Origin of the sequence: Spirosoma sp. (assembly GCF_026391055.1) — a bacterium.
Taxonomy (GTDB): domain Bacteria; phylum Bacteroidota; class Bacteroidia; order Cytophagales; family Spirosomataceae; genus Spirosoma.
This window is the reverse complement of sequence record NZ_JAPLET010000031.1, coordinates 1-57,454: the sequence shown is the minus strand read 5'-3', so window position 1 is coordinate 57,454 and position 57,454 is coordinate 1. Positions and strand designations below refer to the sequence as shown.

General features: G+C 49.9%; 54 protein-coding genes and 1 pseudogene (1 of these 55 cut by a window edge). 21 read left to right on the top strand and 34 right to left on the bottom strand.

From position 1 onward, the window contains the following. Positions 1–880 carry the 3' portion of an amino acid permease gene (locus NT073_RS32100; protein WP_297382266.1) on the top strand. The gene continues 560 nt to the left of window position 1, outside the view, so the window shows 880 of its 1,440 coding nt (coding positions 561–1,440); the start codon falls outside the window, past its left edge; it ends in the stop codon at positions 878–880. 4 nt (positions 881–884) lie between these two features. Further along, entirely contained in the window at positions 885–2,183 is a 1,299-nt protein-coding gene (locus NT073_RS32095; protein WP_297382264.1) for an APC family permease, read from the top strand. Positions 2,184–2,365: 182 nt separating this feature from the next. Here the strand turns inward: NT073_RS32095 and NT073_RS32090 are convergent, their stop codons facing one another. Further along, entirely contained in the window at positions 2,366–5,275 is a 2,910-nt protein-coding gene (locus NT073_RS32090) for a pitrilysin family protein (protein ID WP_297382262.1), read from the bottom strand. On the opposite strand from NT073_RS32090, the gene NT073_RS32085 reads away from it, so the two are divergent. Next, a complete protein-coding gene (locus tag NT073_RS32085; protein WP_297382261.1) occupies positions 5,274–6,488 on the top strand; it encodes an LLM class flavin-dependent oxidoreductase in 1,215 nt (404 codons plus the stop codon). The genes NT073_RS32090 and NT073_RS32085 overlap by 2 nt on opposite strands. A gap of 194 nt (positions 6,489–6,682) precedes the next feature. Here the strand turns inward: NT073_RS32085 and NT073_RS32080 are convergent, their stop codons facing one another. Then, positions 6,683–7,684, bottom strand: a complete 1,002-nt coding sequence (locus NT073_RS32080; protein WP_297382259.1) for a glyceraldehyde 3-phosphate dehydrogenase NAD-binding domain-containing protein — start codon at positions 7,682–7,684, stop codon at positions 6,683–6,685. 196 nt (positions 7,685–7,880) lie between these two features. Beyond that, positions 7,881–8,429, bottom strand: a complete 549-nt coding sequence (locus NT073_RS32075) for a sigma-70 family RNA polymerase sigma factor (protein WP_297382257.1) — start codon at positions 8,427–8,429, stop codon at positions 7,881–7,883. A 354-nt stretch (positions 8,430–8,783) separates the two neighbouring features. On the opposite strand from NT073_RS32075, the gene NT073_RS32070 reads away from it, so the two are divergent. Beyond that, positions 8,784–9,191 carry a response regulator gene (locus NT073_RS32070; RefSeq protein WP_297382256.1) on the top strand — a complete coding sequence of 136 codons (408 nt, stop codon included), beginning with the start codon at positions 8,784–8,786 and terminating at the stop codon, positions 9,189–9,191. A 79-nt stretch (positions 9,192–9,270) separates the two neighbouring features. Here the strand turns inward: NT073_RS32070 and glf are convergent, their stop codons facing one another. Beyond that, a complete protein-coding gene (gene glf / locus NT073_RS32065; RefSeq protein ID WP_297382255.1) occupies positions 9,271–10,392 on the bottom strand; it encodes a UDP-galactopyranose mutase in 1,122 nt (373 codons plus the stop codon). A gap of 538 nt (positions 10,393–10,930) precedes the next feature. Next, the gene (locus tag NT073_RS32060; protein WP_297382253.1) at positions 10,931–11,476 is read right to left on the bottom strand and encodes an alpha/beta fold hydrolase; all 546 of its coding nucleotides are present in this window, start codon (positions 11,474–11,476) and stop codon (positions 10,931–10,933) included. A gap of 252 nt (positions 11,477–11,728) precedes the next feature. Here NT073_RS32060 and NT073_RS32055 point away from each other — a divergent pair, with 252 nt between their 5' ends. From NT073_RS32055 to NT073_RS32045, 3 genes are all read left to right on the top strand, one after another. Then, the gene (locus NT073_RS32055) at positions 11,729–12,190 is read left to right on the top strand and encodes a hypothetical protein (protein WP_297382252.1); all 462 of its coding nucleotides are present in this window, start codon (positions 11,729–11,731) and stop codon (positions 12,188–12,190) included. Between the two features lie 147 nt (positions 12,191–12,337). Next, positions 12,338–12,526 carry a hypothetical protein gene (locus NT073_RS32050; protein WP_297382251.1) on the top strand — a complete coding sequence of 63 codons (189 nt, stop codon included), beginning with the start codon at positions 12,338–12,340 and terminating at the stop codon, positions 12,524–12,526. A gap of 223 nt (positions 12,527–12,749) precedes the next feature. After that, positions 12,750–14,105: a family 1 glycosylhydrolase gene (locus tag NT073_RS32045; RefSeq protein WP_297382249.1), complete on the top strand. Its 1,356-nt coding sequence runs from the start codon at positions 12,750–12,752 to the stop codon at positions 14,103–14,105. Positions 14,106–14,128: 23 nt separating this feature from the next. On the opposite strand, the gene NT073_RS32040 is transcribed toward NT073_RS32045, so the two are convergent. The 10 genes from NT073_RS32040 to NT073_RS31995 form a co-directional block, all read right to left on the bottom strand. Next, positions 14,129–14,998, bottom strand: coding sequence for a glycosyltransferase (locus NT073_RS32040; RefSeq protein ID WP_297382247.1), 870 nt, complete (start codon positions 14,996–14,998; stop codon positions 14,129–14,131). Between the two features lie 47 nt (positions 14,999–15,045). Then, positions 15,046–15,237 (bottom strand): hypothetical protein, encoded by a 192-nt coding sequence (locus tag NT073_RS32035; RefSeq protein WP_297382245.1) that lies wholly within the window; start codon positions 15,235–15,237, stop codon positions 15,046–15,048. A gap of 41 nt (positions 15,238–15,278) precedes the next feature. Then, the gene (locus NT073_RS32030; protein WP_297382243.1) at positions 15,279–15,596 is read right to left on the bottom strand and encodes a hypothetical protein; all 318 of its coding nucleotides are present in this window, start codon (positions 15,594–15,596) and stop codon (positions 15,279–15,281) included. 318 nt (positions 15,597–15,914) lie between these two features. Then, complete coding sequence (locus NT073_RS32025) at positions 15,915–16,397, bottom strand: response regulator (RefSeq protein ID WP_297382241.1); 483 nt, start codon at positions 16,395–16,397, stop codon at positions 15,915–15,917. A 217-nt stretch (positions 16,398–16,614) separates the two neighbouring features. After that, positions 16,615–17,055: a response regulator gene (locus NT073_RS32020; RefSeq protein WP_297382239.1), complete on the bottom strand. Its 441-nt coding sequence runs from the start codon at positions 17,053–17,055 to the stop codon at positions 16,615–16,617. A gap of 513 nt (positions 17,056–17,568) precedes the next feature. Then, positions 17,569–17,880 (bottom strand): hypothetical protein, encoded by a 312-nt coding sequence (locus NT073_RS32015; protein ID WP_297382237.1) that lies wholly within the window; start codon positions 17,878–17,880, stop codon positions 17,569–17,571. Then, on the bottom strand, positions 17,877–19,199 hold the full coding sequence (locus tag NT073_RS32010) for an acyclic terpene utilization AtuA family protein (RefSeq protein WP_297382236.1): 1,323 nt from the start codon (positions 19,197–19,199) through the stop codon (positions 17,877–17,879). Before NT073_RS32010 ends, NT073_RS32015 begins: the two co-directional genes overlap by 4 nt. Further along, complete coding sequence (locus tag NT073_RS32005) at positions 19,196–20,491, bottom strand: citrate:proton symporter (RefSeq protein ID WP_297382234.1); 1,296 nt, start codon at positions 20,489–20,491, stop codon at positions 19,196–19,198. The genes NT073_RS32010 and NT073_RS32005 overlap by 4 nt, the downstream gene beginning before the upstream one ends. Positions 20,492–20,577: 86 nt before the next feature. Beyond that, positions 20,578–22,203, bottom strand: coding sequence for a carboxylesterase/lipase family protein (locus NT073_RS32000; protein WP_297382232.1), 1,626 nt, complete (start codon positions 22,201–22,203; stop codon positions 20,578–20,580). Positions 22,204–22,267: 64 nt separating this feature from the next. Further along, positions 22,268–23,158, bottom strand: coding sequence for an alpha/beta hydrolase family protein (locus NT073_RS31995; RefSeq protein ID WP_297382230.1), 891 nt, complete (start codon positions 23,156–23,158; stop codon positions 22,268–22,270). A gap of 277 nt (positions 23,159–23,435) precedes the next feature. Between NT073_RS31995 and NT073_RS31990 the strand changes: the two genes are divergently transcribed. Further along, positions 23,436–24,683 (top strand): hypothetical protein, encoded by a 1,248-nt coding sequence (locus NT073_RS31990; protein WP_297382228.1) that lies wholly within the window; start codon positions 23,436–23,438, stop codon positions 24,681–24,683. A gap of 8 nt (positions 24,684–24,691) precedes the next feature. Here the strand turns inward: NT073_RS31990 and NT073_RS31985 are convergent, their stop codons facing one another. From NT073_RS31985 to NT073_RS31965, 5 genes are all read right to left on the bottom strand, one after another. Further along, a complete protein-coding gene (locus tag NT073_RS31985; protein ID WP_297382227.1) occupies positions 24,692–25,519 on the bottom strand; it encodes an AraC family transcriptional regulator in 828 nt (275 codons plus the stop codon). Continuing rightward, on the bottom strand, positions 25,520–26,491 hold the full coding sequence (locus NT073_RS31980) for an aldo/keto reductase (RefSeq protein ID WP_297382226.1): 972 nt from the start codon (positions 26,489–26,491) through the stop codon (positions 25,520–25,522). It abuts the gene before it with no gap. Between the two features lie 224 nt (positions 26,492–26,715). Further along, positions 26,716–27,027, bottom strand: coding sequence for a DUF3817 domain-containing protein (locus tag NT073_RS31975; RefSeq protein WP_297382224.1), 312 nt, complete (start codon positions 27,025–27,027; stop codon positions 26,716–26,718). A gap of 2 nt (positions 27,028–27,029) precedes the next feature. After that, on the bottom strand, positions 27,030–27,488 hold the full coding sequence (locus NT073_RS31970) for a hypothetical protein (protein ID WP_297382222.1): 459 nt from the start codon (positions 27,486–27,488) through the stop codon (positions 27,030–27,032). A 56-nt stretch (positions 27,489–27,544) separates the two neighbouring features. After that, positions 27,545–28,156, bottom strand: a complete 612-nt coding sequence (locus tag NT073_RS31965) for a TetR/AcrR family transcriptional regulator (RefSeq protein WP_297382221.1) — start codon at positions 28,154–28,156, stop codon at positions 27,545–27,547. A gap of 342 nt (positions 28,157–28,498) precedes the next feature. Here NT073_RS31965 and NT073_RS31960 point away from each other — a divergent pair, with 342 nt between their 5' ends. Continuing rightward, the gene (locus tag NT073_RS31960) at positions 28,499–29,728 is read left to right on the top strand and encodes a multidrug effflux MFS transporter (protein ID WP_297382220.1); all 1,230 of its coding nucleotides are present in this window, start codon (positions 28,499–28,501) and stop codon (positions 29,726–29,728) included. A 115-nt stretch (positions 29,729–29,843) separates the two neighbouring features. Here the strand turns inward: NT073_RS31960 and NT073_RS31955 are convergent, their stop codons facing one another. Further along, positions 29,844–30,680: a helix-turn-helix domain-containing protein gene (locus NT073_RS31955; protein WP_297382218.1), complete on the bottom strand. Its 837-nt coding sequence runs from the start codon at positions 30,678–30,680 to the stop codon at positions 29,844–29,846. A 114-nt stretch (positions 30,681–30,794) separates the two neighbouring features. Between NT073_RS31955 and NT073_RS31950 the strand changes: the two genes are divergently transcribed. After that, positions 30,795–31,670, top strand: coding sequence for a DUF1080 domain-containing protein (locus tag NT073_RS31950; RefSeq protein WP_297382216.1), 876 nt, complete (start codon positions 30,795–30,797; stop codon positions 31,668–31,670). A 119-nt stretch (positions 31,671–31,789) separates the two neighbouring features. On the opposite strand, the gene NT073_RS31945 is transcribed toward NT073_RS31950, so the two are convergent. Beyond that, positions 31,790–32,029, bottom strand: coding sequence for a hypothetical protein (locus NT073_RS31945; protein ID WP_012928631.1), 240 nt, complete (start codon positions 32,027–32,029; stop codon positions 31,790–31,792). Between the two features lie 352 nt (positions 32,030–32,381). Here NT073_RS31945 and NT073_RS31940 point away from each other — a divergent pair, with 352 nt between their 5' ends. The 7 genes from NT073_RS31940 to NT073_RS31910 all read left to right on the top strand — a co-directional run bounded on the left by NT073_RS31940 (position 32,382) and on the right by NT073_RS31910 (position 40,718). Next, the gene (locus tag NT073_RS31940; RefSeq protein WP_366108114.1) at positions 32,382–32,561 is read left to right on the top strand and encodes an MOSC N-terminal beta barrel domain-containing protein; all 180 of its coding nucleotides are present in this window, start codon (positions 32,382–32,384) and stop codon (positions 32,559–32,561) included. Between the two features lie 152 nt (positions 32,562–32,713). After that, complete coding sequence (locus tag NT073_RS31935; protein WP_297382214.1) at positions 32,714–33,343, top strand: DUF4142 domain-containing protein; 630 nt, start codon at positions 32,714–32,716, stop codon at positions 33,341–33,343. A gap of 78 nt (positions 33,344–33,421) precedes the next feature. Then, a complete protein-coding gene (locus NT073_RS31930; protein ID WP_297382212.1) occupies positions 33,422–33,919 on the top strand; it encodes a DUF2231 domain-containing protein in 498 nt (165 codons plus the stop codon). Between the two features lie 762 nt (positions 33,920–34,681). Continuing rightward, entirely contained in the window at positions 34,682–35,071 is a 390-nt protein-coding gene (locus NT073_RS31925) for a LytTR family DNA-binding domain-containing protein (RefSeq protein WP_297382211.1), read from the top strand. Positions 35,072–35,108: 37 nt separating this feature from the next. Then, a complete protein-coding gene (locus NT073_RS31920; RefSeq protein ID WP_297382209.1) occupies positions 35,109–37,235 on the top strand; it encodes an AAA family ATPase in 2,127 nt (708 codons plus the stop codon). A gap of 290 nt (positions 37,236–37,525) precedes the next feature. Continuing rightward, complete coding sequence (locus NT073_RS31915; protein WP_297382207.1) at positions 37,526–39,001, top strand: hypothetical protein; 1,476 nt, start codon at positions 37,526–37,528, stop codon at positions 38,999–39,001. 145 nt (positions 39,002–39,146) lie between these two features. After that, on the top strand, positions 39,147–40,718 hold the full coding sequence (locus NT073_RS31910; protein ID WP_297382205.1) for a hypothetical protein: 1,572 nt from the start codon (positions 39,147–39,149) through the stop codon (positions 40,716–40,718). Here NT073_RS31910 and NT073_RS31905 read toward each other — a convergent pair. From NT073_RS31905 to NT073_RS31890, 4 genes are read right to left on the bottom strand one after another with little or no spacing between them, the layout of a single operon-like run. Further along, positions 40,704–42,659 (bottom strand): WG repeat-containing protein, encoded by a 1,956-nt coding sequence (locus NT073_RS31905; RefSeq protein WP_297382203.1) that lies wholly within the window; start codon positions 42,657–42,659, stop codon positions 40,704–40,706. The genes NT073_RS31910 and NT073_RS31905 overlap by 15 nt on opposite strands. Before the next feature lie 12 nt (positions 42,660–42,671). Next, the gene (locus NT073_RS31900) at positions 42,672–43,487 is read right to left on the bottom strand and encodes a hypothetical protein (protein WP_297382201.1); all 816 of its coding nucleotides are present in this window, start codon (positions 43,485–43,487) and stop codon (positions 42,672–42,674) included. Next, a complete protein-coding gene (locus tag NT073_RS31895; RefSeq protein WP_297382199.1) occupies positions 43,484–44,476 on the bottom strand; it encodes a hypothetical protein in 993 nt (330 codons plus the stop codon). The genes NT073_RS31900 and NT073_RS31895 overlap by 4 nt, the downstream gene beginning before the upstream one ends. A gap of 27 nt (positions 44,477–44,503) precedes the next feature. Then, positions 44,504–45,259, bottom strand: coding sequence for a J domain-containing protein (locus NT073_RS31890; RefSeq protein WP_297382197.1), 756 nt, complete (start codon positions 45,257–45,259; stop codon positions 44,504–44,506). A gap of 183 nt (positions 45,260–45,442) precedes the next feature. Here NT073_RS31890 and NT073_RS31885 point away from each other — a divergent pair, with 183 nt between their 5' ends. The 3 genes from NT073_RS31885 to NT073_RS31875 all read left to right on the top strand — a co-directional run bounded on the left by NT073_RS31885 (position 45,443) and on the right by NT073_RS31875 (position 48,245). After that, positions 45,443–46,600 carry a hypothetical protein gene (locus NT073_RS31885; RefSeq protein ID WP_297382195.1) on the top strand — a complete coding sequence of 386 codons (1,158 nt, stop codon included), beginning with the start codon at positions 45,443–45,445 and terminating at the stop codon, positions 46,598–46,600. A 224-nt stretch (positions 46,601–46,824) separates the two neighbouring features. After that, positions 46,825–47,298: a DUF4157 domain-containing protein gene (locus NT073_RS31880; protein WP_297382194.1), complete on the top strand. Its 474-nt coding sequence runs from the start codon at positions 46,825–46,827 to the stop codon at positions 47,296–47,298. Between the two features lie 41 nt (positions 47,299–47,339). Then, complete coding sequence (locus NT073_RS31875; protein ID WP_297382192.1) at positions 47,340–48,245, top strand: hypothetical protein; 906 nt, start codon at positions 47,340–47,342, stop codon at positions 48,243–48,245. An 833-nt stretch (positions 48,246–49,078) separates the two neighbouring features. Here NT073_RS31875 and NT073_RS31870 read toward each other — a convergent pair. The 8 genes from NT073_RS31870 to NT073_RS31835 all read right to left on the bottom strand — a co-directional run bounded on the left by NT073_RS31870 (position 49,079) and on the right by NT073_RS31835 (position 55,589). Further along, positions 49,079–49,477 carry a hypothetical protein gene (locus NT073_RS31870; protein ID WP_297382190.1) on the bottom strand — a complete coding sequence of 133 codons (399 nt, stop codon included), beginning with the start codon at positions 49,475–49,477 and terminating at the stop codon, positions 49,079–49,081. Between the two features lie 4 nt (positions 49,478–49,481). After that, positions 49,482–50,033, bottom strand: coding sequence for a hypothetical protein (locus NT073_RS31865; protein ID WP_297382188.1), 552 nt, complete (start codon positions 50,031–50,033; stop codon positions 49,482–49,484). Between the two features lie 85 nt (positions 50,034–50,118). Then, positions 50,119–51,063: an AHH domain-containing protein gene (locus tag NT073_RS31860; protein WP_297382186.1), complete on the bottom strand. Its 945-nt coding sequence runs from the start codon at positions 51,061–51,063 to the stop codon at positions 50,119–50,121. Between the two features lie 154 nt (positions 51,064–51,217). Then, positions 51,218–52,600 carry an ATP-binding protein gene (locus NT073_RS31855; RefSeq protein WP_297382184.1) on the bottom strand — a complete coding sequence of 461 codons (1,383 nt, stop codon included), beginning with the start codon at positions 52,598–52,600 and terminating at the stop codon, positions 51,218–51,220. 210 nt (positions 52,601–52,810) lie between these two features. After that, complete coding sequence (tssD, locus tag NT073_RS31850) at positions 52,811–53,227, bottom strand: type VI secretion system tube protein TssD (RefSeq protein WP_297382182.1); 417 nt, start codon at positions 53,225–53,227, stop codon at positions 52,811–52,813. A 26-nt stretch (positions 53,228–53,253) separates the two neighbouring features. After that, positions 53,254–53,652 (bottom strand): type VI secretion system tube protein TssD, encoded by a 399-nt coding sequence (gene tssD / locus NT073_RS31845; RefSeq protein ID WP_297382180.1) that lies wholly within the window; start codon positions 53,650–53,652, stop codon positions 53,254–53,256. Positions 53,653–53,704: 52 nt separating this feature from the next. Beyond that, positions 53,705–55,075, bottom strand: coding sequence for a type VI secretion system contractile sheath protein TssC (locus tag NT073_RS31840; protein WP_297382178.1), 1,371 nt, complete (start codon positions 55,073–55,075; stop codon positions 53,705–53,707). Between the two features lie 52 nt (positions 55,076–55,127). Beyond that, positions 55,128–55,589, bottom strand: a complete 462-nt coding sequence (locus NT073_RS31835; protein WP_297382177.1) for a hypothetical protein — start codon at positions 55,587–55,589, stop codon at positions 55,128–55,130. Positions 55,590–55,987: 398 nt separating this feature from the next. Here NT073_RS31835 and NT073_RS31830 point away from each other — a divergent pair. After that, positions 55,988–57,454: pseudogene (locus tag NT073_RS31830) on the top strand (hypothetical protein); the annotation flags it as partial.

Here is a 57,454-nt window from a genome sequence, read left to right as displayed (position 1 = left end):
CTTGTTCAACTCCATTGTGGTAACGCTGAAGGTGCTGGTTGTGCTGGTATTCATTGCGCTCGGCTGGCAGTACATAGACCCTCTTAACTATCAGCCTTACATTCCGGAAAACACCGGTACGTTTGGCGAATTTGGCTGGAGTGGCGTATTACGTGGCGCGGGGGTTGTCTTTTTTGTCTTTATCGGCTTCGATATTGTAGCGACGATGGCGCAGGAGGCCCGTAACCCCCAGCGCGACATGCCGATTGGCATCCTTGGATCGCTGGTGGTTTGTACCGTGTTATTTGTGCTTTTTGGGTACGTCATGACGGGTATGGCCAACTACACGGAGTTTAAAAACAGTGCTGCTCCGGTAGCCATCGCCATTGCCAAAACGCCCTATCGCTGGCTCGGCCAGTTGATTATCGGGGCTATTCTGATTGGGTATACATCGGTCATTCTGGTCGACTTACTGGGTCAGTCGCGGGTGTTTTTCTCGATGAGCCGCGATGGTCTGCTGCCTAAAGCGTTTTCTGAAATTCATCCCCGTTTCAGAACGCCCTGGAAGGCAAACCTGCTGTTGTGTGTGTTTATCGGCCTGTTTGCGGGCTTTGTACCCATCCGGGTGGTTGGTGAAATGACAAGTATCGGGACGTTGCTGGCTTTTGTGATGGTTTGCGTAGGTATACTGATTCTCCGCAAAAAACAACCCGACGCACCCCGGTCATTCCGGACGCCCTGGGTACCGGTGGTGCCTGTTCTGGGCATTCTTACCTGTATGGTCATGATGGTCTCACTGCCGGGCGACACCTGGCTGAGGCTGGTGGTGTGGCTGGTTATCGGGCTGGTGATTTACTTTTTGTATGGTAAGAAACGGAGTAAATTGCGTTCAATCCCATAACATTATGCGTCAAGCCGCCCCCGAAACGGGTTTGGATCGGGGCATCCGGCCGTTCGACTTCATTGCGCTGATCATCAATATTACTATCGGGGCGGGTATTCTGGGCCTGCCTGCCAAAATATATGCGTTGGTAGGCACCTGGAGTCTGCTGGCGTATGGGGCGAGTGCAGCCATCGTAACGTTAATCATTCTGTGTTTCGCGGAGGTAAGCAGCCGGTTTAGTGGCACGGGTGGGCCTTATCTCTACACGCGTGTTGCGTTTGGACCGCTGGTGGGCTTCGAGGTTGGCTGGCTGTTCTGGCTGTCGCGCATAGCGGCCTTTGCCTCGATCTGCAATTTAGTTGTCAGCTATGCCGCGCTTTTTCGTCCTCAGTTGGGGAGTGGCTGGGAACGGGCCGGACTCATAACGGGCCTTATCGTGATGCTGAGCGTTGTCAACTACGTGGGCGTTCAACGGTCGGCGCGGGTAAATACCGTATTCACCATCTGTAAGTTGGTCGTCATTGGTGCGTTTGCGCTTGGCGGGCTGTTTTTCATAAACCCGGACGCCTTCACGTTTCCCCGATTTCCGGCGTACACCTCGTTTTCGCAGGCTGTCCTACTGCTTATCTTCACCTTTTCGGGCTTCGATGTAGCGGCTATTCCGTCGGGGGAGGTGCAGCGACCCCAACGAACCGTCCCGATGTCGCTTCTGGTATCTATTGGCACGGTGGCGTTATTGTTTATGGCGGTGCAGGTCGTTTGCATTGGAACGCTGCCCGATTTGGCCTATTCGGAGCGTCCGCTGGCCGATGCCGCCGGGCAGTTTATCGGCCCGGCCGGGGCTGTTTTTATTACCGTCGTGGCTTTGCTAACGGCGCTGGGAACGCTGCATGCCCTTATGTTAACCGGCCCCCGGCTGTTGTTTGCCATGGCCGAACAGGGGCAGTTACCCCGTTGGCTGGCCCGGACTCACCCGCGTTTTCGTACACCTTATGTCGCCATCTTCGTTACGGCTGCGTTGCAGCTTCTGCTGGCCGTAACAGGAACATTTCTGTATGCACTAACGCTAAGCACCCTGATACGCCTGGCGTACTTTGCCCTGACCAGTGCAGCTCTGCCCATTCTGCGCCGTCGTACCGATGTCCCAGTGGCGCAGTTTCGGGTGGCGGGTGGCGCAGTCGTTTCGGGCATTACGGTGCTGTTGTGCGGTTGGCTGCTCACAAACAGTTCAGGCCGGGAAGCCCGCGATGTTGGTATTGCCGCAGTTGCCGGGCTCCTTATTTTTCTGGGAATGCGGAGTCAACCTAAAGGGAGTCAATAAGTCGCCTGTGACTATACCGATCAGCGAGCGTAAAAAACTCATTACTATATAACTTCGGCTTGGTGTTCTTGCTTTTACCTATTATAAAGCTATACTATACCTGTTTTCTGTTTTTACGATAAAGGGCGTACCACAGTTGCAACCGTGGTACGCCCTTTATCGTAAAAACAGAAAACAGTTTCCTAATTCTTTTTGCCTGAAGACATTTTAGCCGGGGCACCGCCCGCTGGTACGTCGGCCGGGGTGGTTGATGAGCCCAGGACGTTGCCTTCTTTATCCAGCTCAACCAGTTCGTAGCCCAGTTTTTCCAGGCCGGGTTTGATCAATTGCTTGTTACCAACTACCGTTATAATCATGTTATTGATAGGTAGCTGCTTTTTGGCAACCGCGTCGATTTCGGCTTTAGTAATCTTTCGGAGAATTTCGCTCTGCTGCTCTACATAGTTGCGGGGCAGGTTGTATTCGATGATCCGGCTAAGGAAGAATGCTTTCTGGAGCGACGTCTCGTAGCGAAGGGCATCACTCTGTCCCAGCGAGCTTTTTACAAAGGCCAGTTCCTGTTCTGTAATGCCCGACTTGGCGTAGTTAGTGATCTCTTTTACAAATTCAATCACCGAACTGTCTGTTGCTGCTGCTTTCACACCCGCCTGCGCCGTAAAGGGGCCGGGGGTGTTGGTACTTGAAAAACCAGAGCGAGCCCCGTAAGTATAACCTTTGTCTTCGCGCAGGTTCATGTTGATGCGGCTGCTGAAGGCTCCCCCCAGCATGTAGTTGGCTAATGCGGCCTTGTAGTAATCGCCGGTAGCATCGTAAGGCATATTCGTGAGGTACCCGATACGAATTTCGGACTGAGCCGCCTGTTCTTTGTCGATTAGATAAAGGCGGGTTTTGTCGATTTTTTTAGGGGCCGGTGTCGTCGGTATTTTTACCGGTTTAGCCGCCCACTTCGATAAAAACGCCAGCTTAGGCATGATAGCCGCCTGCTCAATATCGCCTACGACCACCATATTTGTCACCGATGGCGAGAAGTAATTTTTGTAGAAAGCCTTCACATCGTCCAGGGTGATGGTTTCAACGGTCTTGGTCGTTCCGCTCAAGGGCACCGACCGGATGTTGGCAGAGCCATATAACAGTTTGCTGTAGGCTTTATTGGCAATCACAACCGGTTGGGTACTCTGGTTACTGATCAGTTCGAGCTGTTGCTTCTTCAATCGGTCGAAATCGTCCTGAGCAAATTTGGGCCGCAGCAATTTCTCTTCAACCAAAGCCAGTGTCGAATCCAGGTTCTTTATCAAGGCTTCGACGGAGATGGTAATTTCTTCGGTATTGGCCCGGATGTCGATATTGCTGCCCAGCTTTTCGAGTTTTGTATTGAGCTGCTCGTTGGTATAGTTCTGCGTGGCTTCGTTCATCAGCGAAGCGGTCAGCTGCGCCACCCCGGCCTTCGATGGATCATTGGTTTCCAGTAAATGCCCGCCTTTAATGGTGAACAGCATCGTTATCGCCGGAATTTCGTCGTTGCGAGCACCAATTACCTTGATTCCGTTGGGTAGTTTGTCGTTCCAGAAAGGAGGGACTTTCAGCGCCGGATTAGGGCCGGGACCGGGTTTAGCCGCTCGGTCGAAACTATCTTTGGGTTTGGTGTAGGCCAGTCCGTTATAGCCGTAGTCTGGTGCCTTGTAGTTAGCCGTCGACACCGTATAGTTATCGGGCTTCGCTACAATTTCGGGTTTTCCTTTGGGGTATACCGTCAGGATTACCGCGTTTTTGCCTTTAATGTACTGGTTGTATACGCGCATTACATCGGCCTTTGTCACACTCTTGTAGCGTTTCAGCTCCTGCGGCAGGTAGTTCGGGTTGCCGAGATAGGTCTGGAAAGCTGCCAACTGCGACACTTTACCGGATACACTCGACAGGCCGTTGATCAGGTCGGCTTCGCGGGTGGCTCTGAACTGCGCAATGTCATCGTCGGTGGCACCCCGGCGTTCAAATTCGGCCAGTGTCCGGCGAACGACGGCTTCTGTACTGTCCAGACTCTTGCCCGGAAAGGGCAGGACGACCATGGCCAGCTGCCCGGCCAGTTCTGTGGCGGGGTGCGAGGCATTCGCCTGCACGGCCAGTTGTGTTTTTACCAGATTTTTGTAGAAAAGCGAGTTTTTACCACCGCCCAGGATCTCGGCCAGCGCATCGAGGGGCGCTTCGTCCGGGTGGTAGTTCGGTACCGTCGGAAATACCAGTTGTAGCATGGGGAATCGCACGTTGTCTTCGTACGAAACGTACCGATCCTTGTCTACTACGGGTGTGGGCACCTGCGTTTTTGTTACTTCCGGACCACGCGGAATGGAACCGAAGTACTTTTCTGTCAGAGCCACCACTTGTTTGGCGGTTACATCGCCCCCAATCGTCAGCACGGCATTGTTGGGGCCGTACCACCGCAGGAAGAAGTTTTTTAGGTCGTTTACATTGACCCGGTTCAGGTCTTCGATGTAGCCGATGGTGAGCCATGAGTAGGGATGGCCATACGCATACAAATTTTTGGCTACGTACTCACCAGCCAGTCCATAAGGCCGGTTGTCGTAATTCTGGCCACGTTCGTTTTTAACGGTAGCCCGCTGAATCTCGAATTTCTTCTGTGTAACGGCATCCAGCAGAAAGCCCATGCGGTCGGCTTCGAGCCAGAGTGCCCGTTCGAGCTGGTTGCTGGGGAGCGTTTCATAATAGTTCGTGCGGTCGCGGTTGGTCGATCCGTTGAGCGTTCCGCCCGATTCGGTCACGATCTTGAAATGCTCATCGTCGGCCACGTGGTCGGAGCCCTGAAACATCATGTGCTCGAAGAAGTGGGCAAAACCCGATTTCCCGATTTCTTCACGGGCCGAGCCTACGTGGTACGTGACGTCGACATGAACGATGGGATCGGAATGGTCTTCGTGAACAATCAGGGTCAAGCCATTGGGCAGAACGTATTTCTCGTAGGGAATAACGAGTTCGTTACCCTGCCGGGCCACTTTCTCAACGAGTCTGGTTTGTGCGTACGCTACCCCGGCAGATGAGAGGCACAGGAAGGATAGCAGTAAAGGAAAACGTGTGGTCATGAAGGAATTTATTAAGCAGACAAAGTACGAAATAAATGCTATCTTAAAATCCGGATTACCCGATTTTCGTTACCAGAACATGCTTTCCCAACCTATTTCAACCATTTCGACCCGAACAACAGACCGGGCTTGTGAAGTGGCCTGGTTTTCTGACCTCTGCGGAGAAGATACCGAATTTATCAGCGTTCGCGAACCAGCAAACAGTACATTCGACCATTGTCGGAACATTGCGTTGACGGCCGAGCGGTTTGGCTTCAATAACTTGTTGTTACCCACGTCGTACATGATCGGGCAGGAGGTGATTCCCTTTGCGGCCGGTGTGGCCCCCGACCTTCACCACATCAACCTGCTTACGGCTATTCGATGTGGTGAAATGCATCCGCCAATGCTGGCCCGGTCGCTGGCCTCTCTCGACCATATGCTTCAAGGACGGCTCACAATCAATATCATCAACTCCGATTTGCCCGGTTACCGAGAAGACGCCGATTTTCGGTACCAGCGATGCGCCGAAACCATTCAGATTTTAAAACAGGCCTGGACGAGTGATCGTATCGAACACGACGGGCCCGTTTACGGAAAAATCAGTCTGGCAACCGGCCCGGTCAGGCCGTATCAGCAAAATGGCGGACCACTGCTGTATTTTGGCGGTACGTCGGACGGCGCACGAGATGTATGCGCCCGTTACTGCGATGTGTTTTTGATGTGGCCCGAAACGGAAGAACTTTTATATGCCAACATGCAGGATGTATCGGAGCGGGCGGCACAGTATGGCAGACAGGTTGATTTTGGCTTGCGGATTCACGTTATTGTTCGGGAAACAGAAGCCGAAGCCCGCGCCTGGTCCCGGCACATTATGTCGAAATTCGACCCGGTGCGCGGGGTGGCCATGAAACAGGCCTCGCAAAGTTCGTGGTCGCTGGGGGTAAAACGGCAGAACGCCCTGCGTGAAGCCGCCGACACCGATGGGTATGTGGAGCCGTTGCTCTGGACCGATATTGGCAAAGCTCGCTCGGGGGCGGGTGGGGCACTGGTAGGCAGCGCCGATCAGATCGTCGACAAAATCAACCGCTACATGGATATGGGCATTCGGGCTTTTATCTTCTCCGGATATCCGCTCATGGCCGAAGCGGAGTACTTTGCCCGGTTGGTATTACCCCGGCTGCCCCAAATTACCCTCTCGCGTTTGCAGAACCGCATGCCAGCTGTTAAATAATACCCAGGGTATTTTTCTTCGGTCTCTGACCGATATAGTTTAAGTTGTTACCAGGTAGTGTTTGGCCTTCTGACCTGATACCACCTGGTAACAACTGATTTACGTCAATAGCCTTAATTACCGGTAGGAGGCCGAATAGCTTCGGGTTTCAGTAGCTAAACAGCAATTAGGTACAGCAAGGCGACGCTCCCTGATTAAATTCGTTCGGCCATAAAAGCCGCGACTTCGGCCAGCCGGTTGGCAAAACCCCACTCATTATCATACCAGGCTGCTACTGACAGCAGATTTCCTTCTTTAGCCGTTAAAGGCAAGTCGATAATGGACGAGTGCGGATCGGCAACGATGCGGGCCGACGACCATTCGTCTTCCAGCGTGTCCATCACGCCTTTCAACGGGCCTTCTGCGGCTGCTTTGCGAAAGGCGTCGTTAACCTCCTGAACCGTGCAATCTTTCTCGGTAATCAGGTTTAGTTCGGCAATGCTGCCGGTACGCGTTGGTACCCGGTAGGCTTTACCAGTAATTTTTAGATCGCTCCAGATAAACTGTAAGGTACGGGCCGCGCCTGACGACGACGGAATAATATTTTCGGCCGCGGCCCATGAATCGCGCCGGTCTTTCATAGGCTGATCCGTCAGCGATTGGGTGTTGGTGTAGGAGTGTACGGTTGAGAAGAGGCCGTACTGAATACCGAAATTTTCGCGGATAACCTTTACCACAGCCGCCAGCGCATTGGTGGTGCAGCTGCCCATGCTGACAATATGATGATTGGCCGGATCGAAGGTGTCGAGGTTAATACCCTTCAGCAAGACCGCGTCGCAGTCGGCCAGTGATTTGCTGGGGGCACTGATGAGTACGTACTTAGCCCCTTTATCGATGTGGGCCTGCGCTCCCGCCCGGGTAGTGGCGCGACCAGTGCAGTCAATGACGAGATCGACACCCAGTGCGGCCCAGTCTGGTATGTCTTTAGACGAGTTTATGTAGGGAATCGTTCGATCACCAATGCTTAACTGGCCCTCGCTTCCGGAAACGGGTTCGTGCCAGCGTCCGTAGTTTGTATCGACGGCAAAGAGAGCGGCCAGTGTAGGTTCGTCCCGGATGTCGGAAATAGAAACGGGAACGAACAAGTTGTTTTTCAATCCAACGCGGAGGAATTGCCGACCAATGCGGCCAAAACCATGCAAAGCAATTGTTGCCATACCTAGCAGGAGTAGAAGATTTGGTTGTATTTGGTTATCTGGAGAGTGCTAACAGCAAAACTGCACCGGCCAGGAAGTACCCTGTCGGTGTAGTTGCTATAACGCTTCCTGTACCTAAGCAACTATCGTGTCTGACAGTTGTTCAGGAGAAGCCCAAAATCCTGAAATGTATGGTATTTTATTAGCCTGATTGGCCTTAATATGCGGTTTTGAGGTATAGACCCCGAACTTTTTCACGCGAACGTTTCAGCCGCATTTTTACCGCACTTACATTCAGATCCAGTTCTTTGGCAATCTGATTGATATCCAGCCCCTGCTGGTACTTCATTTGCAGAAGTTTAACGTCGTCGGGTGCTACTCTGCTCAAGGCTTTGGCCAGGTAATAGGCCCGTTCTTCGAGATGGTCCGACTCATTCGTATCCACAAACTGATAAGCCATGTCGTCTTCTAATGGCTTTACTGTCAGCCGATTGGATAATTTGATTTGGTCCATGCAATAGTTATAGGCAATTGAGTATAACCAGGTGGAGAAAGTCGACCGTTCCTGGAAGCGATCCAGACGCGCGAACGTTCGGATGAAAATGTCGTGCGTAAAGTCTTCTGCTTTTTCGGTATCTTTTGTTATCGACAGGCACCGGTTGTAGACTTTGCCCACGTACCGGTTGTAAAGCGCTTCAAAGCAGGCCGTAGGGTTCGTGCTAAGCTGTTGTCTGATTAATTCTTCGTCGTTAAGTTGTATTTTCATGGATGCAGCGAACTTCAGTAAGTAATATTGATTGAAAAGTGCTTATTTACTGAACAATGGTTTATTTATTTTTTATTATGACACTAATTTGTGTGTAAATGTTGGTTGAAGATGACAAATTTCGATGAATAGACGATTTCTTACAGTTTTCGGTGATAAGTCGTAAACTTATATCTTAATTATATTTACTATCGTTGAATTTAATCTCTTTCTGGTGCTATAAAAGGTTATTGATTAATCTAATTAGTAAAACAAATTTCAAGATGTACATAATATCATTTATTGGGTTTGTTTTATGAAGTATGCTAGATCCTGTCAGTTTCAAGTGAAGAGATAGGACTTATCGATATGTAGATGGACACGTGGGCAGAACGAGGACTGGTTATTTTTATCGCTACTGACTCGGATGATGAGTTCTATTTTTACCGGCAGGCATTTGCGGACGTGTGTCCGGTAGCCATCCTTTACTTTTTCACGCGAAAAGGCGATTTGCTGGATGCCCTTAAGCAGGATATTTATCCGAAACCTGTATTAATCGTAATGGATTGGAATATGGCTGCGCGTAAAGGTTATGTGGTTCTCTCCTGGTTAGCGCAATCGCCGGTCTGGCAAACTATACCGGTTGTTATCATGACCGATGCACACAAGCCGGTCGATGAAGTAAAATGCGCTGAGCTGGGCTACGAACTTGTGCTGCCCAAAGAACCCAGTTATGCCAAACAGCTTAAGCAACTGCGCGGGTTAGTACAGGCCTTTGTGTAGCGGAGTAAAGGTTAAAAAAAAGGGATGGAGTAAGCCTATCTGACCACTCCACCCCTTTATTGCTTTCTACTCCACCAGATTAGGAGTTTATTGCTTCTTGCAACGAATCGGCACCAACCAGTTTCTTGTACAATGTAAGCGCCTGAGCTACTACCTGATCCATATTATAATAACGGTAGGTACCCAGCCGTCCGACAAAATGCACGGATTTCTGCTCGTCGGCCAACTGTTTATACTGCCGGTAGAGGGCCGCATTTTCGGGTCTTGGCACCGGGTAATACGGGTCGCCTTCGTCCTGCGGATACTCAAACGTGATGCTTGTTTTTGGGTGCTCCTGTCCGGTTAGCTTTTTATACTCCGTAATACGGGTATAGGCATGATCGTTGGGGTAGTTGACCACCGAAACGGGCTGGTAATCTTCCACGTCGATCGTTTGGTGATCGAAGCGCAGAGACCGGTACGGAAGTTTGCCAAAACAGAAGTCGAAGTATTCGTCGACAGGACCGGTATAAATCAGTTCATCGTACGAAAGCTCATCTTTCACCTGTTTGAAATCGGTACCGAGCATCAACTGAATGTTGGGGTGCTCCACCATTTTTTCGAACATCTTAGTATAGCCGTGTAAAGGCATGCACTGAAACTGGTCCGTAAAATAGCGGTCGTCCTGATTGGTTCGGGTAGGGATGCGCGACGTAACCATCTTGTCGAGTTCGGATGGATCGACTCCCCACTGCTTGCGGGTATATCCCCGAAAAAATTTCTCGTATAAGTCGCGTCCTACCTGACTGACAACGACGTCTTCGGAGGTTTTAATGTCCTTAACGGGTTCGCCTACCGACGCAAAATAGTCGGCCAGTTCTTCGGATGTAAATGAGAACCCATATAATTTATTAACGGTATCCAGATTAATCGGAATTGGCAGAAGCTGACCATCTACAGAAGCCAGTACGCGGTGTTCGTAAGGGCGCCACTCGGTAAACTGCGACAAATAGGTGACAACTTCAGGAGAGTTGGTGTGGAAAATATGCGGCCCATACTGGTGAATCAGGATGCCATCTTCATTCAGGCAATCGTACGCATTGCCACCGATGTGCGGGCGCTTGTCAATAATCAGGATTTTTTTGTCAGCCTGCGTTGCCAGGCGTTCGGCCAACACACTACCGGCAAAGCCAGCACCAACAATGACATAATCGAAATGCATATAGTATAAACGTAAAGCGTTAAGTGAAACATACCGTAAAGCAACCGGGCACCCTTTACTTAAAATGGCTTACCTGGCTGCTGTTTGTCAGACAAGCTGAAACGTGAAAGTTGATTATTGTCTACCTATACCAATGACAAAAAAAGTCGGTCGATAAGCCTATCGAAATGGTACTGGTTCAATAAAGTAGAGGTTGTAGAGGCAGGTACAAAAATGAGTAGCTTTGTTCGGATAAACAAACCAAGCGACGGGCAGATGTTACTGGCATGTCGATGGATGGATACTTCACTAGCCGCTGGCTTACAAACACACTATACATATAACACGCAAAAGGCGCAATGTGGCCCTGGAGATTCCCAAAAAAGTAAGGCAACGGTCCTGCCTTGCCGAGAAATTTTGAGGATATGGTTGATTTTGTGTGTGTTGATGAACAAACGGTTTGTTCTATACGGCTTACAACCCTTTACTTTTCGCTTGTTCGTCGATTAGAGCACTATCGAGGCACCGACGAAACAGATCAGGTTCTTCAAAAATCGGGCTATGGGCCGAATTTCGAAAGGTAAACAGGCGTTTGCGGGGCGCCCGCACGGCTTCGAAGTAACCGGCTAATCTGGCTGATACTGAAATAGGCCTTAAAAAGGTCAGGACGTTTTTGTACGATTAGAACACCCAGGAACGTACCCCATGAGTGGGCCATCAGGTAAATTTTGGGTTGGCGGAATCGGCGGGTGAGCCACTGACTTACGGCCACAGCATCGTTAACAAATGTCAATACGGTAAATGAACGGTCGAAAACATCGGCCGAATAAGATTTACCTGCCCCGCGCTGCTCCCACTTTACGACAATAAATTTTTTCTCCAGTTCATGGTCCGTAAGCAGCGATGTTTCGGGTAGGCCCGGTCCGCCATGCAAAAACAGCAGAATGGGCTTGGTGCTGTCAACTCCGCGCATGAGTAGCCACTGCGTAGTGCTATTAATGGTCAAGGCTTCCAGCCGGGCAATACTACCGGCTTTGGACAGGCCGGTAGACGCCAGAATAGGACTGGTTTTGCCGGGGCTTTTCCAGATTAACCAGCCAATCACCAGCGCAAACAGACCGGTAAGCAGACCACCAATTTTTTAATCATGGAAGCAGAAGAACGTTAGCTCTTGAAACAGAAGTGCCCGTAAAAGGAAGGCGTATCATCGTTCACTTTGTTAGGATTTGGTGCAGTCGGCAGGCTTTTAAAAATACGGTTACCGTTACCTCATTTATGTCCCTTTCGTGCTATCCCCTCTTCTCCTGTCAGACGTTAAGTCCCTGGTTAATCAACAACGTTATAAATCTATTGAACAATGAAAAAGATCGTAATGATGGGGGCTATGTTACTGACAGTAGCCGCCTTTAGCGCACAGGCGCAGACAACGAATTCGGGCAGCAGTTCATCGAATGGCACGACCACCAATACGGGTTCGGGGACATCAGGAACAAGTGGAACGTCGGGTACCAGCGGTACCAGTGGATCAACAACGGGCTCTGGTACGTCGGGCACCAGTGGCTCAACGATGGGTACGGGTACCACCGGCAGCGGTTCAACAATGGGAACAGGTACTAGTGGTAGCGGTACAACGGGTAGCGGTTCGAGCACATACGGCACCAGTAACCAGGGCAGCAGCTCGGTCTCTACCCAGTCTGGTTCAACCACACAGGGCTCGTCTCAAAGCCAGGGTCGAAGCGGCCGGAAAGCGAAGCGGAACAGCAGTAGCCAGAATGGTAGTAACTCTTCGTCGTCAACCAGCACTCCGCCAGAAAAATAGAGCAATGGATGTCAGCCAACGTCCCCCGTCCGCATCACTCGCCACCTGCGAGTGATGCGGACGGGGGACGTTGGCTAAAAGGCGGGCTTTCTTGTACGCTATGGGTGAGAATAGAACAATAAAGGTATTCTGATAACCAAAAAGACTATGCGAACACAAATCAGAGCTTATTTTCCAGTCGACGGGGGTGGTGTCGATGAGGGGGGGCATGTAATCGATACGGCTGGAGCCGATGAGAATTTCGATACAATGCGCGATCTGGAGGACGATGACGAGGATGATGCCGCAGGCTCAAATGAAATGGGACCGGAGACTGTATCCGGCGGCAACGCGTAACGGATATACTCGACTGGTTTTGCAACCTGTTCTTAAAACCACGGCAAGGTGCGGTACCGGACTGAACAGAGAGCATCCCGAGAATACAGGTACTGGTGAATTAGTAGGCCATTGCCTAACAAGACTTGAGTGTGAACAAACGTATATAGGCAAACTAGTGTTTAATGAATAGAACCAAGGGGTAGGCAGTAGGCTCTAGCGAGCAGCCGCTGGCCAATAGCCGATGAGCAATCAAAAGTCAATTCGGGAAACGCTGAATAAACCTTTACAAAACAAATTAGCCTTATGGGGGGGGCTGGAATGTACCGTTAACCGGGTAGGTGACGTGTATCAGGATCAGATCGTACGCAGTGGGCACCATGATCGGCTGAGCGATCTGGATTTGATCGCCGACTTAGGTATTCGTGCGCTGCGCTACCCAATTTTGTGGGAACGTACAGCACCCGATCACCCCGATCAACCGGACTGGTCGTGGCCCGATGAACGGCTCAACCGGCTGCGACAATTAGGCATCCGGCCGATTGTCGGGCTGGTTCACCATGGCTGTGGACCCCGATATGCTACGTACGACGAACCGGCTTTTGAAGACGGGCTGGCCCGCTTTGCCCGTCAGGTGGCCGAACGGTACCCCTGGATAGATGCTTACACCCCCATTAACGAACCGCTGACAACCGCCCGTTTCGGAGGATTGTACGGACTCTGGTATCCGCACGGCCGGTCGAACGAGCTATTCGTCGATCTATTGCTGCGCGAGTGCCGGGCTACCATCCGGGTTATGGCCGAAATCAGGACCGTGCAGCCCAATGCCCAACTTATTCAGACCGATGATCTGGGAAAGACCCACAGTACTCCGCTCCTCAGCTACCAGGCCGAACTGGAGAACGAACGTCGATGGCTGGGCTGGGATTTGCTCTGCGGACATGTAACACCCCACCATCCACTGTGGGCGTATTTGCGGGAGTCGGGTGCATCCGAAGCCGATTTAGGCTATCTGGTCGAGCATGCGTGCCCGCCGTCGGTTATAGGCGTTAACCACTATGTTACCAGCGAGCGGTATATAGATCACCGTATCCATCACTATCCACCTCATCTACACGGCGGTAATGGTTATCATCGCTATGCTGATACGGAGGTGGTACGGGCCGCTCCGGAGCAGCGCACCGGCTTAGCCAGCTTGCTACAGGAAGCGTGGCAGCGGTATGCATTGCCCATAGTCGTGACAGAGGCCCATCTGGGCGATCGGCCCGAAGAGCAGATGCGGTGGCTGGGCGAACTCTGGCAGCAGGCGCAGCAGGCTCAGGATGCCGGTGCCGATGTCCGGGCCGTATCGGTCTGGGCCATCATGGGCATGTATGACTGGCATTGCCTCCTGACCCGGCGGGAAAATCGACACGAGCCGGGGGTATTCAACGTCAGCAGCGGCATGCCAGAACCTACTGAGATAGTAACCATGCTGAAACGCCTGACCGCTGGTGAACCGATAGAGTCCTTAGTGCCGCCCGGACCGGGTTGGTGGCAGACGCCCGACGCCAAAATCTACCATACTTCCGAGCCTTTGGTCAGTAATTCGGTTGAGTAACCGGCTAGGGGCGGTTATGGCTCTCAATAAAAACTTTCGATGCGCAGAATCTGATCCTCTACGGGCGGAGGCACAACCTGCCGGTCAAGCAGAATGTCAGGAGCCGCTTTTATCGCTTCCAGAAAACCCTGCCGCACGTTGCTGTCTTTTCGTATTTGTTTGAGAATAAGCATGGTGTGCCGCATGGCATAATAGGCCGGTCGACGCAACCAGTAGTACCAGAGCGTGTCGCGGGTGATGTGCCGGGTGCGCTGGGCCAGGTTACGCAGTTGAGATGGGTAATGATGGGCCACTACATCTTCGGCATAGGCCAGACTCCACCCTTTGGTTCGCATGTCGACCGAAAACATCCGTTCTTCACCCGCAATGGCAAACCGGTGATCGAAGCCGCCAATGCTCAGGTACGCTTCTTTCCGAACCACGGCGGCACAGCAAACAAACCCCAGCACTGCCGGGCCGGGTAGCGGACGAGGGTCCATGATGGGGCTGTTCTGCATGGCATCGCATACCGAGTCGACTTCTTCCTGATCGCCAATGAGAATTTTGCCAGCCAGAACACCCAGGTGTGGATATTTGCTGAAACAGGTGGCTGCCCGTCCCAGCGCGGCTGGTTGCCAGAACGAGTCGTCATCGCAGAAAGCGACCAGGCAGGTTTGCGCCAGTTCAACCCCGTCATTACGGGCGGCACACCACTTATTCTGGTCGAGAGACAGCACCGTGACCATCGGGAAAGTTGCTTTTACGCGGTCGGGAGTGCCATCGGTAGACGCATTGTCCACCACAATAATGGGCGGATTGTGGGGTAGGGCGGTCAGTTTACCCAATGTCCAGAGTAAGGTTTCGACGCGGTTTCGGGTAACGATAACAATGGTAATATCTTTTACGGACAGCATACGTTGTGGTTGGGTGTAGCCCAGTATATTTTTACTTATCTTCTTGCTTAGTGTCTTGTAAACCTGTTCTGATAATCGTCGATGGGCTGATGACAATCTACCTGCGCATACTGACGGCGCAACCACTGGCTCAGACCATCCAACCCGGGAAATAGGACGCGCTCGTTGATATTGGCCTGATCGAGTTTGTCGCAGATCTTCAATTTAAGCTGCTGGTCAATCACGAGTTTTTGGTACATATCGATAGAAGTACCGCCCGTACTTAAATTGGCCGTTTTCTTCAGATAGAGCTCTTTCCCGGCGAGCAGCAGGATTCCGGCGTCAGATTGTGCTCAGTCAGAATAGCCAGCGTAGCTTCATCGATGCTTATTCTGGTTAACAGATTCACGTGTCTGTCGCCCCGCCGGGGGGCGCTGTTCATGGCATCGATAAGCTGGCTGATTGTGGAAGAGCCATCGCCAATGACGCGGGTGGGTATCCGTTGCGCTACGGCGCAGAGTTTATAGTCGATCACCAGCAGGCGGAAGTCGTACGCCTGCACAAACTGTTCTACCAGTACCTCTAACGGCAGTCTGTATACGTTTTTGGGCAATGCCATAGCCTAATAAAACGGTCAAATCGGTGTCGAGTCGTGTGTAGGGAATCCATTTTTTAACGCAGGTATTAACAATAGCGGCTGTGCTGGGTCCCAGCCGGTCTTGTTCGTAGAGTTGATTCAGGAGCGTGATGTCAGCTTGCAGGTCATACGGCCGGCTTTCGATAAATGCCTGTGGCCAACGGTGGTTGTAGTGAGTAAGGCAACGGCTCTACTCATTGGTTACCGTTGCCTTACTCCATAATTATCGGGTGTGAAGATGACCGATAGAGAAGTAGTTAGTTTTGCCTATAAACAGGCCGGTTGGTACTATGTATTTGCTTACAGGGTAAACTGCAAAGGGGGTAATGTAGTGGTTTCCCACCAGTAAGCCCGTAATTCCTGGAAGTAAGCCAGCCATTCTTCATAGCTGCCGGGCTTCACAAGATACGACGAAACACCAAGCTGATAAGCATCCAGAATATCATAATTGTCTGTAGATGAGCTCAGCATGACAATTGGGATCTGGTTCAGCGGAGCGGGCATGGCTTTGATCTGCTTAAGTATTCTCCAGCCATCTTTCCGGTCGGGTATATACAGGTCCAGTAAAATCTGCTTAGGTAATTCCCACTCCTGTGTTTCCCACTCCTTCAGCATTGTAAGTGCCTGTTCCGGAGTGGATGCTCGAACCGATACCACCTCTGGAAGGCATGTTTTCAAGGCTTTCTGGATCAGATGCCAATGATCGTCGCTATCATCAACAACAAGCACTTTTGCCAGATTGAAATTAGCTTTGATTTTTACTTGTTCATTATTGCTTTTCATATGTGTAAGGGAGATAATAATCGATTACTAATGTAACAATCCTCTCAGGCAATAGATTAAAATCTTTGTGCTCCTCTTACACTCTAATGGAAGGTTTTGTGATAAAAATAGGGTCTCGTCGGAATACTATACGCGCTGTCTGGCTCATTAGTCAGTTGTTGTTTCACCCCTAGTATCCATGCTGTCGCTGTTGCTCATGGCGTTGTGCACTGGCCAATCAAACGGGTGGAATAGTTAAGCTTTCGTTCCAATGATGATCTATACTGGCCAGAAAGGAGTCCCAGTCCGAATAGGAAAGCGGCTTAGTGAGGTAACTGCTTCCGCGCTGGGTTACATGCTGGCGATCGTGGGGGTCCGTTGACGAACTCATTACAACAACGGGTAAATGGCTGTAGGCAGAAGCCGGTTCTTTAAGAGTATGAAGCAACTTCAGTCCATCTTCCAGAGCAGGCATGTATAAATCCATCAGGATCATACGAGGTAACGGCCGACGTTCTACCAGACAACCATGCAGGTAACTCAGCGCCGTTGGGCCATTACTGGCATCGACCGTCAGTACATGCGGTAACGTTCGCCTTAAGGCGCCTTTTAACAATAACCAGGCGTCTACCTGATCTTCCACTACCATCATCCAGTTCTTTTGTTGATCCTGACTCATCGATATGCACACGTAAATGAATTGCTTCGTGGCATTAAGATATTTAGTGGAATAGATGTATGACGATACGTAAATAAGTAAGGTAACGGTCCTATTTTGGCTAATTTACCACAGAGTTAGCGGGCGAATTTGAGCGCGCTGAAACGCGATTAAGTGTCTCTACATTAATAGATACCGGTGGTTACCTGCGTGTTAGTAGGATCTGAAAAGAGTGGTGGAGATGTTCATATACAATACCGAAGCAAGCCCGGAAAGGAGAGAATCAACTGCGGCTTGTACCCCAAACTTCTCGCCTGACAGCCTATAAGAAAAGGGCCACCGAAGTAGTTGAAAAATCTGTAGTCAATGATCCACCGGCGCTGGGTATTTTTAACTACTATTCTTTCGATTTGATCTTTACTAACTTGGGTTTGTTAGCCGGACTAACTTGTTCGTACCATAAGCTGAGTTTATCTTCCGCGTTTGCCTGTAGCGCATTCTTTGTAAAACGTACGCTCACTTGCCAATCCACGGTCAGCTTTGTATGCACATTTCCAGCAGCGCATAGCTCAGACTTTTGCCGTGCGTGTCCATCGTGAGCGAGGTCGTTACGCCACCGGTCAATGCCTGCTGACAAACGAACTGCAGTGCGGGCAGGTTGGGTAATTCGTAGCGCGTGATCTCGCCCGATACAATCTCGGCCAGGTGCTGTTTGACGGCCTCGGCGGTTACCTGAGCACACAGCAACGGATAATCTTCGGCGGTATAGGGAATGAGCGAGAGCGTCAGCGTATTGCCTTTGTCGCCCGCCCGGCTGTGGGCAATGTCGTAGAGCTTGATGGTCATGCGTGAAAGAGCGTTACCTGTGGCGTTAGTTGGTTTCGGTTGATGAGCGTCGAGACGATGCCCACCAGTTCGTGGATATATTTACGGGCACCGCCCCCACCCGCGGGGCCGTTGGTGTAAAGGGCTTCAACTTCTTCGCCGACCAATGCCGCCTGTTGCGCCGTTTGGGCTTTTCCTGCCACCCGCAGCCGAATTTCGTAAGGGTCCGGGAAATGGCCAAAATTGGTTCGATGCACCGATGTACTGCCGATGTAGTCGATGCGCAGGTCGGAGAACCGGTCCTGTAGCCGCTCCTGGATGATGGCTCCGGCCAGTTTAGCCCGGTTGAGGGCATTCGAACCCGCATACGAAATTTCGCCTTCACCAATAAAGCCGGCTTCGTAGCCCACACTGACTTTTAGGGTATCGGGGCGGGCCTGCCCACGAGCGCCCGAGGCCCGGACCTGATTGGGACCTGTCGCTGTCAATCGTACCTGCGTGAAATCGGCCACCACGTCGGGGGTGATGTAGCGGCTGGGGTCCATCACTTCGTAGAGCAGCTGCTCTTTGGCAGTGGCTAAACTCAACACGCCACCTGTACCGGCCACTTTACCGAAAATAGCCGTGCCATCCGCCGACACATCGGCGAAAGGGTGGCCCAGATGCGCCATGTCGGGAACATCTTTGCGGCCAGGATCAGCGAAGTACCCACCCGTAAGCTGACCGGCGCACTCCAGTAAATGCCCGACGACGGTACCTTGTCCTAATTGGTCAAAATCCTCTAGTGACCAGCCGAAGGCATGCACCAACGGGGCCAGAAACAGCGACGGATCGGCCACGCGGCCCGTAATGATAATATCGGCATCCGTAGCCAGTGCCGGTAAAATGGCATCGATACCCATGTAGGCATTGGCCGACACCAGTGGCCCCGAATCGGACAGGGGTTTGCTCGTTTCCAGGGCCGTTTCGCTGCCCGAAATCAGGCTGAACACATCGTCGCCGGTAACAGCCGCTACCGTTACCGAGAGCGATAAGCGTTGGGCGATGTCGACAATTTTTTGGGCTGCCGCCAGCGGATTGGCAGCGCCCATGTTGGTAATCAGGCGAACCTTCTTTTCCAGTAAGTGCGGTAACAACGTTTCAATTCGGCGTTCCAGCAGGGGGTCGTAGCCCAGCGTGGCATCCTGCCGTTTCCGTTTCTGCGCCAGCGCAATGGTGCGTTCTGCCAGACATTCCAGCACCAGATAAGCTAACTCGCCCTGCTGAACCAGCACCAGAGCAGGTTCGAGCCGATCGCCGGAGAAGCCAGCTCCGCACCCAATTCGGATTGATGGTTTCATAAATGAATAGAGCCGGTTAACAGAGCTGCCAGCGTCATGACGACGGTTGTACCGAAAGCCCATTTAAGAATAAATTTCTGATGATCACCTAAATCCACGTCGGCCAGACCAACCAGCAGGAAAGTCGAGGCCGTGAGTGGACTAACCGGAAAGCCAACTGTCATCTGGCCAAGCAACGCGGCTCGTCCAATTTCAAGCGGGTCGATGCCGAACTGCGTGGCGGTCTGGCTCAGGATAGGAACAACGCCGAAATAATAAGCATCGGGGGTGAAGAGCAGACTCGCGGGCATACTGGTGATGGCCGTCAGTGTGGGTAACCAGGCCGCATGTTGCTGAGGAATCAGTGAAACGACGGCCGTTGCCATCGCGTCGATCATCTTGCCCCCGGTCAGGATGCCGGAAAAAACGCCTGCCGCAAAAATCATACTCGACACCAAAAAAATATTGTTGCCGTGGCTGCGGAGCACTTTCTGCTGGTCGGGCAAACGAGGGTAGTTGATCCACAGGGCCACAATAGCCGCCGAAACGAACAAGGCCGGCGCCGGCACCCAGCCTTTCATGAGGGTCGTTATGAGGCCAATGGTCAGCATGGCATTAACCCAGAACAGGCGCGGACGGCGAAACTGTCGCTGCTCGTCGGTGAGACTTTCCTGATGCACATACTTCAGGTCACTGACGCCGAGACGTTTTCGTTCCTTCAGACCGAACCAGTAAGCAACCAAAAGCACCCAGCCAATACCGGCTATTATGGCCGGGATATTGGGGTTGAATAACTGCGTGGCATCAGTTTTCAGCGTCGAGATGGCCCGCGCCGAGGTGCCGGACCAGGGCACCAGGTGCATCGGCCCTACGCTCAGCGCGACGATGCCCGTCAGGATCAGCCGGTTGATGCCCAACTGTTTGTAAATGGGCAGAAAAGCCGACATCACGATCATGAATGTAGCCGTGCCGTCGCCGTCGAGGTGGACGATCATCGTCAGTACCGCCGTTCCCAGAATAACCTTCAGCGGGTCACCTTTCACGAAACGGATAATGGCCGCAATAATCGGGTCGAACAGGCCGACATCGAGCATCGTCCCGAAATACAGCACGGCGAACATGAGCAGAATACCCGTGGGGGCCACCTGCTTGATACCCGCCAGAATCATCTCGCCCAACTCTTTCGGGCTGAACCCCGCCAGAAAACCCATGATGACCGGCACCAGCACCAGCGCCGTAATGACAGATAATCGTTTGGTGATAATCAGCACCAGAAAAACGGCAATGGTGGCAAAGCCAAGTAAAGCGAGCATGATGTGTATAGGTGAGAAAGATTATGATCAACAGAATTAACAGGTTTTTTTAGCCAGTGGACATCCTGTTAATCCTGTTAAAAATTTTACAACGACTTTCCCGTAGCAATTTGCAACAGCTCTTTATCGGGATGGCTTTTTACCTGATTGGTATTGTCGAGAATCATGGTAGACCCATTTTCAGGCGTGTAAGCAGGCCAGGTTGGTAAACCTTTATGGTTCGGATTGCCCGTTCTGGCAAAGGAAATCCAGGCCCGGCTCATCTTGTCGGCCAGCGTATGAGCAGCTTTACCTCCCCCCGTCATTTCTTCGCAGCGGTCGATGTTATCGAACACAAAGGGGATTTCCATACAATGCATGGATTTGTAGATGCCATCCAGCACTGGCGACTGCCAGGTAAACAGATACATATACACAGGAGCGGCCCCCGGTATAGCTTTTGCATTGGCCTGCTGAATCGTTAACGGCCGAAAGTTGACGTCGATGTCAGTGTAATCAGACGGTTTAACCGTTTCGGGATACGCCTTTTTCACCGCTGCCATATACGCATCGGCTTTATCGGCGTACTTTTTCTGGAGGTTAGTTTTAGCCCCTTCCATCGTCAGGCCACGGGTGCTGGGATTGAAGGGGGTGAATTCATTCTTGGTCGATCCTACGAGTAGCGGAATCGTTTTTGACAAGGCTATTGCGGCTGGTTCGTTAGGTTGATTCGGCAAAAAGCTTCCATCATGAACAGGCCCCCAGCCTAGTCCGTCAATTGATTTTCCATCAGCTTTTAACTGGTCGGCTACTTTACGAATCGCTTTCTTGCTGGCCGCATTCAGCCGATCGTATGATATTTTTTGCAGGGAGTCGATCTGATTGGCCTGTAGATTCAGTTCATTGAGTAAGGCAGCACTTACCTTTCTGGTCAGATCGGTTTCGGCGAAGCGGGTGATGTAGCTACCACTCTGCACAATGGCTTTGTGAAACAGGCCTTTGGCCGAAGGGGCATTCATCAGACTGGTCACTTTGCCGCCCCCGCCCGACTGGCCGAAGATGGTTACGTTTCCGGGATCACCCCCAAACTGGGCGATATTCTGCTGCACCCACTGCAAGGCCGATACTAAATCCATAAGCCCCGCATTGGCGGAGTTTTTATACTTATCGCCATAAGCCGACAAGTCCAGATAACCAAGCACGTTTAAGCGGTGATTGACCGTAACGACAACCACGTCCCCTTTTTTGGTCAGGTTTTCGCCGTCGTACGACGGTAGTTCAACTGATGAACCGGCCGTAAATCCACCTCCGTGTAGCCATACCATAACGGGGCGGCTTTTTTTACTGTTGATTTCAGGCGTCCATACGTTCAGGCTCAGGCAGTTCTCGTTGGTGTAGCCCCAATTGTGTTGAAAAGGAAATTCAATCTCATCGTAGGTGGTCGTGGTCACGTCCATTGGGCAAACCGGCCCATAGGTCATCGATGAGCGAACGCCCGTCCAGGAATCGGGTTTCGTAGGTGCCATGAAACGGTCGGCTTTGGCGTAGGGAATACCTTTGAACGTAAATGTGCCGTTGTGAATATATCCCCGAACCGAACCGGATGTAGTAGGTACGGTAGCAATACCTTTGCCAGCCACAATGGGGTCGGCCGCTTCGGTTTTGGTCTGACCAACTGCCAGCAAGGGTAACAAAATAACAAGCAGGGACGAAAGGGTTGTTTTAATACGCATAGATGGTTTTGATTGCAGGAGTTGAGAAATAGAGTGAAGGGTATTTGGGCAGAGAAGTAACAATTCAGTTTTCATTCAGCACTTTGCTGAAAAACTGCACCTGATAGGGGAGGGCGTTCTGCCAGAACTCCCAGCTATGGCCACCGGGCCGTTCGCTGTAATCGTGGGGCGTCTGGTTGAACACCAGCCGACGGTGTAACTCCCGGTTGGGTTCGATCAGAAAATCATCCACACCACAGTCGATGACCAGTTTCAGCCCGTTCGTTTTCATTTTGTCAGCCATGCCCACCACCGAATAGGACGCCCAGCCGTCGGGCGACTGGCTGAATGGTCCCAGGATTTTTTCAAACTCAGCTTTGATGCCTTTGGTGGCATCGGGTGGGAGTTTCCAGGCGTTCATATCCAGATTCAGTGCCCCGCTCATGCTGCCAGCCGCACAATACAGATCGGGATGCCGTGTCGCCAGGTACAGCGCGCCATAGCCCCCCATCGACAGGCCCGTTATAACCCGGCCTTTGGGCATGCGGATGGTGCGGTACGTCTTGTCAATCTTGTCGATAACCTCTTTTGTCAGGTAGGTTTCAAACTGACTATCCTGGATAACGGGGCTATTCACGTAATAGCTGAATACTTCGCCTTCCGGCATCACAACAATGAGGTTATACTGGTCGGCAAGCCGGTGTATCAGGGTTTTGTCGGGCGTTTTCGTAATCCAGTCGTTGAAGTGGCCAAAACCGCCGTGAAGGAGGTAGAGCACTGGATAGGTCGTTTTGTTTTTACCGGCAGATGCATAGGAATCGGGTAAAACGACCACCGCCCGCAGGTTCTTGTTCATCAGGGTGCTGGGTACATCCAGCGAATCGACTTTGGCCCCTTGGCTTGAAAAGGTTAGACAAAAAGCAAAAAAGAAAAATAGTAATGACCAGGCAGTTAGCGTTTGTTTCAAAGCAGGCATAGGAACTAAATGATTTGACGTTATTACTATTTATTCAAAGCTGTTGCCGACTAGCATTGAGCCACCACCCTCGAAAGGGAGTTATTCGGCATTGCCCTTTAGGTGTATTCTTTTGTACAAAATAAAGAGTCGGCCAAATATAGAGATGCCCGCGATTTGAACGGCGTATTCAGTGTATGGGGATGCCGATATCAGGCTTATTAAATGAAGCTGTATCTTTAGGAAATTTTAGTAAGCGTACGGAAATTTCCTAAATCACTAGAAGTTAGCGAATTAGATGAAAATAAAGACAGGTAAGGAGGAGATTGGGTACTTACTTGAAAAAGTCATAGACACGTATGAGCGCTCGATGGGTCAGCGGATTACGCGGAATACCAATCCAAAAAATTACGAGGACATTGCTCGATTGCTTAGTTCGATAAGTAACAAACTGTCAGAAACGGCTCAGCAACTTGTGCACGATTCATATCTGCCCGATCCGAATCCGAAACAGGTTGAGTATCCACATCGGAAGTATGATATAACTGGTGTTCAGGTAAAAGATGCCTACCACCAACTCGTCGCCAATCCCCGGTCGTTTCTGATCGACGCCTGTTACATTTATCTGTATGGCGTTGGCCGCAAAGGGTTTGCGGAGCATCCACAGGACCCCAACCTTATCGAAGGGGTTGATGCATCGGTAGCAATGCGGCTGGATGAGCAGGAAGCGCTTCGGCAGCAACTGGCCACTTGCCAGGAGGAAAAAGAAGCCACGACGCATCAATTAAATGCGACCTTTAGGAAAAAGCAACGGGTATGGCTGACTGGCTTGCTCATTTGTCTGGCCCTACTTGGAGCGATCACCGTTCGCTGGATGGCCGACCGGAAGGAGTGGGCCACCATCCGCCACGACCTGAATATTCTACCCTACCAGCCCACCCAGGCCGAGATCGACAGCCTGTCGGGTATTTGGCTGTACTATACGGGAGCGCCCCAGGCACGGGTAAACGACCCTAATCGATTTCACCAGGTAGCGAATAACCTCGTTGAAGTCACCTACAAGGATGGCTATTTCATCTTTTATCGGCACGGGGCCAATATTGATCATATCGGTTACATGCAATTCGAAGCTCCGGCACTGGTATCTATCTACTCACGGGTGAAGAACAAGAGCGGTGCCGTCGAGTCGCCCATTCATGCTCTGTTGCGCCTGGACAAAGGCAAGGGCTACCTGACCAGCATTGCCACCACCTGGAGCTTCGACATGGGTGATGGCAATGATATGATCGGTATCCGAAATGTGTTTATCAAGCAGGGTCGGGGCGGTTCGCTGGAAGAGATCACCAATACGCCGGAAAATGCCAACTGCCATTGTAAGATCATGAAATGGGTACGGCCAAATAACCAGACCAAAACCTTCCAGTTGAAATACCGTCTGCTAGATACCCTGGCAAACGAACCCCTGAAGGCGCTGATCAATGAAAAAAGCATTCTTCTGCGGGAACCACGTGAGGGGGTTATTCTCACGCCGGCATCGGATAAGTAAACGTTAAATTACTTTGACGATTGACCGGAAGTCAGGGCAGTTGGCGCCATGCCAAACTTTTTCTTGAATGAACTGGAGAAATGAGCAATACTTTCAAACCCTAGCTCAAGGTAAATCGCGGAGGGTTTTTGATGTTTAGTCTCGATGAGGTGTCTGGCTTCGCTCAGCCGTTTGTCTTGCAGCCAGTGACGGGGTGGAGCACCGAATGTTTTCAGAAAATCGCGTTTGAAAGCGGCCAGGCTGCGGCCGGTGAGCTGCGCGAATTTTTCAATGGGAACATTGTAGTGAAAGTTACTAAGCATGAACTTTTCCAGGTCGATCTTGTAAGGGACGGAAAAGTCGAATAGCAGGTTTACAAGTTCAGGCATGGCAAACAAGAGCAGTTTAACCCCTTCCTTTAGTTTCAGAATGCCCATTTCGTCGGTCAGGCTTGCTCCCGAGCTGCGAGCGTAGGGGACAATCGATTGAAAATACCCCTGCAGAAATTCATTAGTAGGAATTAAGACATTGGGCGGACCGATGTATTTTCGGTCCGCCTGAAGCTTCTCTTCTAACACAATCTTGCGTAACAAGTCCTCCTGTAGCGATATGACAATTGTTTCGTAATACCCTCCGGGTAGCGGTGTTTTGGTGAGTGTACCCAGCTGATTCTTGCCGATCAAAAGCATGTCTCCTCCGCTCATCGAAATAGTTTGCCGGGAGGTTTCCAGGATAAACTGCCCTGAAACCTGCAGGATCAAGGTATGATGGTTCCATAAACACACCTTCTCTCTCCGCTCAGCAGAGTGATATGAATAGAAGATCACACCGGGCAGAATTTCAGCAGGACTGGTCATTTAGCGTTGTAAGTACGTGCCGCCAAGTAGGGCACCTATGGCAAAAGTAGTGTTTAAGGTGTTCATCTCTTTCGGTGTGAATACAATATCCATTGCTGCCATATTTTCGGGCAAGCGCGACCGACGACTCATGCTAACTAAAGGCATTATCTGATTGCCCTGCTCCTTAACCCAGGCAATAGCCACCTGGGTTGGCGTACATCCTTTGTTGCGAGCTACTTGTTTTAAGATGTCAACTTTTTCCAGATTATGGAGTAGGTTATCACCTTGAAAACGAGAGAAATGGTTACGGTAATCGTTTGGTGCAAGCGGTGCCTTAAGTTCACCGGTCAATAAGCCCTCTGCTGTATTGGCGAAGGCCACTATGCCAATGCCTAACTCCCTGGCGGCAGGCAGCAGATCGCGTTCAATCTGGCGGTCGGCCAGTGAATAACCGATCTCCAGGGCGCTGATGGGGTAAATTTCATTGGCCTGGCGAAGTTGGTCAGCCGTAATTTCCGAAACGCCAATGTACTGCACTTTACCTTCCTGGATCAGGTCGGCGACCGTTCCAATGATGTCTTCCAAGGGTACGCTGTTATCGATTCGGCTTGGCTGGTAGAGGTCAATGGTTTCAGTACCTAAACGGGTTAGGGAGTAGTTAATGAAATTCTTGATCGCGATAGGACGCAAATCCATACCTATGTGCTGACCGTTGTGAAAGATAGCTCCGAATTTTACGCTGATGAAGGCATCCTGACGCCTTGCTTTAATCGCTTTGCCGATTAGTAGTTCGTTATGACCAGCCCCGTAAAAATCGCCGGTGTTCAGAAAATTAATACCCCTGTCCAGTGCTTCATGGATTGTAGCTATGCTTTCGGCTTCATCAGGCGTATCCCCGCCCCAGATCGAAGACATACGCATACAACCTAAACCAAGTTTGGAAACGAGCGGGCCGTTTTGCCCCAGCTGAATTTTTGTGAAGTTTTTCATGCTGCAAAGATCAAGCCTGACAGCGCGTGCTAGTTTCTTCTACGGCTCAGTTATTTTGCCTGTACGGCTCATGTAAGCTGGGTCAGCGCTAATTTTTGAGGTAAAACATACAGGGTTGGAGAGGGAATGTAGGGCTGTTTCAGCAGAAGAAGGGCAAATGAATTAGCTGATAAGACTCATTTTCGACTGGTTACTGTGAGCCGACTGAGCATGGAGCTGCCAGTCTATTGGGATGGGAGCCGACTCAGAATTTTGCGATCGATATAAAATGTGCCGAAGGGGACAATGCACGCCAGCAGTACTTTCCAGGTGGTGGTACCAAATCGCCAGCGTTGCTCGACGCTCACCTGAAGCGTGTTGAGGACAAATAGCAGAAACAGCAGGCCGTGTACCGGGCCAATAGCCTTGACTAGCGACGGGTTGGCGTAGGCATATTTGAGTGGGACCGCGATTCCCAGTAAGATCAGTAAGGAAAGGCCCTCCAGCAGGCCAATCAGTCGGAGCCGACCGACTTTGGTTGTCAATAGCTTTTTCATGATCAGAATAGTCGAAAATAAGGCCGGTTGGCGAGTGGTGAAAAGGGCCAGGGAATGGCTAGAAATATGATTAATAAACCCACTGAAAACCAGATGAGCATGGCGCGAAACTTGGCTCGATCGGCTGGTTGCCGTTTTGCTATCGACGAGCCTATGCTAATCAGAACGATGGCCAGCAGCATAAGGCTGATGTGAATGATCCCGAAGAACGTGGCCTGCCCACCAGTCTGGATGCCCTGCTGCCGAAAGGACTCGATAATGGGGCTGATGAAGTAAAGCGTAAACCCGATTGTCAGCTGAATATGCGTAAGGGTAGCCGTCCAGTGCCGTACCAGGTTATCAGCCGGGGAGAAGGCCAGTTGACCTGTATAGCCACGATAAGCCCGCACGATGGCGTAGAGTAAACTGGCCAGGACCAGCCAGCGTAACAGCGAATGCAAAAAGAGTAAGGTTGTATACATATTAATCAGATGAATGTCTGTTTACATACCATTTGGTATGTTTTCCTGTAAAAAAATTACACCAACTGCTGTAGATAGCGTTTCAATTCCTTGAGGTACGTCTGGTAGCACACGGCACCTAACAATTTGCCCATGTTTCGAATGCCGCTGTAGCCCATCATGATGACTTCAGCCACCTCACCCGCATTCACGTCCTTCCGAATCTGCCCCAGCGCCTGTCCGTGCTGTACACTATTTCGCACCGCTTGCAGACACTGGCTCAAAACGCTATATAGTGCCTTATGAAGCGAATCGCTGCCAGGGGCTACTTCATTGACCAAGTTAACCACCGGGCAGCCGTATTGCACCTGAAAGTCGGGGGAAGCCTGGAGCAGATATTTCATCAGGGCGTAGATATCGTCGGCGGGGTGATTTGAATTAGACAGTCGTCTGACAAAGTTTTCTTCCATCGTCGGCTTAATCACTTCGTTAATCAGGGCTACCCCCATTTCTTCCTTATTTCTGAAATGGTAAAAAAAAGCGCCCTTCGTCACCTGCGTAGTGGCGATAATCGTGTCAATGCTGGTAGCCTGAAACCCATTCCGGTAGATCAGGTCGAATGCTTTGAGCAGAATTATTTGTCGCGTTGCAGCCGCTTTAGACATAGACCGATAACTTTTCACAAACATACCGAATAGTATGTTTGAGATCAAGAACCGAATGTAGATTTGTTTTTTTAGACAAAAATGAAAACGTGTGGGGCCTGTTGAAGACATGAGTAAAGTAGTCTCAGCTTTGGTACGGGCCAACAGTCGTGCTGCGTCGGGTTCTATTTCTGCCTATAGGCTAAAGATGGGCGCGTACTCTGCTTAGTGTTTGTTAACAAAAAGGTGACGCTCCGAAATGGGTTGCCTTGAACTTGTGTCGTTAAGGTAAGGTTGACCAAATGAAGCTGTTTTGATATTTCTCCCGGGTTAGGGGGTTCATTCGGGTCGGTAGCATTTAAACTACCTTTCATCCATTACTTGCTAATGTCTAAGAAGACGTATTTCTTTCTAATCCTGATTTTAGGAAGCCTAACGGCGCTGGGGCCGTTCTCCATTGATATGTACCTGCCGGGCTTTCCTGCTATTGCCAAAGACCTGCACACCACGGCGGCCAAAGTTTCCCTGTCCTTATCGGGCTATTTTATCGGTATTTCACTGGGTCAATTGCTATATGGACCCTTGCTGGACCGATTTGGCCGAAAACCTCCCTTGTACGCCGGGCTGATTTTGTACATCCTGGCCGCAGCCGGTTGCGCGTTGGCGACCAGTATTGACGGGTTGATCTTGATGCGGGTTATACAAGCCATCGGCAGCTGTGCAGCGGCAGTGGCCTCGGTGGCTATGGTGCGGGACTTGTTTCCGGTGAAGGATAACGCCAAGGTGTTCTCTCTCTTATTGCTGGTGGTGGGCGCTTCGCCCATGATCGCCCCTACTGTTGGCGGGTATGTGACCGCTGCCTGGGGATGGCAAGCCGTGTTTATTATCCTGATGGGAATGGGAGTCGCTATTTTACTGGCTGTTTTCTTGTGGTTGCCGGCCAGTTATGTGCCCGATCGATCGATCTCGCTGAAGCCCCGTCCCATTTTGCGTAACTTCTGGCAGGTGTTAAAGGACCCCCAATTCTACACGTATGCCTTTACGGGCGCAATCGCTTTTTCGGGGCTCTTTGCCTATGTTTCAGGCTCACCGATTCTGTTTATGGAAGTGTTTCATACCAGTGGAAAAGAATATGGCTGGATCTTCGCTTTTCTTTCCGTTGGCTTCATTGGCTCCAGTCAAATTAACACCCTACTGTTGCGTAAATACAAGAGTGAGCAAGTTGTCTTTGCTGCCTTGGCTGGTCAGGTACTGGTTGCTCTGGTATTTCTCACAGTAGCGCTGAGTGGCTGGCTGACACTTCCGATCACGCTCGTCTTTCTATTCCTCTTCCTGTGTTGCATCGGCTTTACCAACCCCAATGCGGCTGCCTTATCACTAGCTCCCTTTACCAGAAATGGCGGCAGTGCTTCAGCGTTGATGGGTGCCGTGCAAATGGGTATGGGTACGTTGATCTCGGTGATTATGAGCCTGTTCGAAGTGCCTTCAGCCATACCGATGGTGATGGCAATGGCGGGCTCTTCCACCCTTGCCCTGCTGGTATTATTAACAGGAAGAAGGCAGATAAAGGCTCCGGTTGAGGTCCAGGCCGAATCAGAGGCAGCACTACTGCATTAGGAATTCTTTCGATGTCATGCTTGACGAAAACTGACATCTGGCTTTCGACCGGGTCTTATTCACCTCGGTCTATAACCAGCCCGAGCGTATGCGAAGTTATATGTCCCATCGGCAGTCAGCCCCTTTTTCGGAAATCGCTGGGTGTACTACCGGTATACTTCCTGAACTGCTTACACAGGTGACTTTCATCGGTATAGCCGAATTCATCCGCGATTTGGGCCAGATTCAACGGGCTATACAGTAAACGGGCTTCAATAAGTTTGATTTTATACTTGATTATGTACTGCTTCAGCGATTCGCCCGTCTGCTTCTTGAAGAATAGACTAATATAAGCGGGCGCATAATGGAATACGTCCGCTAAATGGTCAATTGTGAGCTTTCCGGGCTGATAGATGTGTTGCCGAATGTACATCAGTATCGCTTCCACCGAATCGGTCGTCTGGGAACTGGCCAGCGAATGACCAAATAGATTTCGAGCCAGAATCATGAGCATACTCCGTAACAAGCTGTCCCGAATGATGGCAAAATAAGGCGACTGATCCCGTTTATATTCTTCTTCCAGCACTGTCAGCAGATAGTGAAGTTTTTGCTTCTCCTGTTTATCTTCTACGATAGTACCACGGCTCTGGGAAGAGGTTGTCAGCAAGGTTTTTATGATTGGCTGCCAGGGAGTGTCCTTATCTCCTGCTGAATGCTCATGGATCGATTCATGGAAGCGAATGAAGCAGAACTCGGTCGGCTCCTGAATAGCGAAGTCATGGTAATCCTCCGGCCCTAACAGAAACACATCTCCCTCGCTGTAGCCGAACGTATTACCGTTGATATTATGAATGCCATGCCCCTTAAGTATAAAAATAATCTCGAAGTATGTATGCTTATGGACGGCGTGCATCCAGGTCGTCGCTTCAAAGTGGTAGATATTAAAGGGAGTATGGAGAATGTAGCGTTTCATAAGCCTTCGTCGGGGGAATAAATCTACCAACAAAGAATGGATTTTTACAATTTATGGCCCTATAGGTGATTGTAGTTTTGCAACTATATAATCATTTACCCCTACCAAGATACGATGCAAACGAGACAGGTGGCTTTGTTAATCGTCAGTCTATTAGCGACAAGTTTTTTGCCCGCCAGGCAAAAAGATAATGAATGGGTCTCTCTGTTAGACAAAGATCTAACCCAGTGGGAAAACTACCTCAGCTATGCCCATCAGCTTGACTATAATGGAAATATACCAAAAGATGCATCGGGTACTCCTCTCCAGCCGATTGGGTACAACAAAGATGATACACACGTTTTTTCGGTATTGACCGAACCGGGTGGCCCTGTCTTACGAATAAGTGGGGAGAAGTATGGTTGCTTGTTCACCCGCCAGTCGTACGAAAATTATCACCTTAAGTTGCAAGTCAAATGGGGAACCCAGAAGTATGAACCCCGCAAAACTAAACTGCGCGATTCGGGCATACTCTATCATTCCATTGGCGAAGCCGGGGCCGAATACTGGCGTTCGTGGATGCTTTCCCAGGAATTTCAAATTATGGAAGGACACATGGGCGACTTCTGGTGTCAGGCCAACTCCGCTATTGACATACGTTCGTTTCAATCCGAGGGCGTTATGAACCGAGTGGCCGATGAAAAACAACCCTTTGGTACTTTCAAAAAAGGGAGTGATTCATATTGTATGCGGTCCGCCAATTACGAAAGTCCCGCTGGAGAGTGGACAACGCTGGAGCTGATTTGCTTCGAGGGACAAAGCCTGCACATAGTCAATGGCCACGTAGTTATGGTACTTAAAGACTCTCGCTATACGAAACCGGATGGGCAGGACGTACCCATGAGACGGGGTAAGATTCAATTACAGAGTGAAGCAGCCGAAGTGTTTTACCGTGATATCCGAATTAAACCTCTGGCAGCCATGCCCAAAGCCTATGCCGCCCTGTTTTGATTGTTGGGCAGGTGTAAAGAAAACATAATAATCCTCTATTTCCTACCATTGAGGGTGTTGACATACGGCCTAAAAAAGGCGCTTCCGTACGGAAGCGCCTTTTTTAGGCCGTATGTCGTTTAGCTATAAGGCGGCTTGCCAATATCCACCTTACCATCGGCATTTCGATTGGGGTGAGTAGTGGCTACGTCATCGTCCTCTTCCGGGTCGGATGGGCTGATGTCCATGCCACTGAGTGGTGTGTCTTCGGGCGAGTCATTACCGGGTAATGTCGTCGATTTATCAGATCGGTCACCTAAACCGGCGGGCGAAACGGCCTGTTTGGCTCGGATAATGGCTTCTTTATCTTCGTCTTCCATAATGTTTTGTGTTGAGTGGTTTAGTCATTGTTTACTCCATTTAACTACCCGTTACCCGGAAAGTTTACGACTTATTTAACCTCCAGAATGGTTTCTGTTACTCACTTTATTTCGTAACGCATTCATAATCAGATTAGGTGTTGTGTTTGAGTCTGTTCTTTGAAAAACTAAATTTTTAAGGGTTCGGGCTTCCGCTTCCGGTATCATTGATTGCCCTACTTAAACACGGAGGTATACCACTCCCTTATTTATCGGATCTGTTTTTCATCCCTGGTCAGAAACGCCCGGTTTGCAGGAAAGGGTAGAACGTCTCTGCTCTTTCCTGAAGTTTTTACAAGTACAGGTAACATCTATGATTTATGTTTCGCAACTAGTGATCTACCCAATCAAGTCGCTCCGGGGTATCGCTGTAGACCGGGCTGTACTTGACAGAACCGGCTTTCAGTACGACCGACGGTTTATGCTGGTTACGGCCGATGAACTTGTTGAGGCTATTCATCATGAGCAGCCTGCTGCATTAGCCATCATATAGAGTAGTTAACGGGCTGCGATTTTTGCATACATGAGTTCATAGATCGAATTGCCGTTACCTTATTATCCTTGAAAAGCGTAAACAGCCGATATAAACGGGCCGTTCCGGGAGTAGATAACAGCCTTATTCGGAGCATATCAACAAAAAACGTTATGAACACTAAATCAATGGCAATGGGCCTGCTTATGGTCCTGACACTCACCAACGTATCGTTGGCACAACAGACAAATTCGACGATGAACAGCGGGTCGACCAGTAAGGTCGGCAACGAAAGCATGTCGGCATTCGACAACCAGAACAAGAAAGGAGCGGCTGCCGTTTCGGCTGTGGCCGCAACCCCCGCCAAACTCTCCACTGCCGACCAGGACCTGATGATGCAGGTAGCCAAAGGCGGTATGATGCAACTTGAGGTTAGCCGACTGGCGGTGCAGAGCGCAACCAATGACCAGGTAAAAGCACTGGCACAGGCAGAAGTTGAAGAACAAACCGGCTTATCGGCCAAGCTTCAGGAGATTGCTTCGGCCAAAGGTGTTACGTTGCCCACCTCCCCCGACGCGGAAACGCAGGCTGTATTGACTAAGTTGCAAAGCACATCGGGCATGGCTTTCGACCGCCTGTATCTGACTGAAAGTGGTGTTAAAGGTCATGAGAAACTCGACGCCGTGATGTCGATGGTTCAGTCGAAAGCAACGGACCCCAGCATGAAGAACCTTGCTAAAGCGGCTCATCCGTTGGTAAAAACGCATTTGAAAGTAGCGCGTCAGATCATGACCGCTATGTAAGTGCCCGGCCTGGTTGCTCTCTGTATTGGACTGCAAAATGCTGTTCGGTACAGAAAGCCAGCCGCAAAAACGATACTTATGGAAAGCAGAGCAAAGCTAGCGGGTCATCCGGCGCATCAGATTTTAATAGTTTTCCCGCTGGGTCTACTGTTAACGTCTGTTATTTTCGACATTACTTTTCTGCTTAAAAATAACTCAACCATGTCTGTAGTGGCTTACTGGATGATAACGGCCGGTTTGCTGTGGGGTGTGGTTGCGGCTGTGCCGGGCCTCATTGACTGGCTGGCTATTCCGGCAGGAACCCGCGCCAAACGCATTGGGCTGTTTCATGCTCTAGGAAACGTAGTTGTGCTGATTCTTTTCGGGCTAAGCTGGTGGCTTCGTACCGACGAATCCGACTACCAGCCATCGACGCTGGCTTTAATCAGTTCGTTCATCGCATTTGGCGTAGCTGGTGTTACCGGCTGGCTGGGTGGCGAACTGGTAGATCGGCTGGGGGTGGGTGTTGATCCGGACGCGCACCTGAATGCTCCCAACTCGCTATCAGGTCGGCCCGCAGGCGAGTTGAGCCGGTAAAGACGACACAATGATGCGGGTAGCTTACGTTAACAAGCGTTAAATTCAGCTAATTTTTTCTGACAAGTGTGTTCCTGTAATTAGCTACAGGAACACACTTGTTTTGTTTTTATGGCGTAGGTAAAGGGGGCCTAAGCTCGAACAGAAGTAATAGATCATTAACTTCTGACTACAATTTTTTTTAAACTTTATCTCTATAAGATATATATGTGATCACAATTGGCAAAATGACTACCGCTTACTATATAATACTACCTAATCCATACAAAGGACAACTCTTTAATATAAAAAAGGGAATGACACCTATATATTTGTGTCAGTCAAGAGTCACAAAATAGATCAAGATCGAGTGCTTTTTCTTGTGTAGCCCACTGTTGATTCACCTTCTCTAAACGGAAGCACAATTCTTACGGCATGTTAGTAAATCAACTCAAAATGAGGGGTTTGTCGTCTTAAATAATGTAACCTTTATTTGTATTATGGTTACTAATTTGACTTTCTAGGTAGTTATGTGTCTTGTGTTGCCTAGTTGTATGCATTAATAATTACTATGAGAAGCGCTGTGTATACAAGTAGGGGCGGTATGTGATTTTCGGGCTTTACCCGGTGCGTGGCTCTATACGAAATTTGGGGTTATAGATGGGCATTGTGGGGCGGCAACAGTGAAGAAAAATGGTCAATTAAGGTTAGGTACATCTATAGGTCAACAGCCTCTGTACATTAATCATTACCAATGAATTAACCCATTACTATTTTCAAATCATGATTGATCTTACACCTCAAAATCGCATTGATATCCCAACGGGTAGAGAAAGGGTCAGCGTTCTTCGGGTTAACGACACTAAGTTAGGTTGGCAGACCCGGCCCATCAAAGATCTGGTTCTTATCAAAGGAGTACGTGGCTACAGCTGGTTGCAATGGTCCGACGGCAGTAAACAAATGATGGCCTATACCATCAAATACTACGTCAATAAGTTACCCGAGAGCGACTTTATTCGGGTACACCAGAATTGCATCGTAAACCGAAATCTTATCCAGAAAGTCCTGATAACACACCGGGGGCCGTTTGTGCGGCTGATTAATGGAGACGAAATTGTGATCTCTCGTCGGCGATGGATGGTAATAAAGCGCGATTTGTTGAAACAGTCGTAAAAGATAGTTTACTTTCAGGGTCTAAATCAGCTGATTAATGCCCTTTCTATTACAATCCTTCCGGGTTACTAATTTTAGATCCATCGTTGACTCGGGCGAGATACGTATTAACGATTGTACCTGTTTGGTTGGTACCAATGAGTCGGGAAAAACGAACTTGTTGATAGCCCTGCAAAAGTTGAACCCATCGAACGGCGAACTGATCGTTCCCTTGACCGATTACCCCCGCAAACAATACGTAACCTTCGACACAAACTCGGGAAAAGAGCCATTTATCCGGGCAACCTTCAGGCTCGATGAAGCCATTACGGCTCAGATGGTGGCAAAGCTAGGATATACCAAAGAGCTGGTGACGGTTGTGGAGGTGGCCCGCTACTACAACGGGCGGTATGACGTAAATTTTCCGGATTCGTTTTTAGGGCAGTACCCGAACAAGTACATTCATGCTTTACTGAGTGCCTTTTACGATCAATATCTGACGAGCGACCTCATTACGCGGGACAAGGAGGAAATTACACAGGACCTGCGCGAATTCATTGAACGGCTAGTTGCGCTCCTGCCGGAGTCGGGGAGTGTGGGTGAATACGATGTGTACAACCTGATCTCTCAACTGGATGAATTTATAACTGTTAAATACTCCCGGCGGCAAACGTTCCGGCTCTTTGTTGACGAACAGCTAAAAACACCCCTCGAAAATATTGCCCGTTTGCTGACCAATAAGCGTATTGTGCTGACTCCTGAACAGCAAAGGTTCTTAATTGACCAGCTGCCCCGCTTCGTTTATTACACGGATTATGGCAACCTGGACGCTGAGATTTACTTGCCACATGTTATTCAGAATAGCAGTCGGCAAGATTTGGGCTTCAAAGAGCGGGCTAAAGTCAGAACGCTGAAGGTGCTGTTCGATTTTGTTCAGTTGAAGCCTGAAGAAATTCTGGAATTAGGGTCGGAGATAAGCCAGACGAAGGTAATCACCCGCGATTCGTACGGACGGATCGACAGTACGGTGGTGGAAACGGCGCTCGAAAATACGGTCGATCAGGAACGGGAAAACAAAAAGAAGCGTGAGGTTATTCTTCAGGCGGCATCGGCCCGGCTTACGAAAGCTTTTCAGGAATGGTGGCGGCAGGGCAATTACCGCTTTCGGTTTCAGGCCGATGGTAATCATTTCAGGATTTGGGTAAGCGACGAAAAACGTACGGAAGAGATTGAACTGGATGGTCGCAGTAAAGGTCTTCAGTGGTTCTTTAGCTTCTTTTTAACCTTTCGGGCCGAGCAGGCAAACGGCCATTCTAACTGTATTCTGTTGCTCGATGAGCCGGGTTTATCGCTTCACCCGATTGCCCAGCAGGACCTGCTGACCTTTCTGCATTCACTTTCCCCAAACAATCAGCTTATTTATACTACGCACTCGCCTTTCCTGATCGGTAGCCAGGAGTTGAGTAACCTCAAAATGCTATATGTAGGATCAGATGGTAACTCAGTTATTTCCGACGATTACCGGACAACGGTGCATGAAGCGGAAGAATCGTTTTATCCTATTCGGGCCGCGCTGAACCTAAGAGCGTCGGAACAGCTGCTTACGTCCTGTCTGCCGGTACTCGTCAACGATGTTGCCAGCCAGATTTATTTACAACTCATAAAATCATACCTGTTGCAAACAGGGGCACATCCCGCCACAAAAGACCTCTTGTTTATTCCCGTAGGCGGAGCAGAGGGCGTTGAACCACTAACGCGGATGCTGGCGCAGCAAGTTGGTACACTGCCATATGTGCTGCTCGATGGTACGGTTACGGGCCATGCACTGGCTAATTCCCTGATTCAGGCATCGTATAGTGGCTCCCCTTCGCATGTGATCACGCTGAGCGGGTGTAAAACAGACGAACGAGTACTGGAAGATCTCCTACCCGCTACCGATCTCGCCCGGCATTTTTCCCGGATGTACCGCGGCCAGCAAACCGATGATTTCGATTATATCTTGCTCCCAAACCAATCCATTGTACGACAGATGGAGCAATTTGCCCTTGATAATGGCTACACATTAACTCCAGACTGGCGATTGACGCTGGCTGGGCAGGTGGCTAAAACGTTTGACAAGCTGACAGCCCGCCTTCAACCCGAAACGATCCAGGGCTGGATTGCACTGTTCAACAGGCTGGCCTGACAATAGCCTGATTGGCAATGAGGGGAGATGTGCCCTAAGTTCTGGCTTATGTATATATACGTCTGAATATCAATTATTTGGTCAAATTAAATATCTGCTTTGCAGCTTGAATATTTCACTTAATGCAGTATACTTGTATGTCTGTTGTGTTGATTAGATAATCTATTAAATCAAGTGATAAGTTAACACTAGTTGGCTTTACTTGGCAAGTAGTTGAATCGAACACCCAGAAAAGGTAATAATGCCAATACGGGCAGTACAGGCAATTTTTCGAGAGCGAAAGCAAACCAATGAATACATACGCCAACAAAATTCGGATAAGCAAAGGTCAGGCTATTGCATCCGGTTTATCTAACCAGCAATCTGGCGGCCACCTGGAGGACAATAGACCAGAAGCCATTGCCCAACGAAAGCTACAGCGAACGGCAAGTCATAGTCCATACGTCCAGCAGTTGAGAGCTATTCAGCACACCCTGCAAACCAGACAAGCGACTCAGTTGAACGGCTATTTGGCTAAAGGGCAGCTGCCCGTCCAGAAAAAAGGCGGCAATACTGGCCTGCCCGATCAACTGAAATCGGGTATTGAAAATCTTTCCGGTCATTCGTTGGGTGATGTTAGGTTACAGCGGAAGGCTAGTGTAAGAGGTGTGAAGGCGCTGGCGTCAGTTTCCCAGCTTAAAGGCGGAAAGCTCCTGCGTGGTACGCTCCCGCCAATGCCTGGCAAGGCACCGTTACAGGCATACTGGGCGGCCAAAAAGTCGTTTGGCGACGGCAGAGAGCTTAGATACTGGCAGCCAGTAGCAGAAGATGGCAAGGGATATCGCCGGGAGGGCTGGTATACCCGGGCGTATGACGGCAGCTGGGGAGACTCGTCGCAGTTTGTTAATTCGGATCCTTTGGTGTTCGATGCGCCAGGAGTGAAACGGCTGTCAAGATTAGCCTATCCGTCTGCGGCCGAAAACAAGCTGACTGTCGTAGAGGAACGGAAGGACTTTGCGGTTGAGGGAAGGGCGCGTAGTGGTAGAGCACTTAGAGGTATGCCCGCCGATATGCAGCGGCAGCGATTCGGCGAAATAGCCGCGTGGTGTATCGCAGTTGATGGCCTCATCGGTCTATTCGAACGGAATGAGAAAGACGTGGCAAAATGGCGGAACCGCCTGGCGGCATTGAGTGGAGCACAGATAGCGCTGGGCTTGGTAGCTGGGGGGATACTCATCAGCGGAATTGTGCTTACGGGTGGGCTGGCGGCTATCCCCATGGCCGCAGGAGCCATTGCAATTGGTGTTAGTTCGGCCGCAGCAGGTGTTGGGGTTGGTGCCGCGCGGGCTGTTGCGGAGCATGGACTGTCGAACGCCCAGCAGGAACATGGACGTCAGAGTGGAAAAGCCGTTGTAGGCGGGCTGGAAATTGCCAAAGGAGGAGGGGCCGTGGGGGCTAAAGAGGGGCTTACGCGAGGGCTTATGATTGCGGCAGAGGCCGGAGCCGCCGAAGCCGTAGGCGCTACTGCCGGAGGTGGTGGAGCCGTTCTTTCGGTGGTGAAAGGGGGTATGGGAGCGCACAAAGCTTACAAAGTCAACGTACACGAAATCTACAACCAGGTTAACTGGGGCGAACTACTCAGTACGGTGGAGCGGCTCAAAAAACTCGTTGACAGGAACTCGGCCGGATTCGATGGCGTGATGACAGCACAGGTAAAAATGAAGCTGGAGAAGACGGGAGAAAAGATTTCGAATATAGCCAAGACGAAGAGTCTCAAAGCTTGGTAAGACGGCGGGGTTAGGGGTCTTCATTTGCTCTTATACGTGATTTCTGCCCGAACCTACGGCGGCCAAATGCCCCATTTTTTCGTAGCTTTAATAGGCTCTCTTCCAGGTTTCTCATCAAGAAACATAGAGCAGAGCAACTCCCTGAATGTACCTGATCGAACAGAAAATTCCGTTCTCTCAAAGTCGAATCTGGCAACTCCAGCGGGAGTACTTCACCAGTGCCGGTATTGATGCCTGGCGTAGCGGTCAGGTACCCCACTACCTCACCAGTAATCCCGTAGTTGGGAAAACCTATGCCGAGCTGGTACTGGCGTTATTACGCGACTTATCTCTTAAAGGGCAACACAATGAGACCGTGTATGTACTGGAGCTTGGTGCCGGACACGGCCGGCTTTGCTACCACTTTTTCAAACATTTCGAAAAATACTACGAACAAAGCGCCATTCCGCTTCCCCCTTTCTGCTACGTGCTCAGCGACTTTACAGAATCCAGCCTGGATTTCTGGAGGGATCATCCTCGTTTGCAACCCTATCTGGAGAAAGGCTGGCTCGACTTCACCCTTTTTGACGTAGAAAGCAGCAACGAACTCTCGCTTAGCTACACTGGCCTCACCCTGTCGGTGCAAAGTTTTTCGCAGCCGCTGGTCGTGATTGCCAATTACTTTTTTGATACCATTCCACAGGCGCTTTTTCGGGTTACAGAAAAGAAAATATCCAGGGCTTTTCTCACTCTCACAACCACAGTAGACCCCGCCGGTTTGCACCCGGCAGAATTGATTGATGCCCTCGAACTCCAATACGATTACGAAGAAGTGCAGACACCGGTTTATGTCGATGATCCTGCTTTTAATGATCTCCTGGAAGTTTACCGCGAACAACTTCTAAACAGTCATCTGCTTCTCCCGGACACCGGTATCCGTTGTCTTGAGCGCTTGCGGAAACTTTCCCGGCAAGGTCTGATTTTATTGACGGCCGATAAGGGCGATCATCATGTGAGTAGTCTGGATTACAACCCCGAACCCGTATTGGTTACCCATGGCAGTTTTTCTACGAGCGTAAACTACCACGCCATTGGGCAGTATTGTACAAGCCAGGGAGGAGTCGCCCGCTTCCCCCGCCATCAACACGAACACCTGGATTTAGGCTGTCTGCTCTTTCTCGTAAATGCCGACAGTTATCAGGAAACTCTTCAGGCTTACGAGCGATTTGTCGGCGACTATGGCCCGGATGATTTTTTCATGATGAAAAAACTGATCGAACCGCATTTTGCTGCCTTCTCGTATGCCGATACGCTGAGTGTGCTCCGGCTAAGCGGCTACGACGCTCGCCTGTTTCAGCAGATGTTGCCCCGCTTGTTCGAAATCCTGCCTACTATCACCGACAATGAACGCTGGAACCTGTTGCTTGCCGTTCCCCGTATCTGGGACACGTATTTTCCGTTGGGTGAAACGGAAGATTTAGCCGCTAATCTGGGCGATCTGCTGGTGGCTCTGAACTTTTATCAGGAAGCCATTCTTTACTTCGAACTTTCTGTATACATATATGGCAAAAAGGCGGATGTTTACTACAAAATTGCCCTTTGCCATTGTTTAGTGGGTGATTTCTCGACCGCAGCCCCTCTCCTGAATGAACTTCTGGTGTATGCGCCCGATAACGAAGAAGTTCAGGCGCTAATTCGGGAGGTTAACAAGAATCGGCTGGACTTATGGCTGATCTGAGTAAACAAAGCCAGTACGGTCAATATACAGCAGTCGATTGTTTTTACGAATCAGCGCCAGCCCCTTGTGAAAACGATAGGCATGGCTAAACGCGTACGGAATGACAAGTTCGCCCGTTTGGTCGATGTAGCCCCACTGATCGCCCATCTGAACGGCGGCCAGTCTTTCCGAGAAGTTATCGGCATTGGTAAACTGATACGGAATAACCAACTGCCCCTGCTTGTTGATATAGCCGAATAAATTGCCTTTTCGGACAAGTGCCAGCCCTTCGCTAAACGGGAACACCATATTGGGCACAATTTCATCGAAATCGCATGGAATAACGAGGGCTCCCTGCGGATTGATGAAGCCTATTTTCCTCGCCTTTTTTACCGACGCCAGACCATCAACGAAACTGCCCGCCATGTCGAACTGGTAGGGAATAACAAGATTGCCGTCCAGATTGATAAAACCATACTGGCCATCTTTTTCTACAGCGGCCAGCCCTTCCGAAAAGGTAAGCGCAAAGGGTAATTCAAACGGGATACGTAGCGTGCCGTTTACATCAATGAACCCGTAGAAGCCACCAGTTTTTACGTTGGCTAACCCTTCCGAAAAATGTCCGGCAGAGTCGAACTGCGGGGGGATAACCGGTACGCCCTGTTCGTCGATGAAACCGTAGAGGGCGCTTTGACGAACACAGGCCCGGCCTTCGGCAAAATGCCCCGCTTCGTCGTAGATACAGGGAATTTGTAGCTGGCCTTTGGTGTCGATGAACCCGTATTTACCCAATTGCCGAACCACGGCCAAGCCCGCTCTGAACTCCCGTACCTCATCAAACTGGCAATCAATGGCCAGCGTACCTTCCAGATTGCAAAAGCCCCATTTCCCCTGTTTTCGTACCGGAGCGAGCCCGTCCGAAAAGAGCCCTGCACTTTCCCACTCTCCCGACCCAATAAGTTCACCCGCCTGATTCACAAACCCCCACTGTTTCTGCTGAAGGTATGGAATAAGGGAATTCTGGGTTGACATTACCCGTACAGGTGCGGCCACTGGTGCCGATTTTGATGTAGGCAGCAACTCCAAAAGGCCCATAATTTGTCCGGGCGGGCTATGAATGGCGTATTCCAGAAGACCAGCTCTGGCAGAAACCGGAGCAGACGATAATGTCCGAAACAGATTCCATTGGTCGGTCAGAAATGGCTCCTGAACAAGATCCAGCGTGAGGAGCAGGGTGTCGGTGTTCATATGTAATGCTGGCAACCGGCTCAGGGCGTGAAGTTCCAGAGAAAGAGCCAGTAGGCTGAAATCGTCCAGGTTGCGGTCGAAATGGGCGGGCGTGCGTGCCGGGTGCCGGTAGGGGAGGGTTCCGGTTTCGGCGGCTTCCTTTCCGGCAAGCGCGGGTACAAAACAACCGTCGTAATCAATCAGCACCAGTTGGCCATCGGGTCGAATCAGGATATTGTCTGCTTTTAAATCGCCGTGGGCAAACGGCTGATTGAGTAGCCAGCGAACCAGTTCATCGAACCGATGGGCGAGTTGTTCAAGCTTCTGCGTCTGCTGCTGGCGGCAACAGTCGGTCACATACTGGCTCAGCGTTTGCCCATCGACCCAAGGCATCAGAACCACATCAAATTCATGCTCCTGCCCAAAGCGGGTATCGACCCAGAGTTCATTAAGGTACAGCGTGAAAGGAATCAGGTAGTCCGATGGGTTTTCGGTCAGGTAGCGGCCAATGGCCCTTATCCGGTCCCGGCGTCCGGCGGCATCCCGCAAAAAACAGCGCAGCGCCATTTGTTTTCCCGTTTGCGGATCGTTCATGCGAAAGACAACAGCAAAGTTTCCACTGCTGAAATAAAGCTGATCATCGGCTTTCCTGACCGGAATCAGGTAATTGAGCCGACTCAGTGTTTCGGTAGCTAACTCGATGGATTGTATGTATTCGCTGATGGAAGGGAACATAGGTGACAGCTTCTAATAGGCAATCAGAATACAGGTATAATCATCGACACCAAGCAGCTCGTTGGCACGTAAAGACTGGGTATAGTGCAGGAACGTATCCGGCGACGCCAACGCCTGCCAGAGTGGTTCCCAAACCTGAGCCAAAAAGCTACCGGCTCCGGGCTGCCAGAACCGTTGGTGAGCCGAAGCCCGGTTGCCCAGAGCCGTGGGTAACTGACTCAATGCCGCCAGTTCGCGGTGGTCGCCCTGCAACGCCTGATACGCCATGAGCAAATATTGCCCCAAGGTATCGGTGCAGAGCGTCAGCTGTAGGCCGGGATCGCTGGGCCAGCAACCGTTTCGGAAACCTGCTGCCACGCACGGAAATTGCCAGTTTAGTAAATATGGAGCTTCTGCAAACTGACTCAGTGCCGGGTTGGAAGCCATGAGTTGGCTCGTGGCCGGGTTGAAACACAGCACAAGGGCATCGCCGTACACCGACCAGTGCAGCCCTGATGCCCGTCGATGCAGCGTGGCCAGCGTTGCCCCCGACCCTTCGCTCATAAACTTTAATTCGGTCAGGTAATTGACTGCGGCCCGCGCCTGATATTTGTCGAAGAAACGGCCCCAGTGGTTACTCAGCCATTCGGTAACTTCTTCAACTGTTTTGAACGGCTCAGCCGGAACCTGCTCGACCAGAAACCTGGCCCACTCGCCCGCGTAAAGCCCCGTGCCGCCCGCGCCATCTGCCACCGACCAGATGCCGGTATCCGGATCGACCCGCCAGGCGTCTTCGTTCTCGGCAAAAAAAGGGAATTCTTTGCCTACCGATGCGTATCTGGTCGTCATGAGTCGGGCCGCATATGGTGCGAAAAGTGTTGATTACTCTGGGTGGGGGTGCCAATGTTCATAAATTTGACCAGTGCATCCATATTTGCGTTACTGCACATACCCACGTAGAGCGGCCGCTGGTCGAGGTCAAAAAGGGAAGCTATATCGGTATGATACGGTGGCGGCATCTCACTCGACATGTCATAGAGCAGCCGGGCGTAGGGGTCGTTGCCGAGTTCACTGGCATTGGAGGGAAAAAGTACCGCTTTCCCACGCTCGGGAGCAATGTGAATATTCATCAGCAGCACATGACCATCGAGCGTGTGGAGTTGCCGGACGCGCTCGCTGCACGCTAGCAAGTCCTCGTCGGTGCCATCGGTGGCAACGCCATCTGTGATGTTCAGAATGGTGGGCGGGTACACATCTTTACCGGCATGAGCTGCCAGCCATTGCTGCACGAGCGATTCGGCCAGCAAGAGGGCACTTTTCATGGGTGTGCGGTGCCGGTGTACCGGCTCTATCCAGACCGGCCGTCTTTCGGTAACGGCAATCGTTCGGCCCCGGATGGTCCGCTGCGTAGCAAATTCATCGACCCGGATGGTGGCCTGGGCCAGTTCGGCCGGGCTAAGGAACGCTTTGCCATCCATAGTTCCCGACCATAGCAGGTTGGCTTGTTGGCTGCTTTGCCCACCATAGCCAATGAGTGCTACATCGTAATAATGCCGGATTTCGTCGCCTTTCTGGCAGCGGAGAAGAAGTTCACAGAGGGTTTGGTTGATGATTTGTGCCACGGCCTCGGCTTTGCTTACCGTTTGTTCCCGGTAGGTGGTCAGTTCGTCCATCGAACCAGACTGGTCGATGAGAAACAAAAACGCCGTTGGGTTTTGCCGCATGATCTGAGCCGTGTATGGGCGATCTTTCACAGGCTTTTGAAGGGCCTGTTGCAAGGTTGCCTGTAGCGCCGGGAGTGGCAATGTAAACGGATTGATAGGTAACAGGTTCGACATAGGGACCGTAGCAATGAACAACCAAAGCTACATTGTATGCAGCGACTGCGCCAATATAGCGAGGTGTTCCTGCAAGTTTTTTTGCAGCTGGTTGAAGTGAGCGACTTGCTCTGGAGGGCTCTGCGACATGATTTTATAACCTTCCTGTTGCTGGAGAATCTGGATGTCGACTTCAAGTGCCTGTTTGCGTTGGGTAAGCCGCTCAACCAGTTGTTGAAGGGCTTTGGGGGTATGGGTCAGGCTGTTTTCGTCCAGAAAGAGCAAGCCGTCCTGAAGTTGTTGCCCCAGTTGACGTACAACATTCAGATCTTTCCGTTCGTAAGCCTCGTTGAGTTGGGCCATAAAGGCCGTAGCTAGCTTCTGTTTGTCGGGTTCCTTAAAAAAACGGTCGGGATGGGCCTGGGCAACGGCCTTTCGGTACAGTTTCCGAAGTTCGGTTTCATCGGCAATTGTATCCGGCGCGGTAGGAGCGTTTGCCAGGGCTTCCTGTATCGTGCGCTGTGTTTGTTCAAAGCGGGCGTGGGCGTGGCGAGCTGCTTCTACATCGCTCCGACGGCGTGTTTTACTGGCTCGCCGGGCAGCAATTTGGTTCTGCAAGTGGGCAATTTCGCTCAGCAAATCGCCGAGTTGATGATGCAAACGCCGGTAATATGACTCAATAAGGGATTGAGTGCTGACTTTTTCGGCTTCGAGTGTTGTGATTTGGGTGAGGAGGTTGCGTATGTCTACAAGATTGATCGGTGATCGATAACTCTCCGGAGACGCACTCGCAATAGAATCCATAAAGCAGTAACAGACGTAGCCAGTAAGATGGCGTAAATTATTGATAATGTGTAAAATTTACGCCGTTTGTTCGAAATAATTGCTTTTCTGTAGAGCAGTCTGTAAACTTTGTAGAATTCTTCTTCTCTTTTGTCAGGGTGGTTGATGCACAAGGTTTACTTACCATCAAAGAGGCCATAGCCAATGGCATATAACCGTAGTTTACGAACTTCATCTGCTGATCGCGCTGCCGCTGCATCACAAGGTACCACGGATGCTGGCGCCCGCCAACAGGCATGGATTAATGACAGTCCCCGGCAGTTGCTGCAGTTTAAAAAAATAAGCGCATCCTATGGTTTACCGACAGCATCGGGCGGGGTTCAGCTGCAAAAGAAAGGCAAGATGCCCGTTCTTCAGGCTAAATTCTTTAAGGATAAAAAGCCACTCAGCGAAGAGAAGTTGACGGCTCTTCGCAGGCATATTCCCGCTGAAAAAGGGGACTTATTAACTATGCTGACGATCTTGGCTACTAATGCTGAGGAAATTGATATAGATAATCTTGGGTTCAAATCTCCGAAGGATTTCGTAAAGTATTTAGAAAATAGAGAAGCCGATTATCGCCCCTTTGTCTCATATTATCGTGAAAAAGAAGGGAGAATGGTAAAGGGTACTGCTGCTATTCCGGGTAAGCTAAGTATTGACCAGCCCGGTACATTAGAGAATTGGGGAGTGGGGAAAAGTACAGCGCATCAGGTTCCCAACGATTTGGTGGCTACTGACGAAACGGACTTGACACATGTGACCTTTGACTCATCAAACCTAAACTATAAGCGGGTTGATCCTAACTATGGGAGTAACCCCGGCGAATTTGGTACTGGCTTCTATACAACTACTGGCCATGAAACGGCACCGCAAGTGGAAGTTAGTAAGAAGTGGGGGAACGCAGAGACCGGAAAATCCCCTAAACACGTTGTGCGGTTCAGATTCAAAAATGCAGATCTGAGAAAGCTGGTCGATACCGATGAACAGGCCGCATTCTTAAGGCATATGCTACAGGCTAGCAATGGCTATCCGCAGGGAATGTCTGAAGAAGAGGCTATTGACATGATGAATGCCATCAATAAAAAGGGTAAAGTTCTGCTTTTTCCCGACGATAAGGAAAGATCCGTCTCCATCGACGAAGAGGCAAACATGACCTGGAGCGAGTACACAAATGCCAACGCTGGAGGAAGTGATCACTCTTTAGTAATTGGCCCTCAGCGACCACCTGAATTGACAGATATACGCCAGGTTGCTTTTCGTGGGGCAATGGGTGAGTACTTGATAAATAGCGCAAAGCGCTCCTTCCAGACGATAAAGTAATTACCAAGGGAGACGGTAACCGCATTTGGGATGCACGCGCACCGGTAGTAATGAGACACTACTGATGGAAAGGAATTATTGATAAGGCATAAAATAGTGGGTCGTTTGTCAAACTAAGTTTTAGTATGACTGAGGGACGCTCAACATAACGGATGAAATTCGTAGCTTTATGCTTAACACGTTAATTCATAAGATTTTGTGTAGCGCTGCGCTACTTACTGTATATGGCATACAACCCTAGTTTGCGAACATCACTTGCCGATCGGACTATTGCTCCATCACAAAGCACTACGTCTGCTGGCGGACAGCAGCAAGTCTGGATTAATGATAGTCCCCGTCAGTTGCAGCAACTCAAAAAGATAGCTCAACTGAAAGCGGGGATCATACAGCGTAAAGGCTTACCCGATAACCTAAGGCAGTCTATGGAGAAGGTTTCCGGTATTTCGCTGAATGACGTACAGGTGCATTATAACTCACAGAAACCGGCTCAGGTAAGTGCGCTGGCCTATGCTCAGGGAACCGATATATATCTGGGTCCTGGTCAGGAGCGGCATCTGGCGCACGAAGCCTGGCATATTGTGCAGCAAAAGCAGGGTCGGGTACGCCCAACTACTGAGGTAAATGGTGTAGCCGTAAACGATAATATACAGCTGGAGCGCGAAGCAGACGTTATGGGCGCGCAGGCCAGCCTAGGTTAGAACGTTCGACAAGTTGCGGGTATCTATAACTAAACAAGGAAATGAACAGGCAATCGCATCCATCGTCTTACCTGACAAACTACCGGGCCAGCGCCAGTCAGCTTGTACAGCGGCAAGCGACGAAAATACTTATTCCGAATGGGTCCATCACTCAACGGAAAATAGCGGACACAATCCGTAACAGTAGCCAGATTGGTAAGGCCACCGCGATTCAGCGTATGGCCCGGCAGGCTGTTGGTGGATTGCGGCAGGTTGCCCAGCGAAACAAGCACAAGAAACGGTTCCTGAACGTAATCACGCTTGGAATTCGCAAGGCCTACGTTAACAACAAGCGCGCCAACCGGGCAGCGCAAAATGGACCGGTACATATTCAACCCCTTATTGATCCGGTAGAAGAATTTGCCACCGCCTACGAAAAGTCACGCTATTACCATAAAACGCATGCCGATAATCTGAATTCTATCGACCAGACCGGGTTGCTAAATTACACCGATAGACAAAAAATTCTCGGCCATGACGTGGGTGGAATGTCAATGCTGGGTGGGGAATTTGCCGGTGATGAAAAGAAAGGTGTGTTCCTTGGTCCCAAAAAGTTTATGGTGGAGAATAAAATGACCAATCATGTAATACGGGCTTTTTTACCGGCCGATCGTACCAAAACACACATGTGGTTTAATGAAGATCAGGTGCCGTCGCACGAACTGATGTACGATGAAAAATTTCGGGGTGGAGCTGTTATTACCAAAGACAGCATTTTTGGCCCTAACGTCAGTGCCAGTGCAATGGGTGAGCTGCTGGAGAATGACGACCCCAAACTCCAGTCCATACTGGCGGCCGTTGCTACGCATTACGAAGGAAATGCTCCGGATGTACCGACCATGAAAAATCACCTTCGGTCTGCTATACATGCCCGTCGATTGTCCAATGCGGCTTTTGATAATGTGTAAAGAAGTGTGGATTTATTTACTGGATATGAGAAAGGACAATTAAGCCAAGGGGGAGCAATATTTGAACATATCTCTTTCGATGACGGGAGTTATTGGAGTACAAAGTTGTTGCCTTCAAGTGGAAGAATGGTTTACCTTGATATTCGGGAGGGAGTGTGTAAAGGTCAAGGATTCTCCGTTAAGGATGCTGACGCATATAAGGCATCTGACGTGAAAAATTGGTTGCTAAAGGTTACCTCTGATAAGGTTAAAGACCATTGGGTTGCTTACAGAAATCGGGCAACTTCAATATAATATATTGAAGTTAGGTCACTTTAGATACCAGATTGGACTAACTTTTAAGCGAGTTAAGCTTTCTTAGAGGCTCGCAAAGGGTAAGATATTAGTAGCGCAAAATGATTTTTTGCCGATATATGTATAGGATCCAATTTAACGTTGGGCAAAATGGATAAAACAAGTAATTACACTTCGACCGGTCACTCCCGCGTTGTAGTTAACTGCTTTTTGGATTCTTAGACTTACCGGTAGCAAACATCAGTATGTCTGAGTTCTCATAAGATAAGTATGCCCTCGATTAATTTATAAATAGCCGGCATACAGGCCAAAGATATGCGGTGTAAAGTGAATGACGGAGTTTTTGTTCGACTTGTTCAGTATGCTATCGTTTAAAACCATCTTGCGTAACATCAATCTCTAAAGATTGAGTCACGCAAGTTAAGCTACCACTACTTCAGTATTTTTCAAATCATTCTGATTAGCCAAAAAACCAGACCGTCAGAAAGCAGCTGGCGGCCGGGAAGTATTTCGCCGAATCAGACGTATACGCAAGCTAATTAAGCGGACAGGTCAGGTAGTTGTGCCCCAGAAAAGCTAAGCCACTCTCGGCAATAAGCCCGTGATTTTTCGCCCAGCAGAGTGGTTAATAAAGGCAGATATTCAGTATCTGCCGTAACAGGATTGATAACAGACTCCAGAAAGCCTGTTGCAACTGCATTCTTTACTTCGTCGCTGCCCGTATTAAGCATGTTTTCCATGAGCTGAAAAATAGCTTCAAGGTCGTTATTTTCCTTATTCTCCAGTTGTTCGTTTGTGTAAGCGGCCAATTCGATCATGTCGAGAACAAGACCAGCAGGTTCACCTTCCCAATAGTCTACATGCTCTTGCCAGCGTTCCTGAAAGCCCGGAACTGCTTTGAGTACTTCATCCATGCAATTTTCCTGTGTATAAGCCATAGTTTTAGCCAGTATAGGTGCCATCTAATGCAGCTGATAAGTCTGCTTTGAGTTTAGTAGCGATAATTAGGTCCTCGGCGCTTAATTGCGAACCACTCCGCATTACTTTTGCATTCTTGCTTCGTGTGATCAGTTTGTTTATTCCATTGAGTACATCGGTGCATTTAATCTGGTGATCGGCACCGCCAACTTTAGCACCCCCGTTTTTCTCATGCGTGCATGCCGCCAGTGCGCTGCCGTCACCAATGGCTGCACCACCCACTGGAGCGGCCTTAAAGAGTGCATTTACAATATTTTTGAGCTTAGCAGAATCTTTGCTGGTGCCCGTAACAACAGGTTTAGGTTGCTGTTGAATGACTGCCATTTTGAATTGAAACGTGCTCGCCATGTCGCGACCGGAGAACTTATCTTTACTCGCTGGCTGCTTGGTTATCAGGCGTTGTACAGGCGGTAATAAACCCAAAGGGGCCACTAAGGGATCTTTTCCCTTACTGCTAACGGAATGAGCCTGGGCTCGGTGCCGATCATCAGCATCATGTTTTTTTTGTATTCTCATGAAGTAGATTCGTTAAAATTAGTTAGAGAAAGAGTAAAACCTAGTAGCCTTAACGCCAAACAAAACCAAAGCACAACCCTTACAATTAGAGCGTTAGCGTGCTGTTCTGGTTATTCCATTCCATCTTGAATACAGAATAGGGAATATCGTCTATATACTTATAGCTATTATTCTTATTAACTGCCCGCAGGGCGTTCATAATCAATTTTAATTCTTTTTGATCGAGCGCTTTTTTGGTTAGCCTCTTTTTTACACCACCCAGTAATGTCCCGACATTTTTTGTGTAAGGTTTATGGTCATACTGGTTGGGTCGGCGATGGGTTGGTTTCTTATTGGTTTTATGATACGTTGCGGGCAACATCATTCCATTTTCCGGGATGTCCACAATGTTTTTCAAGGCAGGATGTGTACGATGTAAAGAAGCTGGAATGAGGTGTTGAGCTTCTCTGTTCAGTTTCCATTTGGCGAACGCAAGAAGGCTCTTCTTCTTACTTCTATTATAACGGCCCCTCGCCAATGCACCAGAATCTCCTACCACTCGTGCACCTTTATAAGTGGAGTCGTCTCCGTTTGACCTCGAATCGTCTTCTATGAGTTCATGATGCACAAGGAATTTTTTGACTGTGGAGTCATGCCACCCATTTTCGTCCAGGTCATATTCAATATCAGTATAACCAACCCCAGTGCCCTGGAACTTTGACTTATATTTATTCCAGAACTGTTTGGTTGTTAACTTTTTCCCATCAGTATCTTTTATTTGCTGAACCACGCCAGTGCCCTGTCCTGTCCGGAAATTAGCTGCCTTCACTTGTATCGCTTTCAACTGCTTAACCTGGGGGCTGGTGTTTACCCTGTTCTGCACTAGCCGGGCTTGGACAACTGCCAGACTTGTGTCACTCTGGCTCTGAATTTTACGCTGTAAAGACGCTTCGGGTCGATTGTTTCCAGGGAAGCTAAAGTTGTGCAGGCTGTTCGTCGTAGTGGCTGTGACGATACTGTTTTCTTTATTCCGTTGAGCTGAGATTTTCATAAACGTTTCAGTCTTTCAGTGGTTAGTTGATCCTTAATAACGTTACCGATGCCATCGGGTTTTTATGTAACTAATTTAGTGCTAAATTTCTGAATATGAGCAGTTTGCTAGTGTTATTGTTGTGGATATTTAAATGTAAACTCATATGGGTTGACTAATACCCTTTTTTTGTACTCTTTTCCACTTCTTCCAGCGTTTTTCCTTCTTTGTAGTATTCTTTCTTCATGCCCGTCAGAATATCATCCTTACGGATAGGCCGTTTATTCTGAACGGCTGAGAGCACACAATACCGCAGTACGTTAATGATAGCCCCCCCGGCAATGCTGTATTTTTCAGCCAGGCTATCGAAGTCAACATCTTTGGCCAGTTCATAAGGCCCGGCAAAGGCCTGCTTCCATAGCTGTGCGCGTTTGGTCACGTTAGGAGCGGGGAAGTGAATGATGGACTGAAAACGCCGGGCGAAGGCTTCGTCAATGTTTTCTTTTAGGTTGGTTGCCAGGATGACAATGCCCGGAAAATCCTCAATTCGCTGGAGCAGATACGCTACCTCCTGGTTGGCATGGCGGTCGTTGGAGGTGTTGGTGCTGGTTCGTTTGCCAAACAAGGCATCGGCCTCGTCGAAAAATAAGATCCATTGCCGGTTCTGGGCCATATCGAAAACCCGTCCGAGGTTTTTCTCAGTCTCACCAATGTATTTGGACACCATCATCGACAGGTCTATTTTATACACGTCGAGGCCGGTAGAGCGGCCCAGCAGGCTGGCGGTCAGTGTTTTGCCGGTTCCAGGGGGGCCGTAAAACAGCGCCCGGTAGCCCGGCTTCAGGTATTTTTTTAGATGAGCATTTCCCAGAAGTTCATCGGCGTGCTCAATCCAGGCTTTGATTTCCATAACCTCGGTCATAACCTGATAATCGACCACGAGGTCATCCCAATCCATGGGCGTTTTTACCAGACTAGCCGGAAAATCGGGGCTGAAATTGGGTTTACTCAATTCGCCAGTGGTCAGGTACGCTACATAGTCGGGCAGCAGCACCAGCGAAGCACTCAGGGCAGGTTCATCCGATTCGGCTACTTCCAGCCGAACTATGTTTTTTCGGAAGAGGACAGATTCGTGCAGCAAATGTGTTTGCAGCAAAATGCGCCGGTTGGTATCATCGCCGGTTAACAGAAAAAGGGCTGTTTCGCCGGTGGGCAGAAATCCGCTGTGGTTCTTGCCTTTTATGCCCCCAAACTCTGTAAACCCCCGGTTATAGGCAGTATTCTGAACAAAAAAGTAATCGAGCAGCTGCGGCCGGATGTGCGGGGAAAGCGTTAGTATCAGTACCAGCCGATCAATGGCATTTAGTTCATGTTCCTGTACTAGCCGGGCATACGGCGAATCGTCCTTGTTGAGGTCGGGTAGCGGGATTTCTTCGATGGACTGGTAATCGCATTCCGTCTGGAAATAAAGCTTGAGCCGGGTGTCTATAACTGTTTCCAGCCAGGCGATTTCCCGGTTAATGGTGGCACTGTTTAACGAAATTGCAAAAATGTCCATGAATAGGCGAGCGCCGATTTACCTGTGTTTAGTCGTTAATGGATTACGGCCTGGCGATGTTCCGGCGTTCTGCTTAACCGCCTTTGCCCAAATCGGGCGTTACCAGGCTGTGCAAGAGCCAGCGAGGGACTAATCCTGATTTGGGCAAAATTGGAAGCATGAAGAGCTAACAGGTAATCAGCAATTAGTTCGTTGCCGATTACCTGTTAGTTAGCTGTTTATTGGCCAGCTTGCGTCGTAAACGGCGGCACCAATGGTTATTTTCTCCGCCGTGATGGAAATATCCGCCATGAAATTGCTGGACCCTGCCGGTTGAAAGCCTTCTTTGTAGCTCGTGATGTAGCCATTTTTGAAGTCGACCGTACGGAAAGTGCCGTCTTTACCAGACTGCCAAAACTCGATCTTCCCATCAATCGATTTATTTTGGGCATTGATCATGGTATCGATCAATTTCTCGTTTTGCGTGATTTCAATGGATAGCGACATATCACCTGCCCGAACAGCCGAAGAAGGGCGGCCTTTTTGATCGAAATCTCGCGAGAAAGATGTTCCGAAACTGAGAACATCAAACTTATCAGTACCAATTGTCAGGGTTGAGGTAAACCCTACATTCGCTGCATCTGCCATGTTTGTGTCTAATTAAAAGGTAGTACTTATTTCTTCACGGGCCACCGCTGATCCAATACCGCGGTCTGGATCGTGATTTTCTCCGCTGACAAGGTGAGCGAACAGGTATACGCGGCACCTGCTGCCGAGAACGATTCACTGTAGTTGACAATATAAGCGTTCTCAAACTCTATCTTACGAGTCACACCATCATCACCGGCATCCGTGAATTCTAATGAACCTTTATCAAAGGGCTTGTTCTGCGAATTAACCATTTGCTCAACCAAGGCTGATTTATCGGTGACTTCTACCGTAAATGAGAATTGGCCGCCCATAACGTGGCTGGAAGGTCTTCCTTTGACGTCAACAGATCTGGAAAAGCCAATATCTCCTCCAAGAATATCGAATGTCTCTTCGCCTAGTTTTATTTTACTTGAATACGGCATAGATGTAAATTGAAAAAGTTGAAATGTTAGGAATAGTCAGTTGACAGGGCGGTTATACTTCCGCATAGTCTGATACCCATTCCGGGCTTTCAACATCATCGCCCCGGCGTCCGTCGAGCCGGATAACGAAGCTCTTGGCCGGGAAATAAGGTGTTAGCCGAATGTCGAGATAAATGCGGTCTTTTTGCTTGCTGTCGCGCTCAAGCCGAACAATCTTGAACTGATCCAGCAGTTTGTTCGGCCCTTTGATGCTGTCCAGGTAGTTAGCGATTTGACGGCGTAAGTCAGCTTCGATCAACGTATTCCAGTTTTCAAACGCCCGTCGGTTGAGAAAGTCGAACAGCACTTTGGTGATGTGATCGAATACCCGCACTACAGAGTAAGTTTGCAACCCCAGGTTATCGCCGTTGAAGAGGGTTTTACCACCAAAGGCCATCACGCGGCTGTATTCATACACCATCGGCACGAGGTTGAGCCGTTCGAGCGCTGATAGTTCGCTTTTTCGAAGCTGAAACCGTACACCCGTTACCTCGTTCATACCACCGTGTTTCTTACCCGCCGTCACCTGCGACATCAGGGTGTAGTAAACTTTACCGGCAAGGGCTGCGGAGGGTGGAACATACAGGTCTTCTGTTTCACCAACGGTCTCCAGTTTCTCCCGGCCCAACGCCCAGTTACAGGTCATGATGACATTGGACCTGAACAGTTCGGCACCTGTCATATCGGCCGTACTGAATAAGTCGATTACATCGTCGGGGCCTTCCAGATCCGCAAAGTCGGTAAAGAGCATGACCTTGTTGGCATGGGCAATTTTAGCCCATTTTTCCAGAACGGCATTTGAGCCCATGAAGCCCGGTACAACCAGCAGCGAATAGTTCTGGCGCAAATCAAGGCGGTCATAGTTTTGCTTCAACTCATCGGCAATATAGTCGATAACGCGCGAGTTGTCGAGGTCGGTTAGTTGATCGAAGCTGGCATTTACGACCGTAACATTCGATAGTTTATCCGCTTCCGCATTTTTAAAGAAAAGGGAGAGGGCACGGTAGCTAACTTCGAGATCGTGTGTGGCGGTCAGAGCTTTCAGCAGGTTTTTGTTCAGGCTGGCCTCCACTTCTTCGGCTTTTGTTCTGGCAGTGTCCTGCATCTCGTTCTGATTATCTGAGGAGCTCAGAACGTCGACCCATAGTTTAAGTTTTTCTTTCAGAATGGCCCGATCCGTGGCTTTGGTAGGGTCGCTGAGGTAGATTTTTTTGCGGGCCTTACGGCTTGGGTTGAGGTTTTGCGATCCTTCCAGGAATGTTTCCAAAAAGGCGTAGCCACCAAAGGCCTGCAAAACGTTTATTCCGGGTAATTCACCAGTGGCAACGGCTACTGAGGGTCTTGCATCCAGTTCCGGCTGCGGGTTAAGTGATTCGCTCTCCATATGCTAGGAAGATCTTTGGCAAAAAAGGTGAAAGATTTTTTTAGATGTAGACTTAGGCGGCTGTTGCTTCTTCATTGGCTTCCAGCTCGGCAATCAGGGCCTGAAGCGTCTGAATCATTGCGGCTTTGGCTTCGGGCTGATTAAGAGCTGTTTGGAGAATACGGTGACTCTTCAACCGATCGTTGATTTGAGCATACTCCTTATACTGGGCGTCCTGCGACCGGAGGAAGGGGCTGTTCATGACCATATCTTTGGCCCGAAAGTCGGCTACACTCCGGAACTTAAGGACTTCCTTTGCTGGCATGCCGTCAAGCGCTTCAAACTCAACTTCTACGTTGGGTTCGAATTTTGCAAAGACGTCGGCTACCGTTTTGAGCCCGTATACAACTTCCGGGTTAATCGGGTCCTGCTGCGTTAATTTCTGCGCCAGTAAAGTTCTGTTAAACGGAATTTGAGCAATCCCTTCAGAAGCTTCCGGCTTGATTTCGTTACCACCAATTTCGAATTCAAACATAATAGTTTCGGATTTTTACATGTAGAAGTCCAAAACTAGAGATTAGAATATAAATGGCAAGTGGTATGAAAATGAGGATGGTACCTTTTCAAACAAACGGTATAGTTAATTTCAATCAAGCATTCTTTCCGCCTTTTTAACCGATGGCCAGGCTTAGGCCCGTTGCCAGTCGGGGAGGTAGTAGGCGGTAAGTGTCCGATCAGGCAAATAGACTACCTTGTCTGTAGGTAAAAGGCTTTCGTTTGTGCTTTGGCTTCCTCAAAAGCAGATTATCGCTACCATCTGTTTGAAACAGCTTGACTTTTCGGTCTTTACAGGGATATATATGCAGGTTTTATAGCCTTTCTGCTTTATCCTGCTATCTCCCTGTTGCCCATAACCTATCAACCCTGCATTTCATGGCTTTACCTGTACGTATCTTTATCCTCCTGCTAATTAGTTTACTATGTATAAGTAAGCCTTCACAGGGGCAGGTTACAATTGTTTCGGTTTCGCCTACCCCTGTTTGTGCCGGTGCCCAAATCACGGCTTCTTACTCAACGGCGTCAAGTGGCTCAAAAACGCTTACCCTGTTCTTATACAGAAGCGGAGCCGCCGATTCAACTCAGTTAACTCAGATCACCACAAATAATATCAGTGGGACAATCGATGCCATCATTCCCAGCAATACCATCGGTGGCTCGTATACGGTCCGGATCAAGCAATTAATCACGTCGCCGACAACCTCCACGGCGATCAGCCCTAAAAGTCCGGTCTTTACGATCAATGCGATTCCAACGCCCCCATCGGTCTCGAACATTACTTATTGTACGGGTACTTCGGCAGTCCCCTTATCGGCTACCGCTTCTCCCGGCGGAACGGTACTTTGGTACACATCTGCTTTGGATAACCAGTCTTACAGTGCAATTACTCCATCAACCACCACACCAGGGGCAACTACTTATTATGCCAGTCAGCTCGTAAACAATTGTGAGAGTACTCGTCAGAGTATGACGGTTACGGTTTTGGCTCGCCCTTCAGCTCCGTTGGTCAGTTCAAACTCCGTGACGTATTGCCAGGGTGCAGCTACCTTACCCTTGTCGGCTACTTTGTCGGGCAGCGGTGGTACATTAAATTGGTATGGCCCGACTGGCAATGTACTTGCAGGTGCACCTACGCCCTCATCGTCTGCAACAGGCAGCCTCGATTATTCGGTAAGCCAAACAAATAATGGTTGTGAAAGTGATAAGGTGACGATAACCGTAACCATCAATGCAAAGCCAGCACTGCCGACTGTAACGCCTTTAAATGTTTGTCAGAATACGCCCCCTGTTTCGCTGGCATCATCGGTATCGGCCGTGGGTACGCTCAAGTGGTACGCCGATGCCAGTACGACTACCTTCTCGTTAGTAGCCCCCACACCGCCTACAACTACAGCAGGAATAACCATTTATTACGTTAGCCAGACCGATGGGAATGGTTGTGAGAGTGACCGGGAGCCGCTTAAGTTTACGGTTTTTGCGCTACCGGCTGCTCCGGCAGTTTCGCCCACTCCGGTGACTTACTGCCAGGATGTAACGGCTGTTCCTCTGGTGGCTACTGCCGCCCCTGGTGGCACATTGAACTGGTACGATGTGGCAACCGGTGGTACGAGCGTTGCATCCTTGATCCCATCGACGGCAGCTTCGGCCAACTACTACGTGAGCCAGACAGTTAACGGCTGCGAAGGACCGCGGGCTACCATCAATGTCATCATCAATGCCAAGCCTGCCAGACCAGCCGTCACCACACCGGTGGCCTACTGCCAGCAGGCTACGGCGAGTCCCCTGAGTGCCACGGCTGGAGCCGGCAATTCGCTGCGCTGGTACGGCACGGCTGTTACCCTG

Bases quoted from the DNA above. Each gene is read 5' to 3' on its own strand.
- NT073_RS32095 (WP_297382264.1), top strand. From the start codon at position 885: ATGCGTCAAGCCGCCCCCGAAACGGGTTTGGATCGGGGCATCCGGCCG.
- NT073_RS32085 (WP_297382261.1), top strand. From the start codon at position 5,274: ATGAAGGAATTTATTAAGCAGACAAAGTACGAAATAAATGCTATCTTA.
- NT073_RS32090 (WP_297382262.1), bottom strand. From the start codon at position 5,275: ATGACCACACGTTTTCCTTTACTGCTATCCTTCCTGTGCCTCTCATCT.
- NT073_RS32080 (WP_297382259.1), bottom strand. From the start codon at position 7,684: ATGGCAACAATTGCTTTGCATGGTTTTGGCCGCATTGGTCGGCAATTC.
- NT073_RS32075 (WP_297382257.1), bottom strand. From the start codon at position 8,429: ATGAAAATACAACTTAACGACGAAGAATTAATCAGACAACAGCTTAGC.
- NT073_RS32070 (WP_297382256.1), top strand. From the start codon at position 8,784: ATGGACACGTGGGCAGAACGAGGACTGGTTATTTTTATCGCTACTGAC.
- glf (WP_297382255.1), bottom strand. From the start codon at position 10,392: ATGCATTTCGATTATGTCATTGTTGGTGCTGGCTTTGCCGGTAGTGTG.
- NT073_RS32055 (WP_297382252.1), top strand. From the start codon at position 11,729: ATGAAAAAGATCGTAATGATGGGGGCTATGTTACTGACAGTAGCCGCC.
- NT073_RS32050 (WP_297382251.1), top strand. From the start codon at position 12,338: ATGCGAACACAAATCAGAGCTTATTTTCCAGTCGACGGGGGTGGTGTC.
- NT073_RS32045 (WP_297382249.1), top strand. From the start codon at position 12,750: ATGAGCAATCAAAAGTCAATTCGGGAAACGCTGAATAAACCTTTACAA.
- NT073_RS32040 (WP_297382247.1), bottom strand. From the start codon at position 14,998: ATGCTGTCCGTAAAAGATATTACCATTGTTATCGTTACCCGAAACCGC.
- NT073_RS32035 (WP_297382245.1), bottom strand. From the start codon at position 15,237: ATGTACCAAAAACTCGTGATTGACCAGCAGCTTAAATTGAAGATCTGC.
- NT073_RS32030 (WP_297382243.1), bottom strand. From the start codon at position 15,596: ATGGCATTGCCCAAAAACGTATACAGACTGCCGTTAGAGGTACTGGTA.
- NT073_RS32025 (WP_297382241.1), bottom strand. From the start codon at position 16,397: ATGAAAAGCAATAATGAACAAGTAAAAATCAAAGCTAATTTCAATCTG.
- NT073_RS32020 (WP_297382239.1), bottom strand. From the start codon at position 17,055: ATGAGTCAGGATCAACAAAAGAACTGGATGATGGTAGTGGAAGATCAG.
- NT073_RS32015 (WP_297382237.1), bottom strand. From the start codon at position 17,880: ATGACCATCAAGCTCTACGACATTGCCCACAGCCGGGCGGGCGACAAA.
- NT073_RS32010 (WP_297382236.1), bottom strand. From the start codon at position 19,199: ATGAAACCATCAATCCGAATTGGGTGCGGAGCTGGCTTCTCCGGCGAT.
- NT073_RS32005 (WP_297382234.1), bottom strand. From the start codon at position 20,491: ATGCTCGCTTTACTTGGCTTTGCCACCATTGCCGTTTTTCTGGTGCTG.
- NT073_RS32000 (WP_297382232.1), bottom strand. From the start codon at position 22,203: ATGCGTATTAAAACAACCCTTTCGTCCCTGCTTGTTATTTTGTTACCC.
- NT073_RS31995 (WP_297382230.1), bottom strand. From the start codon at position 23,158: ATGCCTGCTTTGAAACAAACGCTAACTGCCTGGTCATTACTATTTTTC.
- NT073_RS31990 (WP_297382228.1), top strand. From the start codon at position 23,436: ATGAAAATAAAGACAGGTAAGGAGGAGATTGGGTACTTACTTGAAAAA.
- NT073_RS31985 (WP_297382227.1), bottom strand. From the start codon at position 25,519: ATGACCAGTCCTGCTGAAATTCTGCCCGGTGTGATCTTCTATTCATAT.
- NT073_RS31980 (WP_297382226.1), bottom strand. From the start codon at position 26,491: ATGAAAAACTTCACAAAAATTCAGCTGGGGCAAAACGGCCCGCTCGTT.
- NT073_RS31975 (WP_297382224.1), bottom strand. From the start codon at position 27,027: ATGAAAAAGCTATTGACAACCAAAGTCGGTCGGCTCCGACTGATTGGC.
- NT073_RS31970 (WP_297382222.1), bottom strand. From the start codon at position 27,488: ATGTATACAACCTTACTCTTTTTGCATTCGCTGTTACGCTGGCTGGTC.
- NT073_RS31965 (WP_297382221.1), bottom strand. From the start codon at position 28,156: ATGTTTGTGAAAAGTTATCGGTCTATGTCTAAAGCGGCTGCAACGCGA.
- NT073_RS31960 (WP_297382220.1), top strand. From the start codon at position 28,499: ATGTCTAAGAAGACGTATTTCTTTCTAATCCTGATTTTAGGAAGCCTA.
- NT073_RS31955 (WP_297382218.1), bottom strand. From the start codon at position 30,680: ATGAAACGCTACATTCTCCATACTCCCTTTAATATCTACCACTTTGAA.
- NT073_RS31950 (WP_297382216.1), top strand. From the start codon at position 30,795: ATGCAAACGAGACAGGTGGCTTTGTTAATCGTCAGTCTATTAGCGACA.
- NT073_RS31945 (WP_012928631.1), bottom strand. From the start codon at position 32,029: ATGGAAGACGAAGATAAAGAAGCCATTATCCGAGCCAAACAGGCCGTT.
- NT073_RS31940 (WP_366108114.1), top strand. From the start codon at position 32,382: ATGATTTATGTTTCGCAACTAGTGATCTACCCAATCAAGTCGCTCCGG.
- NT073_RS31935 (WP_297382214.1), top strand. From the start codon at position 32,714: ATGAACACTAAATCAATGGCAATGGGCCTGCTTATGGTCCTGACACTC.
- NT073_RS31930 (WP_297382212.1), top strand. From the start codon at position 33,422: ATGGAAAGCAGAGCAAAGCTAGCGGGTCATCCGGCGCATCAGATTTTA.
- NT073_RS31925 (WP_297382211.1), top strand. From the start codon at position 34,682: ATGATTGATCTTACACCTCAAAATCGCATTGATATCCCAACGGGTAGA.
- NT073_RS31920 (WP_297382209.1), top strand. From the start codon at position 35,109: ATGCCCTTTCTATTACAATCCTTCCGGGTTACTAATTTTAGATCCATC.
- NT073_RS31915 (WP_297382207.1), top strand. From the start codon at position 37,526: ATGAATACATACGCCAACAAAATTCGGATAAGCAAAGGTCAGGCTATT.
- NT073_RS31910 (WP_297382205.1), top strand. From the start codon at position 39,147: ATGTACCTGATCGAACAGAAAATTCCGTTCTCTCAAAGTCGAATCTGG.
- NT073_RS31905 (WP_297382203.1), bottom strand. From the start codon at position 42,659: ATGTTCCCTTCCATCAGCGAATACATACAATCCATCGAGTTAGCTACC.
- NT073_RS31900 (WP_297382201.1), bottom strand. From the start codon at position 43,487: ATGACGACCAGATACGCATCGGTAGGCAAAGAATTCCCTTTTTTTGCC.
- NT073_RS31895 (WP_297382199.1), bottom strand. From the start codon at position 44,476: ATGTCGAACCTGTTACCTATCAATCCGTTTACATTGCCACTCCCGGCG.
- NT073_RS31890 (WP_297382197.1), bottom strand. From the start codon at position 45,259: ATGGATTCTATTGCGAGTGCGTCTCCGGAGAGTTATCGATCACCGATC.
- NT073_RS31885 (WP_297382195.1), top strand. From the start codon at position 45,443: ATGGCATATAACCGTAGTTTACGAACTTCATCTGCTGATCGCGCTGCC.
- NT073_RS31880 (WP_297382194.1), top strand. From the start codon at position 46,825: ATGGCATACAACCCTAGTTTGCGAACATCACTTGCCGATCGGACTATT.
- NT073_RS31875 (WP_297382192.1), top strand. From the start codon at position 47,340: ATGAACAGGCAATCGCATCCATCGTCTTACCTGACAAACTACCGGGCC.
- NT073_RS31870 (WP_297382190.1), bottom strand. From the start codon at position 49,477: ATGGCTTATACACAGGAAAATTGCATGGATGAAGTACTCAAAGCAGTT.
- NT073_RS31865 (WP_297382188.1), bottom strand. From the start codon at position 50,033: ATGAGAATACAAAAAAAACATGATGCTGATGATCGGCACCGAGCCCAG.
- NT073_RS31860 (WP_297382186.1), bottom strand. From the start codon at position 51,063: ATGAAAATCTCAGCTCAACGGAATAAAGAAAACAGTATCGTCACAGCC.
- NT073_RS31855 (WP_297382184.1), bottom strand. From the start codon at position 52,600: ATGGACATTTTTGCAATTTCGTTAAACAGTGCCACCATTAACCGGGAA.
- tssD (WP_297382182.1), bottom strand. From the start codon at position 53,227: ATGGCAGATGCAGCGAATGTAGGGTTTACCTCAACCCTGACAATTGGT.
- tssD (WP_297382180.1), bottom strand. From the start codon at position 53,652: ATGCCGTATTCAAGTAAAATAAAACTAGGCGAAGAGACATTCGATATT.
- NT073_RS31840 (WP_297382178.1), bottom strand. From the start codon at position 55,075: ATGGAGAGCGAATCACTTAACCCGCAGCCGGAACTGGATGCAAGACCC.
- NT073_RS31835 (WP_297382177.1), bottom strand. From the start codon at position 55,589: ATGTTTGAATTCGAAATTGGTGGTAACGAAATCAAGCCGGAAGCTTCT.